The following is a 56383-nucleotide window of genomic DNA, read 5'->3' as shown; positions in this document are numbered from 1 at the left end:
CACTACCGAACTGCCCAGCCTCCACCACTTCGCTCAGCACCTCCAGCGCGACCTCGACGCCGTCACCGCCGGCCTCACCCTCCCCTGGCACTCCGGCGTCGTGGAGGGCCATTTCAACCGGATCAAAATGTTAAAGCGCCAGATGTTCGGCCGCGCGGGATTCGCCTTGCTTCGCAAACGAGTCCTCCTGGCCACGTGAGCGTTTGTCAGTGTCTGCTGGAATGCTGGCTTCGTCCGCGAGAGCGATACCAGGAGCCGTGCATGGGAACGTGGGGAACAGGCCCATTCGACAGCGATCTCGCTGCCGACTTCGTCGATGAACTCTAGGGACTGACCTCTCAGAAGGTCATCGAAGTGCTCGAGCGAGCATTCCAGCGAGTCACGGATTCCGGAGCACGCGTGGATGGCGGCGACGGCACCGAAGCGGTGGCCGCCGCGGCTCTCGTTGCCAGCACAATCCCGGGCAGCCGGATTGTGATCGACCCTCATGACGGACCCAGAGAACCTCTGCCGCAGCTTCCATTGGCTCTCCGCACGTCAGCCGTGCTCGCTCTGCAGCGTGTACTCCAAGACGGATCGGAACTGCTGACCGGCTGGGTGGACAGTGCCGACGCCGCTCAGTGGCGCCACGAAGTCCAACGGATCACGGAGGCCCTGGGACCGATCGGTCAGGAGCAGTAACCGCGCCACAAGAATTGGACCAGAGCCCTGGTTTCGACACCACTTGTCGCTCAGAGCCGAGAACGCCTTGTTTCGGGGGAGGGCGATGTCCGTGAGTTCTGGCAAGGCGTGAGGGCTTGTGGTGGGAGCATTGACGTGCTCTGCGGGATGAGGCTGCGATGGCGCCACCGAAATCCAAGCTCGACTTGTACGCGGCGATCCGCCATGATGCCCGGGCAGGGATGTCGTACCGAGCCTTGATGCGTGAGTACGGAGTCGGATTCCGCACGGTGAAGGCCGCGTTGGAGTCGGTCTGGCCGGAGCCGCGGAAGAAGCCGCGGCCGCGCGGCACCCGTCTGGATACCTACAAGCCGTTGATCGACGAGATGCTCCGGGCGGATCTGGATGCGCCGCGCAAGCAGCGTCACACGGTCAAGCGGATCTTCGACCGTCTCCTGGACGAGCATGGGGCGGAGGCAGTGACCTATCCGATGGTGCGGGCTTATGTCGCCGACCGACGGCCCCGGATCGCTGTTGAGGCCGGCCGCGGGGTGGTGCACGCGTTCATTCCGCAGTCCCACCGGCCGGGGGCCGAAGCGGAGGTGGACTTCAGCGACGTGAAGGTACGCCTGGCTGGTGAGCAGGTCACCTGCTTCGTGTTCGCGATGCGCCTGTCTTATTCGGGCAAGGCCGCGCACCGCGTCTTCGCCTCCTGCGGCCAGGAGGCATTCCTCGAGGGCCATGTCCACGCTCTCAGCGTGCTGGGCGGAGTGCCGACCGGCAAGGTCCGTTACGACAACCTTCGTTCTGCGGTCTCCCGGGTGCTGAGCTCGCGGTCCCGCGTGGAGAACGAGAGGTGGACCGCGTTCCGGTCGCACTTCGGCATCGATGCAGCGTATTGCCTGCCTGGCATCGAGGGCGCCCACGAGAAGGGCGGGGTGGAGGGGCAGATCGGCTGGTTCCGCCGCAATCACATGGTCCCTGTCCCCGAGGTCGCCTCACTCGCCGAGCTCAACGTGATGATCGAGCGGTGGGATGAGGAGGACGAGCGGCGCCGGATCGGCTCCCGGCCACGGCCGATGAGCGAGTACTTCGCCGTCGAACGGCCGCTGCTGCAACGGTTACCGGAGGAACCCTTCGAGACGGGGAGGCTGTTCAGCCTGCGGGGGGACCGCTTCAGTCAGATCAGCGTCCGCACCAACCGCTACTCGGTGCCGGTGCGGCTGATCGGGCGGACGGTTCGGGCCATGCTGCACGCCTCTGAGCTGGTTGTCTACGACGGGCAGATGGAGGTCGCCCGTCACGAACGACTGATCGCCAAGGGGCAGCCCCGGCTGGATCTGGACCACTACCTGGAAGCCCTGGCCCGCAAGCCCGGAGCGTTTCCCGGGGCCACCGCTCTTGAGCAGGCCCGTTCCGCAGGGAAGTTCACGCCCGTTCATGACGCGTGGTGGCAGGCGGCCAAGGCTGCCCACGGCGAACGGGACGGCACCCTGGCCCTGATCGAGGTCCTGCTGATGGGTCGCAACGTTTCCCACGAACACCTGGTCGCCGGGCTTGCCTCCGCGCTCAGGGCCGGCGTCCTGGAGGCACGGAAGGCAGCCGAAGCCGACGAGGTCGCGGATTCTGTCCCGGCCAAGCCGGACCGGACGAACGTGACCTCGCTGACCGAACGGCGGCTGGCCCAGTTGCCGCCCGACACCCGGCCGCCGCCCTCGGTCGCTGGCCTACGACCAGCTGCTGTGAGCACGGCAGCCGGCCGATCGCCCCGCCATCCAGGGAGAGATGCCGTGACCCTCAAACGCCACCGCGGGCTGACCGAACAGGCCGCCGACGCCGCCGTCGACCAGGCATGCCGCATGCTCCGGCTGCCCACCATCCGGGCCCAGTTCCCCGACCTGGCCGAAGCCGCCGCCCGCGACCAGATGTCCTATCGCGGCTTCCTCGCCGAACTGCTGATGGCCGAGTGCGACGACCGGGCCCGGCGACGCTCCGAACGGCGCATCAGGGCGGCACAGTTCCCGCGGGAGAATTCGCTGCGGACCTTTGACTTCGAGGCCAACGGGAACATCGATGCCGCGGTCATCCACACCCTGGCGACCTGCGAATGGGTCAAAAAGGGCCTGCCACTCTGCCTCATCGCCGACTCCGGCACGGGCAAGTCCCACCTGCTGATCGCGCTCGGCACCGAGGCCGCCATGGCCGGCTTCCGGGTCCGCTACACACTCGCCACCAAACTGGTCAACGAGCTGGTCGCAGCCACGGACGAAAAGATCCTCACCAAAACCATCGCCCGCTACGGACGCGTCGATCTCCTCTGCATAGACGAACTCGGCTACATGGAGCTGGACCGCAGGGTCGCTGAGCTGCTGTTCCAGGTACTCACCGAACGCGAGGAGAAGAACAGCGTCGCCATCGCCTCCAACGAATCGTTCGGCGGGTGGACCAGGATGTTCACCGACCCGCGGCTCTGCGCGCCATCGTCGACCGCCTCACCTTCGGCGGGAACATCATCGAGACCGGCACGGAGTCCTACCGGCTCGCCAGCACCAGGGCGGCCCGAGCGCGGACGCCGCAGGCTGACCTCATCATTGTCACGCTGATCCGTGCGCTGCTTAGTACCACGATCGGTTCAGCAGTGCGCGACGACTTCCAAAGTGATCTTGAGGTGCCGGCCCGTCATGCCCTTGGCCTTGGTGATGCCGAAGACGTACCGGTCGATCGTGGTAGTGCCGCTCGCCGTCATCCGCTTGCCCTCGTGGGCAACCGTGCCGAGCGTGACGGCGATCGGCCGAGTCACCCCGCATACCGTCAACTCGCCCTGCAAAGTGGCATCAGCGTCGGATCGTTCCACACGCTGGCTCCGGAAGCCGATCTCGGGATGCCGAGCCACGTCCAAGTAGTCAGAGGGCCTGACGTGGTCGTCACGCTGCTGATTGCCCGACTCGAAGCTTCCTGCCTCTATTACGACGTGCACCAACGACTCGTCTGCCGGGTCCGCCACAGTAATGCGGCCATGGCTGATGGCGAAGGTACCTCGGACTGGAAGCAGCCCGAACATGGCGCGTGTGTGGAAGCGGACTGTTGATGCCGCCTGATCGATCTCGTATGTACCTGCTGCTGGTAAGAGCTGGTTCCCTGATGCTGCCATGAGCTCGTAGCCTCCGTGTGCTGAAGATCAACCCGTGATGGTCAGCCTCTCGCAGCGGCAGCGGGTATGCCAGCCCCCACGTGCCGGCGTGGCTGACAAGGACGTCCTGGCAGGCGGCCAAAGCGTTGTCGGTTCTTGTCAACATTTCTGCGGCGTTGATCGCCAAAGTGCTGTCCGAAACCGTCGACAAACGTTGTCCGCTCTCGCATGCGAAACCAATAGGCCGAACTTGCGCACCTCGGTGTGAGGGAAGACGAACTCGACGTCCTGTCGCCCGAATGCCCACTGTGTGACGCAGTGGTTCCTGCGGAAAGTCGGTGATCGAGCGCATACAGCTCGAGGCCGGGCCGACGAACTCCACGTAGCCCCAGTACGGCAGAAGACGCCGTGCATGCCCTGCTCAGACGTCGAACCAGGAGGAGCTCGGTGCGGGTGAGCGATGTGGCACTATCGGCCGTCGGCGTCGTGGTTGCCCTCGCCGACCAGCTTGGGAGCGCCAGGGCAGGGCGAAGGACCCACGGTGGACGACGCCCGGAGTATCCGCGTGCTCCGCATCCAATCCTCAACTGCCTTCCACCACCCGGCGCCCGGCGCACGCCGTTCGGTTGCGGGGCGATGTGTGGGCGCCCCTCGCAGGCAAGCGTCAACCGCCGATCCCACGGCCCGAATTGCAGGGCCGGAAGGGCACGGCCTGTCCAGTACTCACGTTTCGGGCCGGGCGGCGGAATCCCGCAGCCCGGCCCGCAATGCCGGACGCAGCAGACCGCCGGTACCCGGCGTTGTGCGGGAACTGCAGGCGAGGGCCCGTCCGGCCCCGGCGGAAACCGGGCCGGCCGCCGGTTGTCGCCCGCCCGGTGCTGGAGCGGCTGAGACCCTGGTCCCTTTACTACTTGTGGCCGTTGCCGTGGTCGTTGGGATGCAGCACCACCTTGGTCCAGCCCTCGTCACGGGCGCCGAAGTGCTCGTAGGCGGTGGAGGCCTCGTCCAGGCCGAGCTCGTGGGAGACGATGAAGCTCGGCGCCGCACTGGTCTGGGAGGATGCCGGCAGCCGCCCGTACCGCGCCGGGGAACCGGCTGGCGGCGAGCGCACCGCACACGCCTCGTGTGGTGTTCGTCCTCTCGGGCGGCCAAGGCGACGACGAGGTCCGCTTCGAGGCGGACGCGACGGCCGACCGTCTGCGCGGACGCGGAGTGCCCGGCGACGGATCGTGCGGGAAGACCGAACCGTGAACACCGGGAGAACCTCCGCTTCAGCGCGGCCCTCATGGACGGCTCCCCTCCCGGCCACCGAGCCACAGTGGTCACCAGCGGCTTCCACGTCTACCGCACGACCCTGTATGAGCACGGCTAGAACCCGAACTCGCCGCCGACGTCAGCGAGGCCGGACCCCAGATCGTGCAGCGCGGCCTCTACGGGATGCTCCGCGGCCTGTGGCCGGAGGTGCGCAGCGATCCGCGCGCCGAACGCTTCTGGCTTGAGCGGCCACACGACCACGAGGTCGCCACCGGCCCGGTCGACACGCTCGTACTCGCCCCCAGCGCCTATGTGTGGCCGCACGTACGCGTCAACTGCGACGGTCCGCATCGTCGTACGGTCGGCCGCCCCGGGGGCGGGCACGGGTGTTCTCGTCCTCCGTGCTGCCGTGTCAAGAAGCTATGGTGCGCCCTTGCCGCAGCCTCCGCGGATCAGCCGTACACACGCTCACCAGGTACGCCGGATGCGTAGTGGGCGTAGTTCTTCCAGCAGTGCACGTTCAGGTTGACTGCCGTGCTGTCGACCCGGCACATACGGTTGCCGCGCAGGTCGATGCCCTTCGTGTCGCGTCCCGCGACGACGTTGACGTCGATCCAGACCCGGTCTCCGGGCTTGTACACGACGCCGAGCCGGAAGTCCGTGCCCAGCGGCTTGTTTCCGCTGCACGCGGCACGCTGGTTTCCGCTGGTGGTCGACAGCAGGCAGAAGTCGGCGACGAATAGGGCGCGGTGGGAGATCAGAATGTTGTAACTGCCCTCCGCGGCCTTGTTCCTGCTCTGTGACCGCAGGCCGCCGGCGCCGTCCGCCGTGGCGTAGGCGGGTGTGTACAGGGACGCCAGTAAGGCGACCAGGGCGGCCAGAGGCGCGAGTAGCCGCGCCAGTGTGATGTTGACGATCATGTGGAGTTCCTCCGTACCAGGAAGAGGGAAGGGGAAGGGACAAACGCGGGAGGTCAGCGGGGCTGAGCTACGACGACGCTGACCGTGGAGTGTCGGCGCCGCAGTGCCTTGAGCGGCTGGTAGTCAGGAGCGTCCCAGAAGGTGAGCGCGGCCTCCTTGCTGTCGAACTCATGGATGACCAGGGTGTTCGGTCGCCACTCGCCCTCCAGCACCAGGCACTCGTCGTCCACCACGAGGTTGCGGGCTCCCGCCTTCTCGATCAGAGGGGTCACAGCGTCCACGTACTCCTGGAAGCCGGCCGGGTTCTCGATGTCAAGGTCGATCACCACGTACGCACTCATACACAACTCCTCTGTGTCAGAGCTCGGTTGGTTCGGCGAGAGAACCGTATGAGCCGCCCTGGCAGAGTCTCCATGCGTCGTGCGCCGCAGAACATGCGCGATCGTCCGGACCGCCGGAGGACGGTACGTTTCCCCGCATGGATGTCCTGAGCGATGTCGTGACGACCATGAAGGCCGGACGACCCAAGATCACCCGCTCGCGGCGTACCGGCCGCTGGGGCAGCCGCTACGGGCCGTACCCCGGCGCGGGCTTCCACGTCGTACTCGGCGGCGCCTGCTGGCTTCTGTCACCCGGCGGCACGCCCGTGCGGCTGACCGCCGGCGACGTCGTCCTCCTGCCCCACGGGGTCGTCCACGGGATGAGCGACAGTCCCGATCGGACCGTCGACCAACTGCCACCGGACCTCACGACCACAGGGCCCACGTCCCTGATGACCGAGATCGGCGCCGAACTCGCCCAGGCGGATGACGCCGATGACCACACCCTCCTGCTGTGCGGCGCCTACCGCCTCGACCGCGGTGTAGTGCACCCCTTCCTGCGCAACCTGCCCGAGGTCATCCACCTCCCCGCCCGCCTCGGACGCCACGCCTCGTTACACGCCACCATCGACCTGCTGAGCAGCGACGTCACCGAAGGCCGACCGGGCGCGGACGTGGCCCTCCCGGCACTGCTCGACCTGCTCCTCGTCCACGCCCTGCGCGCCTGGCTGGAGGAGCAGTGCCCCCAGGAGGCCGGCGGTTGGTGCGCGGCTCTGAAGGACCCGGCTGTCGCCGCCGCCCTGGACCGCATCCACCGCGACCCCGCCCACCCCTGGACCGTGCACGAGCTCGCCGCCGCCGTCGGACTGTCCCGGACGACCTTCTCCGCCCGTTTCAGCACCTACGTCGGCCAGTCGCCGATGGCGTACCTCACCTGGTGGCGCCTCAGCAGCGCCGCACGGCTGCTCAGGGAGTCCGCGGCGCCGCTCGCCGGTATCGCCCGACAGGTCGGCTACGGTTCGGAGTTCACCTTCGCCCACGCCTTCAAGCGCCAGTTCGGAACCGCCCCGGGCAGCTTCCGCCGCGGCCACGCAGCCCTGCGCGAACCCCACGGACCCGGAAACGGAGCCGGGTGACCGCCACCGGTGCGGCTGACCCGTCGCCCTCCAATGGTGGAGGAGGCCAGAAGAGGCTCAAGTGCTGGTGCGCCGGCTTGCTGCTGGGCCAACTGCTCGACGGCGCCGGCGTCGTGGGCTCTGAGGGCCTCCAGCAGCTTCGCCGACCCGCCGCACGCCCGGGAGGTGAGCATGTTGTCCGTCGTTTCCCCGGGCCCCAGCAGCACCGGTACCACGAGGCTGGCCATCTTCCCCTCGCCCGGCTGCATCCCCAGCGCCCGACCCGCGGCCTGGGCCAAGTCCGGCATCGAGCCGCACACGTCCGCGAAGTACACGGAGTCGTACTCTCGGGTGTCTACCCCTTTCGCCCAGCACCCTCACCGAGCTCAGACAGCCCTTCTCCACCACGGTGCCGTCCGTGGCGACCCCGTCCGCGAACTCCCCGAGGGCGGAACGGGTGCGCCAGACTGTTGCTCTCACGCCGAAGGCCCGCAGCGCCGCGCCTGGGACTCTCGCGGCTGTTTGCGGGCCTGGGGCGTTTGCCCTTGTTTCGGTGGCATCCGGTGCGCGGCGGGTGTGGAACCGGATGCGGGTCAGGTGGGCTGAGGGCGGCCGAAGAGCAGGTCGTAGCCTGTCGGGAGCTGGAGCAGGATCTGGTCCATGAGGTCGGGGTCGGCGGCGTCGGCGACGGTGCTGAGGACGGCGCTGACGTCCCAGGCTGCGGTCCGCTCGGTGGCTCCCTCGATCCAGGCTGCCGTCGCGCGTACGAATCTCTCCGGCGTCAGCGGCTCGGAGCTCTGCAGGGGGTTGAGCAGGATCAGGGCGAAGTCCTCTGGCAGGCGCGCCGCCAGCTGGGCGCGCACCTCGCCGACCAGGTGTGCACCCAGCAGGGCGAGGACCACGCGCGCCGCCCGCTCGGCTTCGTGTTCCGTTGCGTACTCGCCGCGTTCCTTCACCCGCTCGAGGAAGGCTTCGCGTCGGAGGGGCATGTGGCAACCACCCTTCTTTGGCTCTTTGCTCCGTTGGGGACGAAGGCGGGGGAGGGGGAGATCAAATGCCCGTCCTCCGTCCTTCGGCCGGCCCTGGGCGCGGTCGGCCGGCCGGGGATGTCCTCGCGGGACTCGCTGATGGCGATCTTGCGAGGCTTGGCGCGCTCGGCGATCGGGATCACCGGCGCATCCTGGCCGAGTGGACGGATGCCGATCTGAGCCGGCGGCGTGACCTACTCGGGGTGCCCGGGGTTTCTGGTGTCAGCCGGCCAGATCGGCCTTGCCGAACAGGAGGGCGAAGCCGGAGGGGAGCTGGCTGACGATCTGGTTCAGCTCACCGCCGGAGACGGCGCCGGCCAGGGTGGTCAGGACCGCACTGGCGTCCCACTGTGCGGTGCGCGGTCGTGCGCCGGTGCGCTCGGCGACCCGGCGGTAGAACTCCTCGATCCCGAAGCTCTCGGCTTGGGCCTGCTTGGCCTGAGCCAGTGCCTGACCGAGCGGTGCGGGCAGCTGGGAGGCAAGGTCGTCGACCTCGCCGGGGCTGATGCGCTGGGCGAGCACACTCAGCACCGCGTCGGTGACCTTCGAGGCTTCGTCCTGGCTGGTGTATTCGCCGAGCTCGCGTACGCGTGCGAGAAACTCGTGGTGCTGCACGGTTCGTCACCTCCGCTTGCCAGTGATCTCAGGGGATCGAGGGCGATGCCCACTTCCCCGGTACCCAGGTAGGGGTAAGCCTGTCAGCTCCGCACGACAGGCAACGGCGGCTTGTCCGGGCGGGCGGATGACCGCGGCGCGCGGAGATCTCCTGCGCGGTGTACCGCTTGCCGCCGACGTCCCCGTGCTCGGGAAACCGCCAACCGTGGTCGCCCATGTGCCGCGTGACGGAGCGTGCGGTGCGCTCCACGTTCGTCACGTTCTGCCGCTTGGCCACCTCGCCGACGAGTACCTCGCCGTTCCTGGAGAACGCCACCACCGACGGGGTCGTCCGACCGCCTTCGGTGCTGGTGACGACGGTGGGCTCGCCGCCCTCCAGGACCGAGACCACCGAGTTCGTCGCGCCCAGGTCGATACCAACCGCACGCACCATCTGTAGCTCCCTTCTCGTCCTCACCTCGTTTCTCGTCTCACCGGCCGGGGATCCACCGGACCGGCCCCGCGCACAGCGGCGGCTCGGGACGCACGTCCCCGAGCACCGCGGCGTACCGCCGTGGGGGCCGCACGGGCTCCGTGGGGGCAGCACCTCGATCAGGCACAGGCAGCGTGCGCTCGAGGCGCTGGTCGTAGGCCGCCCGCAGGATGGGATCCTGCAGCGTCTCGTACGCAGCCCGCACCTCACCGAACCGTGCGGCGGTGTCCGCGTCCACGCGGGTGTCGGGGCGCAGTTCCCGCACCCGGGCGCGGTAGGCCGAGGTGATCTTCTCGGCCGTCGCTGAAGGCCGCACTCCCAGCACCGCGTACAGGTCCGATTCTGGCTCCGGCACCTGCACGTTCGGTCACCTCCTCGCCCATGGTGAACTGCCATTTCCTGCTCATTTGCCTGCCTTTCTGAAATAAAACGTGAGTCTTACCTTGTCAAGTCTGGCGACGTATGGGGGTGCCAGCTGTCGTCCTCGGCTGAGGAATGCTGAGCGGTGCAGTGGGCGCAGGGGTGGAGGCAGGGATCCAGGGCAGTCAACCGCGGCGGCTCGCGCAGGCACTGGGAAACGAAGAGCGGGGTGTGGAACGTGACGCTGTTACTCGCGGCGCACTGGCACCCCGACAACACCGCCGTTCCCTCCCCGTACCGCCCCAGCGCGCCCCCATGCGAGTACTGCGGCCGCCGCTGGGTCGGACGCCTGGTGGCGCGCCGGCCCGTGCCGCTGCCCGGTGACGTCGAGGCGCCCCGCAGCTGCGTCCAGGCCCAGGGCGGCCATCGTCCCGAGCGGCACACCGCACCGATGCTGCAGGCCGCCGGCCACCCGCAGCCGCAACCCGGCAGACGAGCAGGGCGGGCGCCCACGAAGCCGTCCGGATGATCCCGACAGTGTGCGCCTGCCCCAGGTTGGCGGGCACCGTTGTGTCCGGGACTCCGCACGCTGATCTCCTGGGCGCTGCGGCGGACCCTGAAAGGCGGCAGCATCGGCACTCACGTGTGAGCTGGGGCATTGCCGGTCCACACGGTCGGCCTCCACGATGACCGGACCAGACGAGGCCAAGGAGGGCATCTCCTCATGGGTCATCATGTGCACGTGCGGCTCAGCCAGGGGCTGAGCGTGTCGGCCGACGGAGAACTGATCGAGCACTCCCGCTGCCGGTGCGGCGCCACCTTCACCAAGGTGTTCGACGCGGACGGCGGGAAGCCGGAGGGCCCTGCCCCGTCCTGATGCGCTCCCGGCGTCGCACACGAGAGGCCGGCAAGGGTTCTCCCGGCCTGACGCTCCGCGGCTGACCGTCGCGCTTGTCGCACGCCGTATACGGGGCACGCGGGTAACCGTGCGGGAGGGCCCTCCCGAGACCAGAGGCCTGCCGGTCGGCCTCGTCAGTGTTGGCACCGGAGCGGCCCGAGGGGGTGTCCGCTGTGGTCTCCCTGGGCGGGAGGCCGGACCTGGCCGGTGATGTCCTGGAGCAGGTCAAGGCTCCCGTCGCTATCTACCTGCGCTCGCTGGGCATGCGCTCGGCCCGCACGGCCGCCTCGCTCCGGGCGGCACTGCCACACAGCGGCGGCCGCTGTTCCACCGCCCACACCCCCAGCACTGATCACCGGGACCGCACTGGGCAGCCACGGACGAGCGGCGAAGCGGCCCTCCGTGCAGCGGGCGGGCACTTCGGTCAGCGCCTGCACCACACGGTACGGGTCCTGGCAGCCCCACGCTTTGATGAAGCGGGATGCCCGGCGGATGATCCGCGAAGGCGGACGGGGCGAGCGGAGCACCGCGCTTGTCCTGTCGCAGTTCGCCGCGCAGATGCCGCAGAAGATCCGGCGGAGCCTGCGCCCGGCGCTTGAGAACGATGATGCCCAGCTGTCCTGTGCTGAGGGAGAAGCGACGCCCCAGCCAGCGCGGTGTGGCCAGGTGGTAGGGGCTATTGGAGATCAGCACCACCTGCGGGAGCTCGACGGTCCCCCAAGGTGTGTCCATACGGGCCTCGACCCACTGCTCGCCCTTGACATAGTCGGGTGCCACTGCGGCGAACGCGCGCGGCTTGTCCTCCCGGTACCCGGGCTCCAGCAGGGCATCGGCGTACACGCCGAAAGAGACGTTGCTGACGAAGACACGCGAGCCGAGCACGCCCAGGTCCACCTGCGCGGGCTCACCGTCGACCAGGGCGTCCAGCGCCCGACCCGGATCGCGCAGATCGAGGCCCAGGTCCCGGGCGAAGTGCCCGCCGGGACCACGATCAGCGACCGGCCCGTGTCGGCGGCCACCGCGGCGACCGCCGACACAGTGCCGTCACCGCCGGCGACCTCCAGCACCTGCGCCCCCTCCACCACGGCGTTCCTCGCGAGCGACGCCGCGTCCTCCTGAATGCTGCATGCTGGTCTTCCAGACCTGGCCTCCCATGCCCTCGGCCCGCTGTTTCAGGTTGTGACGAGCCGCCTTGTCGCCGCCCGAGCGTGGATTCATCACGATCACCACCCGGGCGCGTGTCCAAGCAATGGCCATCACCGCATCCCCTCTCGGTGTTCAGGCGATGACTTCGCATGGCCGGCCCATGTTCGCCAACGTCGCCAGGCTTCCGCCGAGCAAGGGTTCTGAGGTGCTATGTCGTGCGGGCGAATGGTGCCGGTGCCGGCTGGGGCTGCACAGGGGTAGGTCATGCCACCTCACCCTCCCGGTAGAGGGGTGGATCGGTTCCCCTCCATCCTCACTCCGCATCTGGGAGCCGGGCCGGAGGCCGCGGTGCCGGGCGAAGGAACGCGAACGAACGAGCCCTGAGCGCCGGATTGCCCGTAGATTGGAAGTCCAGGCAGTCGCGCTCGCGGCCACGGAGAGCGCGTGATGACAGCGGACATCGACTTCACGGCGTTCTTCGACGCCACCCCAAGCCCGTCCCTGGTGCTGGATGCGGACCTGGTGATCCGCTACGTCAACCCGGCCTGCCTGCGGACCGCAGGCCGGACCGAGGACGAGTTGATCGGGAAGTACTTCTTCGACGCCCTGCCGGAGAATCCCGGCTTCCGCAGTGACGCGGAACGAAACCTGAAAGCCTCCCTGCACCGGCTTCTGAGCACCGGGAGGCCGGAAACCGCGGTGCTCCAGCGGTACGACGTTCCCGCCCCCGATCAGCAGGACGAGTTCGAGGAGCGATGGTGGTCCGTGATCCACACCCCCCTTTACGGACCTGACGGCATGGTGAAGTGGATCATCCAACAGGTTGCGGACGTCACGGCCTTCGTCCACTCACCCCGGGCACCTCAGCTCAGCAAGGAGTCGCCCGAACGAACGGAGGGTATGGCAGCCGACCTGTACGCGCGCGCCCGCGAGCTGCACCGGCTGAACCAGGAACTACGCCAGGCCCACGCCCGCGAACAGCAGGTCGCCATCACCCTGCAAGAAGCCATGCTCTCCGTCCCGGACCTGGACCGGCACACCAACATCGCCGTGCGCTACCTGCCCGCCACCGCGTCACTGAACGTGTGCGGCGACTGGTACGACGTCGTCGACCTGCCACCCGACCGCTACGCCGTGGCGGTCGGAGACGTCGTCGGCCACGGCCTGCACGCCGCGGCCATCATGGGCATGCTCCGCAGCGCCCTGAGCGCCGTCATCCGCGCCATCCCCAGCCCTGCTCAGGCCCTGGAAGTTCTCGGCCTCTATGCCCGCTCCGTGGACGGCGCCATGGCCGCCACCGCGGTCAAGGTGCTCATCGACACCCGCAGCAGACTGATCATCTACAGCAACGCCGGGCACCCACCGCCGATCCTGCTCCACACCGACGGAACCTGCGAACAGCTGGACCAGGCCACCGACCCGCCACTCGGCACACGCGAGCACCACGTCCCCCGCCCCCAGGCCGGCCTCCCTTTCAGGCCGGGAGACACCCTCGTGCTGTACACCGACGGCCTCATCGAGCGCCGCGGTGAGGACATCGACGTCGGCCTGGATCGCCTGACCACTGCCCTGGCCCAGGACCGAACCCTCGCCCCTGACCTGCTGGCCGACGCACTGCTGACCCGGCTCGACGTCGCCGGGGGTGCCTCCGACGACATCGCTCTCGTCATCATCCGCCTATAACCTGCGCCACTTCTTGATAGCGCCCGGAGATACTCCAGCCAGGAACAGGCATTCATCGCGCGGTGGCGAGTTCGGTGTGGATCTGCTCGCGAAATTCCCGGCCTGCTGTGGTTCCGGCGTAGGGCTCGACTTCCCGATACAGTTCGCCGAGCCGGCGCCACCCACCACGCCGTCAAGGCCGCCGCCCGCGCTCTGGGTGCCGACCCCGTCGAGCGGGATGCCGAAGCCCGCGCCGGCACTGCGCTGGCCGCGCTGATCCAGGCGGGCCAGGCCGACGACGACGTCCACCAGGACGTCACCGTCGACGACATCTACCTGCTCTTCAGCACGGCCCCCACCGACCAGCCCCCCACCGCCCGCGCCCGCTGGCTCACCCTGGTCCTCACCGGCCTGACCACACACGAACCGGAGACACCGGGGCTGCCTCATAACCGACTGCCTTCCAGTAGGAGCGGCCAAGTAACGGTGCTGTACGGCCGCACGGACAGCCCGGCGCGGCGATCAGGCCGCACAGCCCTACGTCGGCCCAGGTGCACCAGCCCTCCGGGCCAGGGCGCGGGCGGGGTCGCGGTTCGCTGGTGCACTGTTCCAGCTGGGCGCGGGCATTGGCGTTGGCCAGGTCTGCCTGCCGCGTTGCCCGCACCGACCTCGGCGCCTCCACGCCCCGCACCGGGACGGCCCCCGGCCCTGGCCGCATCACCGACACCACCCCGTCCCGGGACGCCGGGGTGTACTTCAGTCAGACCATGAACAGACCGAGGTCCCGGCCCGCCACCGTCCACTCCCGGCGGGTTGACCGGCGTTACCACAAACAGAGCTCGACACCGCCGGCGTACGCCTTCGTCGTCAGTTGCGCACGGCCCCGACCGAACCGCAGATTCCGAAGCCCATCGATCAGCAACGACGAAGACCTCCAGGCCGTCGTCCAGGACCGTCCAGTACCTCTGCCCGGACGGCATCACCACGGGAAACGCCCCCACGGTCAACTCCTGCCACGAGTCGTGCAGCAACCCGCCGCAGAGCCACACCCCCCGAGAACGAGTCTCAGGGGCTCAACGAACCCCACCTCACCCCACAGTCAGCCCCGCGAGAGTGAGGCGAGCCGCTTCGGCCTACTTATGCATCTTGCACTGGCACCCGGAGCGCGAGCCGACCAGGTCGCCGCAGCAGATCAGGGCGGAGGGGTCAGGTTCTGTCACCGGCGGCGCGGGGAGTCGGCATCGTCGTTTCCTGTTCTGGGCGACCAGCACCGAGCGCCGTGCCCGAGGGATACGACCTGAATGACATTGCAGCCGCGCAGGCAGCACGTTCCCGGCAGCTCTTGCTGATCACCAGTCCGTCGCTTCGGCAGCAGCAATATGGGCGAACTGCGGTCACACCCCATCAGAAGGAGTCGATAAGCAGCAAAGCCTCCGTATGGCATATTCCGTTCCTAGACTCACGCAACACTCCATCGATGGACGCCACTTGGAGGTTCCGTGTGATGCACGCACCCCTCGGCGACGAGCAACAGCTCGTCCTGCCCGTCGGCTTCGACGAGATCGTCCGGGTGATCGACCGGTACGTCGCCGACCGGCGGGCTGGTCTGCCACCCCTGTCACGATCCCGCGGACGCCGACTGCCGGCCCTGCTGCTGGCCCGCGAGCCGGATGGCGACCCGGCCTCAGTCTCTGCGGAGCCGGATCCGGAGCTCACCGCACTCGTGCTGGCGTACGGCCAGCGCCTTGTGTCCCCTGCCGGGAACGTGACGACGCGACATCTGGCCAGCCTCGCGCCGCACGCCGTCATCGACGACGTGCGGCTCATCCGGGGCAGCGCACGGGAGGACGTCGTGGGCGGGCCGCACGTGCTGCTGCTGGAGGATGTCGCACGGCAACTGCGCACCTCCATGCCCGAAGGGGCCGGGGCCCTGCGGCTACCCGAGTTCGACACGTGCCTGGCGGTGCTGCGCGCTGACCTCCCGCCCGGGGACGCGGAGGAGGAGCGGCGAGCCCTGCGGGTCATGCTCTGCGACAGGTACACCCAGCGGTTCCAGCCGGCCGCCGAGACCGCGCAGCTCGGCGAGGCCATGGGCGGAAAGTGGGGCGCGGTCCTGCAACTGCTGACCGTCCTCCCCGGCTGGCTGCGGCGTCGGTGGTACAGCATGCGCCTCGACCGACGCCACCCGTGGGTGGGCCGCATGCTGGGCCAGACCGGCCGGAGCTTCCTCAATGCGGCGGCAGGACTGCGCGCGGCGCACCAGCACACGCTGGCCCAGAACGCGGCGGAGAGCCGGCATCCGGAGGCGGCTTCCCTGGCGGCCCGCGACGAGGCAGTGGTCCGCCAGGTCCTCCTCACCGCGCTGATCCGAGACCTGGCCAGGGCGGCACGGCCACGGCTGTGGAGTCGCCTCCGTCCGCGGCGCAGATGGGCCTTCGTCCTGCTCCTGCCGACCGTGGGCGGCGAGGGATCCGCCTGCCGCAAGTTCCTGGACACATACGCGGCCGTCTCCCGCGACAACGGCTCCAGTCCGCTGCTGGTGCTGGGCGCCGCCACGGACGAACTACCCTCGTACGCCGCTGGTCTGCCGCGCCAGACCGTGCAGGGCGGCGCCGACGCCCACCGAGCCGGCCGGGCGGCGGCCGCACTGTTCTCGGCGGCGGTCGCCGGCCGGGCCGCCGATGCCGCGCACGTGCTGCCCCTGCCACGCACGCCCGACGACGGCACCGCGGCGGAAAGGCTGGCCTCGCACCGCGCCGTCCACTTCCGTCGCCCCCGCCGCCTCGACTGGGCGCGTCCGGTGGCTGCCGCCACCGCTGCGGCGATGCTGTGCGCCGGCGGCGTCGCCTTGTCCAGGGAGCTGGTGGGGCTCTTCTTCGACGAACATCCCACGTCTGTCGGGCACCCCACCTCCTCCTGTCGGCAGGTGCCGACCGGAGAGGTGGTCGGCCTCACTGACGGCATCGACCGCTGCGACCTGGCCCATGGCCTGTACGCGCCGGACCTCAGAAAGCTGGTGCGGACCCTCGGCCGCCAGAACGCTCAGGTGGACACGGACCGGCCCTACCGAACGCTCGTCTTCTTCGCGCCGCTGAGCGTCGGCTCGGAATCAAAGCGCACGGTGCCCACGGGCTTCCAGATGCTGCGCGGCGCGCTGCTCGCCCAGAGGCAGGTCAACGACCGCCACCTGAAGTCCCAGGTGCCCGTGCGGCTGCTCGTCGCCAACGCCGGCGAGTACTTCCGCTACGGCTCACGCGGCGGCCTCAATACCACCAACCGCAGTGACGTGGACGTCACGCAAATGATCATCGACCGGGCGGACAAGGACCACATCGCGGCGGTCATCGGCCTCGCCCAGAGCCGTCCGGAGTCCCAGCAGGCCGCGATCGAACTGGGGACCCGGGGCATCACCGTCCTTGGAACCGGCGTCTCCGGCCAGCGCATGGTCGAGGGCAACTCACCCGTGTCGTACTTCCAGCTCTCACCGCCCAACGCGCGCATCTCCAAGGTCATGGCCGCCTTCGCTCGCCACTCGCCGCGGCTGCGGACCCTGGCGGAGCCGGCCTCCGGCCACTCCGGTCCGGCCGCCGTCGTCGTCTTCGATCCTCGGGACGAGTACTTCAGCGCCGACCTCGCCCACCGTTTCGACGCCGCCTACCGCTCGACCGGCCCCGTGCACCTCGTGCCGTACGGCGAGAAGGAAGACGGGCGCCCGACGAGCGACGTAGCCGAGACTGTCTGCACGTTGGTCCACCGCACCAACGGCTTCGTCCTCTACGCGGGCCGCTCCGGCGTCATGGAAGACCTGTTCCACTCCATGCAGGGCGACCGGGAATGCCGCGCTCGCCAGGGCCGCGTGGCGGTGCTGGCTGAAAGCCCTGCCCCGGGCCTGACCATGCATCCCCGGCTGATGTCGCAGAGGTACGGCGGGATGACCCTCTTCTACAGCCAGTTCAGCCGGCCGGCCCCTGGCGGGCCGTTCGCCAGATCCTTCCGGGAGGCGTTCCACCTGTCCGCGGAGAACGACGCCGCGGTGGGCTACGACGCCGCCAACATCCTCTCCGAGGCCATGAACGCGATCTTCACCACAGACCGCTCCTTCTCGCCCAGTGCGCTCGTCACCTACCTGCAGGATCCCGGCATCCGCGAGTACGTCGGGGAATCCGGGGTCATCACACTGGACAGCGGTCACAACTACCCCCCGAACAAGGAGATCCACATTCGCGAGATAACCCCCGAGGGCAAGCGGGTCACAGACCTCACCTGCGGAGTGCTCGCCGATGGCGCGCGAACCGTCACCACCTGGGGGCCCGGCGGCCGCTTTTCCTGCCCGCTGGACGAAGTCCCCTGAAGATGTCGCCATCCACACCGAACCCAGAGGCCCTCGCCCCGTTCAAGGACCACTCAAGGCGTGTCGCCTGTCGCCAACGTCTCCGAACAGCACACCTAGGCGGTATCGACTACAGGTTCCGAACACAGTATCGGCGCGCAGGGGTGGGACCTCGCATCACCGCTGACACGCGCTCGGGCTACGGGAGCCCGGTATCGGGACGATGCGCTCTCCTGGTGAGCTGCGAGACGGTGGCCCCCTTGCCGGCGGTGAGTTCGGTGAGCCGCTTGACGGCCCTTTCTGCGACGGTGAACGCCCAGGACGCGACTCGGCCGCTCCGAGTGTCGGTGAGACGCTCGGAGCGGGCCGGGGCCGGTCGAGGTGCCGGCGTCAGCAGGGCTGGGGGATGCCGTTGCCGATGTGGGTGGGCACCGGGTCGGTCTCGCTGTAGATGTCGGTGTCCTTCATCCAGCCCCACTTGCCGTTGTCGGCCTGTGTCCAGAGCCACCGGTTCGGGTGCGGGCCGCCGATGTAGGCGCCCGTGTCCCTGCGGCACTCGAACCAGCTCGGGTTCGAGTACATCGTGCCGACCGGACGGCTGGTGTCGGGAGTGGCGTAGACCGTGGCCCCCGAGACGTTGTTGCAGTACATGCGCATGCCGCCATCACCCCACCAGCACGGATTGGCTGCCTCAGCCGTGCCGGAGAAGACGGTCCCCAGAGCGGTGAGTGCCAAGCCGGTGACGACGGCCGAGAGCTTGCGCGCGGAAGTTTTCAAGGTGATCCCCCTGTGGCGGAGTCGGCGGTGCGTGGTCAACAAGGACGCACCGATGTGGTCTCGCTGGTAATCGAGGTGTCCTTCATAGAGCCCCACTCCTCGCCGGTGTCCGCCTTGTTGAACAGCCGGCGGTTCGGTGCGGGCCGCCCACGCAGGGCCCGTCGTGACAACGACAGTGCAACCTGCTGTGAGTGCTGGTGAGCGACGCCGAGCAAGCCGGGTTGCCGATGTCTTTCCCCGGAGGACGCCCCGGCACCGTTGTCCGTGGAGGTGTCGAGGATGCCCAGAATCGGGAACGTTCGAGGCTTCGGCCGCACGAGGTGTGTTTTCCGGCCGACCGCAAGACTCGTGCCAATGACGCCCCGTCTGGAAGCACCCCGATCGCCGGGCAGTTGCTTTCAGTCGGGTGTGCACCGCGGCTGGACCGGACGGCTGTTACCAGATTCCGCTCTGGACGTACGGGTTGACGGCCCGGAGATTGCTGTCGTAGCTGGCCCTGAACACGTAGTTCGGGTCGGACTGGGTGAGCCACCCTGACGTGTGCGCGTAGCCGGTGCCGTCCGACAGATAGGTGCCGTCGGCGAAGGACCAGGTTCTGCCTCCGTCCCTGCTGATGTCCAGCCAGATCCAGCCACGCGGGTCCCAGCCGGAGCCGACCAGCCGCCCCCAGCCGTACTGGTAGCCGTTGTAGTAGCCGGAGCGGAGCTCGATGCCGATCGTTCCGCGCTGGTTGGGGGCGTGGGTCAAGCGATCAGTGGTGGCCATCACCTGGTCGGTGTTGATCGTCGCGGGTGCCGCTTGGGCGGGTGTGGTAAGCGCCGCGACTCCCAGCGCCCCCAGCGATCCCGCCACCGCCGCAGACCCGGCCGACCTCAGCAGCGTCCTGCGATCCATGGAGCGACTCATGCGTTCCCCTCGTCTCGAAAGGTAAGGCGTTGACCTACGGACAGCGCCGTGGACAAACCCTAGCGAGGCAGCGGGTGCTCAACTCCTGACAGATGTCAGGGCAACTCCTGTCCTGGGATCGCCGCGACTCCACTCGGAACGCGAGTCGAGACCTCCCGCCATCACGGTGCTGGAGGCGCTGTCCGTACCCTGGAACGCCCCGGTGGCCTTCCTGGGCGGGCAGACGCCCGGCCGCGTGGGGTCATCAGCGGCATCGCCGTACGCTCATGCGTCAACAGGCCGATGTGGACGGAGAGAGCGCATGGCACCGGGCAGGAACCTCCACGCACTTGCGGCAGGAGCCGGCCGAGTGGCCCAGCCTGGCGAGAACACTTCCCCTCGACGCCGAACGGGCCCGATCCACTGGCTTCTTGTTCTTGGACGCCGACCACCGCTGCTGCGGCGCCTGGCCCGTCTCACCAATGGGGGACTACGGCCTTATGGTGCTGCGGGGTCTGCGCCGTCGTTGACCTTCTTCACGATGTCCTGGTGAAAGCCGCGCACATGTGCCTCCACCAGATCGCCGGCCGCCTCCGTGTCTCCGGCCGCGATCGCTTCGTAGATCGCGTGGTGTTCCGCCCGCAGCCGGGAGGCGACCTGCTCCCAGTCGTCGAGCTTGTTGAACACAGTGAGCAGGGTGTGCCGCACCGCATTGCGGACTGCGATGGTCATGTCAGCCATCAGCCTGTTGCCCCCGGCCTCGGCGATGGCAACGTGGAAGTCGGTGTCGCAGTCGTTGAACTGCTCTCGGGGCAGGCTTGCGTCGTCCATCCGGAGCAGGGGATCGCGGATGCGCTCGAGACCGTCCTTGGTGACGAGTTCCGCGGCCAGGCGAGCGCTGGCCCGCTCCAGCGTGGCGCGGGCCTCGACGACGTCACCCATCGGAAAGTTCGCCAGCGCGATATGCAGCCGCAGCAACTGGGTGAGGCCGGCGTCCGGCATGGCCGCGATCACGGTGCCGGAGGACGGCCCGGTTCCCACGCGTGAGCGCAGCACCCCCTGGGCCTCCAGGACACGCAGCGCCTCCCGCACCGCGGCCCTGCTGACGCCGAGCATGTCGACGAGCTCCCGCTCGGGCGGCAACCGGTCACCGACCCGCAGTCGGCCCGCGAGGATCTGCTCTTCGATCCGGGCCAGCACGAGTTCGAAGGTGCGCGAGCGGGGCACTGGCTCCCAGGCAGCAGCCATGTCAGCCATAGAAAGCCCTTTCCCGCGCGGCTCATCACTCCCTGAGTGTTGATCATAGCTTGAGTGCCCCGCCCTTTGGTCCGACCAAGCCGTAATTCGGTCGTTCGAAGCTCTGGACAAGCCTGTGTCCGCTGCCTAGCGTGAGAAACCAAGTAATGGTCTGACCAAGCCCCCAATGTGAGGGTTCATGTACCAGCCAGATCTCTCTCCCGTGGCCGACAGCCCCGCGCTCTCGTCCCTCGTTGCCGTCCTGCCGCTGCTCACGCTCTTCGTCCTGCTCGGCGGACTGAGGATGAAGGCTCACTGGGCCGGACTCGCCTCACTGGCCGTCGCGGTGGCGGTGGCCGTGACCGCTTACGGCATGCCTGCCGACCTCGCCTTGCTCTCGGCGAGCGAAGGAGCGGCCTTCGGGCTGTTCCCGATCATGTGGATCGTCATCACTGCCATCTGGGTCTACCAGCTCACCGTCGTCAGTGGCCGCTTCGCGGACCTGCGCCGGGCCTTCGGCCTGATCAGCGCCGATCCGCGCGTCCAGGCCATCATCATCGCCTTCTGCTTCGGGGGACTGCTTGAGGCTCTGGCCGGGTTCGGCGCGCCGGTGGCAATCACCGGGGTGATGCTGATGGGACTCGGCTTCGCCCCGGTCAGAGCCGCCGTCATCGTGCTGGTCGCCAACACCGCTCCCGTCGCGTTCGGCGCCATCGCCACGCCCATCATCACGGCCGGCAACCTGACGAAGATCCCGTACACGGAGATCGGCGCATACGTCGGCCACCAGACACCGCTGGTCGCCTTCTTCGTGCCGCTCCTTCTTGTCGCCCTGGTCGACGGCCGCCGCGGAGTGCGCCAGACCTGGCCGGTCGCGCTGGTGTGCGGTGCGGTGTTCGGACTGGCTCAGTTCGTCAGCGCCACCTACCTCTCGGTGGAGCTGACCGACATCATCGCCTCGCTGGTCGCCCTGGCCGCTATCGTCCTCTTCCTCCGTGTCTGGCGGCCGCAGGGCGGTGAGGAGGCCAGGACCGACCTCCGCAAGGCGGCGGAGAAGGAGCAAGAGGACGGTTCGGCAGGACAGCCGCCGAAGCCCGGACACGGCGACGGGCCCGTGGCGCCGTCCGGAACGCCTACCGGGCCGGACAGCAGTGCCGTGACCGGAACACTCCCGATGGCCGGCACGGCTCAGCGGATCGGGGGCCCCAGGATCCTGATGGCCTTCCTGCCCTACCTGATCATCATCGGGGTCTTCTCGCTCGCCAAGCTGTGGACTCCCCTCAAGGAGTTCCTGGCCGCCTCCGACGCGAAGTTCGGCTGGCCCGGACTGGACGGCGAGGTCCTCACCGCCGCCGGCCAGGCGTCGGCCACCACGATCTACACCTTCCCCTGGCTGTCCTCGCCCGGGACCCTGCTGTTGCTGTCGGGCGTCGTGATCGCCGCCGTCTACCGGGTGACCACGGCGGCCGCCGCCCGGGAATTCACCGCCACGCTGCACAAGCTGCGCTGGGCGCTGCTGACCGTCGCCGCTGTCCTCGCACTCGCCTATGTGATGAACCTGTCCGGACAGACCATCACCATCGGCACCTGGATCGCCGGAGCCGGTACGGCGTTCGCGTTCCTCTCGCCCGTCCTCGGCTGGCTGGGCACCGCGGTCACCGGATCGGACACGTCCGCCAACGCCCTGTTCGCCACGCTCCAGCAGACTGCCGCGAACAAGGCAGGACTCGATCCGACGCTGCTGGTGGCGGCCAACACCTCTGGCGGTGTCGTCGGCAAGATGATCAGCCCGCAGAACCTGACCATCGCCGCCACCGCGGTGGGCCTCATCGGCCGCGAGTCCCAGCTCTTCCGGGCGGCGATCAAGTGGAGCCTGATGCTCTTGCTGGCCCTGTGCGTGCTGGTGTACCTCCAGTCCAACGTCCTGGCCTGGATGCTGCCATGAGCCTCAAACCCGTACAGCAGCCGTCGCCCGCCTTGCCCTCCACTCACGGAACCATGCGGATCGCATTGTTCATCACCTGCCTCAACGACACGCTCTTCCCAGCCACCGGCCGGGCGGTGGTGACGCTGCTGGAGCGGCTGGGCCACCGTGTGGACTTCCCGCCGGAGCAGACCTGCTGCGGCCAGATGCACTTCAACACCGGTTACCAGCGCGACTGTGTGCCGCTCGTCCGGCGCTTCGCCGAGGCCTTCGCCGGTTACGACGCCGTGGTCACGCCGTCCGGCTCGTGCGCCGCAATGGTGCGCGAGCACCACGGGCGGATCGCTGAGGTGTCCGGCGACCACCGGCTGTCCGCCGCGGTCCATGACGCACCGCGTGTGTACGAACTCTCCGAATTCCTCGTCGACGTACTTGGTGTCACCGATGTCGGGGCGTACTTCCCGCACAGGGTCACCTACCACCCCACGTGCCACTCCCTGCGCATGCTCGGCGTCGACGACCGGCCCCTCACCCTGCTGCGGGCCGTCCGCGGCATCGACCTGGTGGAACTCGGTGCGGCCGACCAGTGCTGCGGGTTCGGCGGCACCTTCGCCCTGAAGAACGCCGACACGTCGGTGGCCATGTGCACGGACAAAGTACGGCACGTCCTGGCCACCGGAGCCGACGTGCTGTGCGCCGGTGACAACTCCTGCCTCATGCACATCGGCGGTGCGCTGTCCCGCCTGCGCACCGGAGTGAACGTCATGCACCTCGCCGAGATCCTCGCGTCCACGGAGAAGGCACCGGTACACGGCGCGGCGGAACCCTCACCCGCCTCGTGGCGCGGCACCGAAAGGACGAAGACCTCATGAACGACGCGACGTTCCTGGGCATGCCGGCCTTCCCGACGGCGGCGGCGAGCGCCCTGCGCGATTCCCAGCTGCGCGGCAATCTGGCCCGTGCCACCGGGACCATCCGCTCCCGGCGTGCGGCGGCCGTCGCAGAGCAGGACGACTGGGAGCAGCTGCGGGAGGCCGGGCGTGCGGTCAAGGAACGCACCCTGCGCCATCTGGACCGGTACCTGCTGCAGGTGGAGGAGAAGGTGACCGCGGCGGGCGGCAAGGTGCACTGGGCGCGCGACGCCGAGGAGGCACGCCGCATCGTCGTCGGCCTGGTGCAGGACACCGGTGAACGGGAGGTCGTGAAGGTCAAGTCGATGGTCACGCAGGAGATCGGGCTCAACGAGGCGCTGGCCGGCGCCGGCATCGACGCGTACGAGACCGATCTGGCCGAGTTGATCGTGCAACTCGGCCAGGACCAGCCCTCCCACATCCTGGTCCCCGCCATCCACCGCAACCGCGCGGAGATCCGGGAGATCTTCCTGCGGTCGATGGGCGCGTACGGCACCGCGGCACCGGCCGACCTGGATGACGACCCGCGGCGGCTGGCCGACGCCGCGAGGCGTCATCTGCGGGAGAAGTTCCTGAGGGCCAAGGTTGCCGTCTCTGGTGTCAACTTCCTGGTTGCCGAGACCGGGACGGCGGTCGTGGTGGAGTCCGAGGGCAACGGGCGGATGTGCCTGACGCTGCCCGAGACGCTCATCTCGGTGGCGGGGATCGAGAAGGTCGTACCCACCTGGCAGGACCTCGAGGTCTTCCTGCAGCTGCTGCCGCGCTCCTCCACGGGGGAGCGGATGAACCCCTACACCTCGACCTGGACCGGCACGACCGCCGACGACGGGCCTCGCGCCTTCCATCTGGTCCTGGTCGACGGAGGCCGCACCGATGCGCTCGCCGACCCGGTCGGCCGGCAGGTACTCAACTGCATCCGTTGCTCCGCCTGCCTCAATGTGTGCCCCGTGTACGAGAGGGTGGGCGGACACGCCTACGGATCGGTGTATCCGGGCCCGATCGGCGCCGTCCTCAGTCCCCAGCTGCGGGGCACCACCTCGGAAGTGGACCGTGCCCTGCCGTACGCGTCGTCGCTGTGCGGGGCGTGCTACGAGGTCTGCCCAGTCAAGATCAACATTCCCGAGGTGCTGGTGCATCTACGGGCCCGGATCGTCGAGGAGGGGCGCGGGCGGCTCGTGCCGAAACCGGAGCGTCTGGCGATGGCCGCCGCACGCTGGGTGCTCTCCCGTCCCTCGCGTCTGACGGCCGCGCAGCGAGCAGGAGCCCTGGCCGCACGGTTCGTGGCCCGGCGCGGGCGAGTGGGCCGGCTGCCCGGCCCGCTGTCCCGCTGGACCGACACCCGCGACGTCCCCGTCCCGCCCGCGGAGACCTTCAGCGCCTGGTGGAAAGGGACGCATCGATGACCGTACGCCGGAAGGAGGCAGAGATGAACGCGCGAACCGAAGTGCTGGACCGGATCAGGCGCGCCCTGGACGACGTGCCCGCGAGCGAGCGTCCACAGGACGTCCCGGTGCCTCGCCAGTACTCCCGCGGCGGCCAACAGCCGGCCGGGTCGGCGGCGGCCGTGGAACTGCTCGCCGAACGACTCGCCGAGTACGGGGCGTCGGTGCACCTCGTATCCACGCAGGACGTCGCCTCCCGCGTGGCGCAGTTGGTGGCCGGCCTTGGCACCGGTTCCGTCGTGGTACCCCGTGGCTTCCCGCCCGAGTGGCGGTCCGCGCTGGACCCCGATCGGGTGCTGACCGACGAGCCCCGACTTCCGGTCGCCGAACTGGACCGGGCCCGAGCGGTGGTGACGACCGTGGCCGCCGCCATCGCCACGACCGGAACCCTTGTCCTGGACGGCGGCCCCGGCCAGGGCCGGCGCGCCCTGACGCTGGTGCCTGACGTCCATGTGTGCGTCGTACGCGCCGGACAGGTCGTGGCGTCCGTGCCGGAGGTGTTCACCGCCCTGGATCCGGTGCGTCCACTGACCTTCGTCTCCGGGCCGTCGGCCACCAGTGACATCGAACTCGACCGGGTGGAGGGCGTGCACGGCCCGCGCACGCTGGAAGCCCTGATCGTCGTCTGAGTCCGAGCATCTCGTCCTCACAGGAAGAGAGTTGAGCAGTGAAGCCCGCCCTTCACCCCATACCGCACCGGCACGCAGCAGCACCGACGGCGCCTCACTCGGGCCCCCTGCCCGACAACCCCTCGGCGTCGGCGAGCTGCACGCTCCCCGCCGAGAAACGCGCGGTAGCGACAGCCAGGGCGTTCGCCCGGGACCGGCTGACGGCATGGCGCCTCGGGGACGAAACGGCCGAGACGGCGAGCGTCGTGGTGTCGGAGTACGTCACCAACAGCGTTCAGCACAGCGGCGCCCACCACGTCACCCTGCGGCTCGCATGCTGCGAGTCACACCTGTGGATCGAGGTCGTCGACGCCGGCGTGTGGCAGAACCGTACGGGGCCCGAAGAGAACGGCCTGGCCGAGTGCGGCCGGGGCTTCTGGCTGGTCGAGGCACTGTCCCAGCGGTCCGGAGTGCACCACACCCAGCACGGCACCACCGCCTGGGCGCTGCTGCCCCACGCCCCCGCCACGTGCGAGCGCCCCGACCGCTCGTTAGCCGGGCGCACCGGTACAGGGACTGGCTCGCGCCGCTCACCCGCACGCCGCTCGGTCCTTCGCCTCCCCGGTTGAGCCGCACACGGCAGGGGCGAGCAGGGCGCTTTCGAACGGCCACAGCCGGTGCGGGCCCTGGCGTACGGGCAAGGGAATCGTGGGCCCCCAGGCCCGACCGTTGACAACGCCCAACGGCGCTTCGAAACCGGCGAGTCCAGGGGGGCAACAGGCGCGCGCGGGTTGTGCGTCAAAGGTGCAAGCCTGCGGAGAGGAGCGGCGGCCACCCTCGGCTTCCCCGCAGCGCCCTGACACACGACGCCGGCGCGTGCGACCACGCTCGGGGGACACCTCCGGCGCGGCTTCCACCAGCGCACGCCGGATCGACCGGTACGGCCTGTGCTTCCTGCGCTTCCTACGGCATCACGCCCCGCGTCGACCTTCCGGTGGGGGAGAACCTGCAGGACCATCCGCATGTCGGTCTGTGCTATCTCACCGAGACGGAGTCGTTGTTCACCGCCGAGACACCGGGTAACGTCCGCCTGCTGGAGACCGAGGGGCGCGGTCCCCTCACCTCCAACGTCGGCGAGGCCGGTGGATTTCACCGCACCCGTGAGGGACTGGACGCTCCCGGCATTCAGGTGGACGCCAACCCCGGTGATGTTCCACGAGGAGGGCATCAGCCCCGTGACCGACCACGCTTTCATGTCCGGCGCGGTCCTGCTCGCCCCCACGAGCCGGGGCAAGGTCTCCCTGAGGTCGGCCCCGCCCAGCGCCAAACCGCGCGTTCTGCACAACTACCTGGCCACCGAGGAGGATCGCGACACGATGATCCGGGCACTGCGGATGTTGCTCGACATCGCCGCTCAGCCCAGCCTGGCCAGGCACCGGCGTGCCGACTTCCGCGTGCCGCGCTCCACGGACGACGCCGGCCTGCTCGACTTCGCCCGGCGCGAGTTGCAGACTCTTTACCACCCGGCGAGCAGTTGCTCCATCGGCCCCGTCGTGGACTCCCGGCTCAGGGTGCACGGCGTGAGCGGCCTGCGAGTGGTGGACGCCTCGGTGATGCCCACCGTGGTGCGGGGCAACACCAACGCCCCGACGATCATGATCGCGGAGAAGGGCGCGGACATGATCCGCGGTCTTTGATCTCCAAACAGGGCAGGAGCAGGACTCCGTTGGGCCCGCCCGACCACCCGGACAAGGCGGGTTAAGCGGTCGGTGTGGCAGGGGATTGAGACAACGCCACGCCGAGTGCGTATCGCTTGACAAGGAGACCGTAGGCACACGTCTGCGGTCCGGCTCACCAACAGACGATATCGACCCGATCTCCCGCGCTGACCGGCCAGTTCAGCAGATCACTGGAGTGGCCGGCACGCATTCCACGGAACGCTACGCGGGCCGTGGTGGCGCCCCACCCCGGACCTGATTGGTCGAGGAGGACTACCGATGGGATTCGACGAGGCCGAACCGCCACGGGCCCTCAACTGGGGGCGCGAGCCCGCGCAAGAGATCCAAGATTCGTTTCAGGCGGTTCTGAACGCCCTGGATGCCGCTCGCGCCGATCTCTACGCGATGGAGGAGCACCAGGGGTTCGGAAGCCCGTTACCGTCCTTGGACCGCCCCAGCGCAACAGCCGGATACGGCAGCCCCACCCATCCCGCCCCGTCCCTGCCGCCACCGCAGCCGGGTACGCAGGGCCTGGGACCCCGGCCTGAGCTGGTTCCGGTCCGTCCGGAAGGCCTCCCACCGTCTGCCGACCCGCCCCAACCCGCTCGGTACCGGCCGGCCGCCGGGAACACCGCGGTCGAGCCGCTGTGGTCACGCGGTGTGCGGCGGGGGACCGACGCGCCACGGAAGGCGGGACAGCCACCCACTGCGCCCGGCGGAGGCCCGGCGCAGGTCGAACCGCCGGCAGCTGTCCCGCCGCCCCCAGTCGCTCTGCAGGATCGTGCGCGCCGATGGACCGACTCAACTGAGGACTCCCCCTACCCATCGCAGGCCGCGCAGCCGAACCGCTTCGTCGCCCCGCCCTCCCAGACGCCGCTGCGCCCAGAACCGGCCCGCCCCCCTGAGCCCAGGGGAAGCCAACGACATCGCCGCTTCACCGACCGGCGACACAGCCGGCTCGCCGGAGTATTCGGCCTGGGCGCCGTGAGCGGATTGGTCCTTGCCTCTTCACTGCTCAGCAACGGCGACTCCGCACCGGCTACGCCGCCTGCATCCTTGGAGCAGCCGGACCGGCCGTTGCCTGAGAATCCGGCACCTGCAGCCCCGTCCCCGCCGACCGGGCAACCGAACCGGCCGGCTCCCGGCAGCGCCTCGCTTCCCGAGATCCCGGGCACCGGGCTGCTGCGGCCAGGCGACACTGGCCACGGTGTTTACGAGTTGCAGGTACGTCTGCTCCAGATCCCTCACATCTATGACGGCGGTGCCATCAACGGCCGTTACGACACGGAGGTCCGTCAGGCAGTGGCCCGATTCCAGCATGCATACGGCATCCATGGAGACGAGACCGGCGTCTACGGGGACAACACCCGACACGCCCTCATGCTGCGGACGAAATAGTCGCCCCAGCCACATGCCAGATGCTGCGACGACTGCACGGGCTGCTGGAAGTCACCTCGTGGAGCAGTTCCGCGTCGGCGGAAACCACGGCCTGTGCGGCACGGCGACCCATCCGACGGAACACCCCCGCGTCGGTGGGGAGGACACGAGGTAGTTGGTCCCCGGCCCGGTGCGGAACGGAAAAAGTCACACACGACGTTCGGAATGAGAACGACCTCTGAGGCTCCCGTCCCCGTCAAGGTGCGCTCCCGGGTATCTGGCTGGACCACCCGCACGCCGGCCGCCAAGTCGGTCAAGAAGGCGCCGCCCGCGGCACGTCTCGCCGCCCTGTTCCTGGCCTCCCACGCCTCCTCCAAGCTCCACGGCACACTGCCCGACACGACCAGCGGATTCCCGACCCTGCGTACGCCCTCCCACAGCGGCGTAAACCGTGCGGCCCCCGCTCGATGCGCGGTGGCAGCCGTCGACGCCGCGTGACGGCGGCGGGCCAGCGCAGGAGTACTTCGCGCAGCACCCGGCGGGCGCCGGGCTCACCGGTGACGGCCGAGGTCGCGAGACGCGCGCTGGCTCTCATGGCCACCGGGAGCGGCCGGCGCAGCCACAGGGTCAGCACTTCGTTGCGGCGCACCAGATGGCTGCGGCCGTCGCGGCCGCCCGGCTCCGGGAAGCGCTGCGGTGACGGCCTCGTCGGTGCTGATCCGCAGCAGCAGCGGGTCGGGGACGTCGCCGTGCGGATCGTCCGGCGGGCCGGGCTTGTGCAGAGCAATGTGGCGCTCTGCGCGCGGCGGACCCCACTGCCGGGGTGAGACCGGTCCGAAGAGCGTCACGGACGGGGTGCCGTGGGCCACCGCGAGATGCGCCAGGCCGGTGTCGCCGCAGACCACGAGCGCGGCGTGGGCGACGAGCGCCGACAGCTCGCCGAAGGGCAGCCCGCCGCGCAGCAGATCCCGAGCGGGCAGGTCGGCGCGTGCGGCGATGTCCAGGACCAGCGCGTCCTCGGTGGGGCCGCCGTTGACGATGACCCGCCCGCCGAGGGCGCGCAGCCGCCGTACGACGACGGTGTACCGTTCGGCCGGCCAGCGCCGGGAGGCGGACTCGGCGCCTGGGTGGACGACGACGGCGCCGGACGCCGGGGACGGCGTGGCGGGCGGTGGCAGCCGTACATCGTCGGGGGCCGCGGTGATGGCGTTCGCCCCGAGGAAGCGGCACCATCGCTCACGCTCGTGCTCGTCAGGCCGCCACTCGGGAGGGTGGACGGGGTGCTCCCCGGGTTCGGCTCCCTTGCGCAAGCACCCGCGCCATCCATGGCGCCCGCGCCGCGTCGGTGTTCACCGGCCTCGACAAGCCGGAAGTCCCGGCGAAAAAGGCCTCCACCTTCGTTTCCTCGTAGGTGAACTGCACTGTGAGGTACCGCGCTGACAGTTGACATCCTCCCCCTGAAGGGGGGTGAGGATGTCAGGAAGTGTTCTCGGTGCTCTTGTTCTCCCCGGCACCTTCCGTGGTCAGTTCCTGTCGGTTCGGTGTCCCGGTGAGCTGTTGGTCCAGGCGGAGTTGGCGTAGGCGTGTCAGGAGGTCCCTGGACCGCGGGCAGCGGGAGGGTGGAGAGGTAGTCCGAGATGTCACCCCCGCCGCCGATGAACTTGTGGGACGCCGAAGCCGGCGAACTCCCGCACGATGCGGATCATCGCCACGTTGTCGCGGCCGAGGGCCTCGACTTCGGCCTTGATCTCCATGCCGACACGGCGGCTCTCCGCACGGGCGGGATATTTTGCCCACATCCGCAGCCGGTTGTAGACGCCCCGCCAGTTGGCGTACTTCTCCAGCAGGTGGACCCACTGGGTTCCGGTCTGGAACTTGAAGGCGATCGCGTCGATCACCTCACGATGATCCCGTCAGCGACCACCCCGCTTCGGAGTACGGTCCGGGAGCAACGGCTCGATCCGCGCCCACTGCGCATCTGTCAACGGCACCCGGACCAACGACCGACTGATCCAAACGAAACTGCACAGCAGTCGTTCATCACCGGCTGTCATCCTGCCGCCGGACAGCCGCTACGGCTGTCCGGCGACGTCTCCACCCGATTGAGCAGCGCAGTACTGAGGAACGAGTGTTTGATCAGGGGCAGTTGACGGCCGTGTCGCCGGTGTCGCGGTTGCAGGTGTCGAAACCGAGGCCGCCGTCGAGGCCGTCGTTGGCGATCACGTTGTCCACGGCGTTGAGGGTGTCGCTGCCCTCGCCGCCGTTGTGCGTGTCGTTGCCGCGGCCTCCGTTGAGGGTGTCGTTGCCCTGGGCACCCTCGAGTGTGTCGTTGCCGTCGTCGCCGTTGAGGGTGTCGTTGCCGGCATTGCCGTAGATGGTGTCGTTGCCGGCCAGCCCGGAGATCGTGTCATTGCCGGGGCCGCCGTTGATGGTGTCGTTGCCCGGCGTCGCCCGCAGGCCACTGGCATCTGGGTCGTCGCCGACGAGCCGGTCCGCCCGGGGGCCGCCGTTGAGGCGGTCGTCACCCGCACCGCCGATCACCGTTCCGGCGGCTTCCAGGTTCGGGGAGATGCTGACGCTGTCATCGGAGTCGTTGGCGTTGACCCGTATCGACGTGACGGGCAGCGGACACTCCGCCGTGTGCCTCCCCGTCGACTGACACGGGGCAACGGCGGACACGGTGCCCCCCGCGTCCGTCACCACGACAACGTTGCCCTGACGCCGGATGGTGATGTCATTCGCCACACCCTGGGCGGCCGTGACGCTAAGGGTGTCGCCCACCTCCTGCACGACTGTGGTGTCCGCCAGGCCTCCGCGGGGGGCCGCACCGGGCGCGGCGGAAGCGGCGGTCAGCGGAGCGCAGGTGAGTGCGCCAAGGGCCACCACCGTGGTGCAGATACCTCGTGTTCTCATCGGTGCCCGCCTTTCGTGTTGTCTCGCCGTGTACGGGTACTGGCGTGCTGCTCACTCACGCTGGTCAGGGGCATCCGCTGACGTTGTCGCCCAAGTCGGCGCGGCAGTCGTCCACGTCAGCGCCGCCTTCGATGTAGTCGTTGCCGCTGACGTTGTCCACGGTGTCGATGGTGTCCCGGCCGTTGCCGCCCTCGGCGTAGTCGTTGCCGGCGCCGGCGACGATGCGCTCGTTGCCGCTGCCGCCGTAGATCACGTCGTTGTCGGCACCGCCGTCCACGATGTCCGAGCCGCCGCGTCCCTCGATGGAGTCGTTGCCGGAGCCGCCGAAGATCCTGTCCGCCTCGGCTCCACCGGTCAGGGTGTCGTTTCCTGCGCCGCCGGAAAGGAAGTCGGACCCCTCGTCGCCTTCGAGGGTGTCGTTGGCGGATCCGCCGTAGAGGTTGTCGTTGCCGGCTCCGCCGATGAGGGTGACGCCGAGGGCCGCCAGCGAGGAGGTGACGGTGTCGTCCTGGTCGCCGGCGTTGACCACCAGTTCGGTCGTGTCGGCGGCCCTGCAGGCGACTTCGGTCGTGCTGATGGCGGTGCAGTCGCCGGACGGTGCGACCGTGTCTCCGGTGTCTCTGATTCTGATGTTGCTGCCCGACTGCCAGACGCTGATCGTGTTGCCCCGGCCGACTCCGGCGGTGACCGTGATCGTAGTGCCGGTCTTGTTCACCAGCGTCGTGGCGAAAAGATGCGGCGTCGGTGCGTCGGCCGCGTGGGCCACGCCAGGGAGGCACAGAGTGAAACCGCACACCGTGGCCAGAAGTGCCCCGGTGCGATGGTGCGTTCTCTTCATGACCTGCTCCTGAAATAGGGCGTTGAATGTCGATCTCGCAACTGTGCGCAGTGCTTTCCGGCCGAAAGTGCCGTGTTCACGCGAAGGAGCGCTACCTTTTGGCGGTCTGCCGACCGCGGCCGGGACCCGATAGCCGGCTCCGGCGGAGTACCGGGGGAAAGGGTGTGGCCGCAAGCGCCGAACGTGCGGTGCGGCCCACCCCGGCGCGACACCCGAATGTCCCTGCTGCATTCCATAGCCTGAGTCCGCGCAGACTCCTCCCATACCGCCATGGCAGACGCCTGCTCGACCGGTCATCGGCGCTGGCGCTTGGGCACCCAGAGCATGTCGGGATGTGAAGCCGTGCTGAAGCCGAATTTGCGCCATTGCCGAACACAATGGTCTCCGCGCGTGGATCGTCGCCCTGGCCGGGAATGGGATCACCTGGGGCATGCCCACCGTTTGACTTGCATCTGCCCCGGAGGTGTCAATTAAAGATTCATTCATACTGCATTCAATTGATCGCGGTACGGGTGATCCGCGAAGCCCGCGAGCTGGACCTGCCGATTGTGGCGCTGCGCTCGCGCGACGAGGGGGACGCGCTGCACGTCCGCATGGCCGACGAGGTCGTGGTGCTCGACGGCGAGGGGTCGGGGGCCTTCCTGGACGCGGCAGCCATGGTCGAAACGGTGGTGCGTGCTGGCTGCGCCGCTGTCCACCCCGGCCACGGGCTGCTGGCCGAGAACGCCGACTTCGCGCAGCGCTGCACCGGCGCCGGACTCACCGGGGTCGGGCCTCGCCCCAAGATGCTGCGGACGCTCGGCGACACGACCGCGCCCGTGAACTCGCGTCGCGCCTCGGCGTGCCGGTGCCGTACGGCGACACCGGCAGCAAGGAGGCGCGCGCGTTCTGGCCGGCCTCGGCGAGGGTGCCGCGTTCATGGTCAAGGCGGTCGCCGGCGGCGGCGGGCGCGGCAGCGGGCGGTGTACGAGGCCGGTGCCGTTGCAGGTTGCAGTCACGGTTGCCGTGGCCGATGACGGCGTCCATGTCGTCGCTCTGGCAGAACCCGGGCACCTGGCGTCCCCAGGTCGTCGTGGTCAACCTCGGCACCAACGACTTCTCGACCGCCACGGCTACGTCTTCTTGGGACCGCGACTGCCACAGCCCTCGCCATCCGGCTCCGTTCGTGAGGGTCAGAATCAGTCCTCATCCTCAGGCAGGTGGAAGTAGACGGCCCCTGACCGCCCGGGGCCGTGCTCGGTCATCTCCGACGCGATGACCACGTCCTGGATCTCGGCGGGGCCCAACGCCTCGATGGAATCCGCCAGCCGCCGCACGAGCGCCGGAACACTGTCGCAGCCGGAGCCAGCAGGGTTGGCCTGCGAGAAGTGGCGCACGGTCCAACGCGTCGGCTTATCCATCACGGACGGATCGCAAGACCTGCCATCGGTCGGTCGTCAAGCGAGGGGAGGGCGAGGCGACTCATCCGGAACAGACGGCACGGTGTTCGACCAGACAAGTCCTAGAAGGCGGAGTTGGTGAACCAGTGTGTCAGGAGGTCCTTGTCTCCGTCGTGTGTGAAGGCCGTCGCGTCGTGGTGCAGGCGGCCGTAGAGGAGCAGCAGCAGGTCCGCTGCGGTTCCCTGGACGGCCGCGTCGGCGGTGTCGGTCGAAGCGGGGCTCGCCTCGAGTCCGAAGCCGTCGGGCCTGAGGCGGACGGACCAGTCGCCGTCACCGTCGGTCGCCTGGAAGCGGATGGCCTTGTCGGGAGCGCGGAGGTTGGCGACGTCGGGTGCGAAGAAGGTGGCGAAGGGGAGGTTGACGAGGAACTCGTCGATACCGTCGATCGCCAGCGGGCGGTCGATCGTGGGCCGGCGACCGAGTGCCAGGTCGGCGTCGACCCGGTGCAACAGGGTTTCGAAGAGCATCCGGCGCACCCAGAAACGGGCGTGCTGGTCGACGCCCCATGCCCACATGGGGAGGTCCGGGTCGGTGGCGGCGAAGGCCTGGGCGGCCACGGTCGCGCTGTCGGCCAGCCATTCGGCGTACTCCTCCTGCCGGTCCGGGAGCCGCAGGTCCACCTCCCGCTTGCGCGGGGGTTCCTGAACGCGTGCGTGCAGGAGGCTCGAGAACCAGCGCTGGACGCTGCCGGTGTGCTTGACCAGGTCGGCCAGTGTCCAGTCGGGGCAGCTCGGAACCGGGGTCGTCAGGTCGGCGTCCTCGAGCGCCACGACGAATCGGGTGGTCTCCACCGCGATCGCGGCGCGGTGGTCGACCGTTGTGGCTCCGTGTGCCGGGCGGTTCAGGGGGTTCATCGTGGGTGCCTTTCCAGGGATGAGGGGTGGAGGTGACGGCGGGTCGGACCGCCGTCATGCGGGGGGACTTGCGTTGTGCCGGCGCTGCGGGGGGGGGGGGGGGGTGCTGGTCTTCTCCGGGCCTCGTAGCCCGTCCTGCGGGCGACGGGTTCGGACCGCCTCGTAGCCCGTCCGGAGGGAGAGGGGTTCGGATCCGGCACGTATCGACCACCTCGCCCGGTCAAGGTTCGAGCAGCCTGCCGTTCACGCTGACCTGGCCCCGGACTCGGCCCCCGCGAGCTCCGCCGTCTCGGATGTGGCGAGCTTGCGCATCACGGGAGTGCGAGGCGTGGACGCCGTCCTGAGCCCGATGAGGGCGACAGCGGTGACCAGGATGAACGCGGCTCCGGCGAGGGCGAAGCTCAGCGTGAACTGGCTTTCCTGGGGAAGGGCGGGCATGCCGGCCGGCAGCGGGACGGACTTCGACGCCAGGAGCGATGTGATCACCGCGCTCGCGACAGCGCTGCCGACGGAGCGGGAGATCGAGTTGATGCCGTTGGCGATGCCGGTCTGGTGAGTTGGGACGCCGGCGACGATGAGCGCGGGCATGGAGGCGTAGCCGAAGCTGATCGCCAGACCGATGAGCATGCCCGCGCCGATGACCGAGGCAGTGGTGTCGTGTGCGGTGGTCAGCCAGGTGAAGCCGAGCACTCCGAAGCAGGCCCCGGCTGCCAGCGTGAAGCGTGCGCCGAGCCTGCCCACCAGCACGCCGCCGAACTGGGCGCCGATGAGGGAAACGAGCGTGGTCGGCAGCAGGTAGACGACGGAGGCGGCGAGGACGGACGCGCCGAAGCCGTAGCCGACGAGGTCTTCGGGCATCTGAACGAGGTACGAGACGCCGATGAAGTGCGTGAACATCGCGAAGCCCAGCAGCAGGCCCGCCAGGTTGGTGAACAGAACGGGCCGGTGGACGAACATCTTCATGTCCACCATCGGGTCTTTGACCCGGCTTTCGGTGAGGACCCACACACCCGTCATCACGACCGCACCGGCGAAGGCGCCTAGTGTACGGCCGGACGTCCAGCCCCACTCGTGCCCCTGCGAGATCGGCAGCAGCAGAAGCACCAGCAGCATCCCCAGGGTCAGCGCGCCCAGCCAGTCCGTGCGTCCGCCGGCTTTCGTCCGGGAAGCGGGCACCGTGATCAGCACGCCTGCCAGGGCCACCACGGCGAGTACGGCGGCCAGCCAGAAGACCCGGTGGTAGTCGGGGTCGGAGCCGCGGGTGAAGAGGCCCGCACCGACCAGGGCGAGTCCACTGCCGAACGCGAGGGTGCCGCTGACCAGCGCCATCGCTCCGTGCAGCTTCTCCGGCCTGATCTCCTCACGCAGCACGGAGAGGGCGAGCGGGAAGATCGCGGTCGCCGCCCCCTGCATCACCCGCCCGACGATCAGCCACGTCAGCGAGGTCGTGGTGGCGGCGAGTACTGACCCGGCGATCATCACGATCAGCACGCCGACGAGCGTGGGCTTCTTGCCGTGCTGGTCGCCGAAGCGGCCGAGCAGCGGGGTGAACACGGCGGCCGACAGCAGGGTGGCCGTGGTCACCCAGCTCACGTTCGCCGTGGTGGCCTTCAGGTCGCTCTGGATGATGCCCAGGATCGGGACCACCAGGGTCTGCATCATCGAGACGACCATCGCGGCGAGCCCGAGGACTACGACGATCCCGGTGTGCCCGGAGGGTCTCGTCGACGCTGCGTGCGTTGCGTGGGACACGGAAGCTCTGACCTAACTGTTTGAGAACCTCGATGCTTGATAACTTCAAGCAATGGCCCAGACCGTATCCGGCGATATTTGAGATGGTCAAGCTTCCTGGCTTAGGGTGACTCACATGACAGGAACCCGCGGTGTCGACACGGCGCAGCTCATGGAGCTGCTCTCGGTGTCGCTCGGTGCCTACTACGGCGACTTCACGGTGGCCGCGGCGAGCGAGAACCTCACGGCCAGCCAGGGCAAGACGCTCAACGTCCTGCGCCGCGGCCCCGCCGCGATGCGCGTCCTGGCTTCCATCCTGAGCTGCGACGCGTCCAACATGACCGGGATCGTCGACCGGCTGGAGAAGCGCGGGCTGGTGCGCCGTGAGCCCAGCCTCACCGACCGTCGCGTCAAGAACGTCGTCCTGACCGACGAGGGTGAACGCGTCATCGACGTGATCCGCGGCAAGATGCACACCACGCGCGCCGGCCTGGACAACCTCAGCGCCGAGGAGCGGGACACCCTCTACGCCCTTCTGGAGCGCGCTTTCACCTCGCGGCCCACCCGCGTCTGACCGCCTGCCACGGGTCCCGGCTGCGGTGAGCCGGGCAGGCCCGTCAGCGCTGCGCATGGTTGACGTGAGCGGCCGTACGGCGTCCGCGACGAACATGCTTGTTCACTCGCCCCACGACAGGAGCCACGTCCGCCCCGGCATCAGGTCCGCAAAGGACCGCTTTCCGGCCGGATCAGGCACTCGCCGCTGCCCGACGAGTCGACCGGGGCAACGGCATCCCGCGCCCAGCCCGCCTCGTCCCATACGGCCACGTCCGCCACCAGCAGGCATCCTGCGGTGGCCGAGCAGGCGACGAGGCCGGGTGCGGTGACCTCACTGTGCGGGTCATGGCATCACTCAAGGCTCAGGCTCACCCTCCTGCCCTTACGGCACCGCGTGCACCGAGGACGAACTGGAGGCGGCCGCCAAAGCAGGCGGTGTGTCTGCGAAGGTCGTCGTGGTCAACGGCATCGCCACCACCATCACCGACGACCACTGACCCGGATTCCCGCCCCGGAGGACGCCGCGCTGCCCTCACGCTCCCTTGCGCAAGCACCTGCGCCATCCATGCGCCCGAACCGGTCCGCGGTCCGGTCGCGGTTGCCAGGATGGGCTGGGTGACCACCAGCACCGCAGATCTCTGGCACCACTACGGCCGCGCCCGCGCCACCAGTGACCGCACGGTCCCCGACACCTTCTACTGGAGTTGGGGCCAGAACGCCGGGCCCGGCCCGGAGGTCCTGGGTGACCTGACCGGCCGCTGTGTGGGCGACCTCGGCGCCGGCACAGCCCGGCACGCAGCACACCTGGCGGTTCACCATCAGCCGGCCCAGGTCGTCGCCGTCGATGCCTCGCCCGCCCAGCACGCCATGGCAACCGACCTCTACGCACACCTCGCCCCGCGCCTGCACATCGTGCAGTCCGGCGCGATGCCCCACCTGCAGGCGATGACCGGCACGTACGACGTGCTGTACAGCGTTTTCGGCGCCGTGGACTTCACCGACCCACGCGAGGTGCTGCCCGCGGCGGCCGCCGCTCTCAAGCCGGGCGGGCGCCTGATGTTCGCGACCCTCGCCCACTACCTGAACGGGGCACCCGCCCAGCCCGATGCCGTGGCTGCCGACATCCCGGCAAAGACACCAGACGGCGAAGCCACCACGATGCGCCGCTGGGTCCTCCAGGAACACGTGTGGACCAAGCTGCTCGACGAGGCCGGATTTACCGACACCACCGTTGACGTGCTGCCCGCCACCGGCGGGCCTCGCACCGCCGACACCCTGCTGGTGAGCGCGTACCACCCGTCCTAGAACAGGGCCCAGCTCCGCCAGCGACCTGCGGAAGCCGCGCGCGGCGCGGCGAGGGGTTCACGTCCACGAGGCGCTGAACAGGGCGTATTCGAGCAGGTCGGGCGCAGCGTCGGGCGGCCAGGTACCCGTTGCCGCTGCTTGGCCGGAAGCCGCCTGCATGTAGGAGAGGTGTTGCGGGTGCGTAGAAGAGTATGGGAGTCCGGGCTCGACGGGTGACTGCGGTGACCCTCACCACCGACTCCTCTGGCCACCTGTCGATGGCCGAGCAATCGCACCAAACGGACGGCGCGCGGGCATACTTCTGCCAGCACACGGAGCGACAGGGGGGCTTGATGTCGGTGGAACATGTGCCGCTCGGCGGTCAGCGCCTGGACGAGCTGGTGACCAGGTGGGCGAACACCACGCCGGCGGCTGAGGCGATCGTGTGCGGTGTCGAACGGATTACCTATGGGGAACTGGGCCGTCTCGTGGATACCGAGGCCGACCGCCTGCAATCCGTGGGCCTGAGGGACGGCGGACTGGCCGCTGTCGTGCTGGACAACCCCGTCGCCGCCCTGGCCGCCATGCTGGGCGTCCTCAGGGCCGGAGGCGCCTACCTGCCGCTCGACCCGGCCCTGCCCAGGGAGGAACTGCACCGCGTCCTGGCGGACGTCGATCCCTACGTCGTGCTCACCCGCGAGCTGTACCGGGTGGCGGTCGGCGACCCGCCGCACCGGCGGGTGGTGTGCGTCGACGCCGAAGCGGGGCCGACGGACGAGGGCGGGACACAGCCGCACGCGCACGACGCACAGGACGCGCCATCCGTCCGTCGCGCCACCGCATGTGTGCTGCTCACGGCCGGGACGACGGGGTCGCCCAAACTCGTCCCGGTCAGCCACCACGACCTCGCCATGGCTCGAAGCGCCTGGCAGCAGGTCTTCGGCTTCGACGACCGCGACCGTCACATGCACACGGCCCCGCCCGAGTCAGCGGAGTTCACGGCGAACTGGATCCGTGCCCTCGGCTCCGGAGGCACCCTGATCCTCCCCGACGGCGACGAACCCCATGACCCCGGCGCCCGGGGAGCGGCTCTGCGGCGGCTCATAGCCGACGAGGAGGCCACCGTGCTGGCCTGCGGTGTGCCGACTGCGCGGCTGCTGACAGTCCAGGGGCCGCCCCAAAGGACGCGGCTGCGCCTGGTGACGGTCACGGGCGACGTCTGGTACCTCGACGAACAGCGTGCCCTGAAGAAGGCGCTCGGCGACGACGTGCGTGTGGTCAACACCTACACCGTTACCGAGGCGTTCGGCGCCGGCACCTACTTCGAGCTGCCGGAGCGACATCCGCCGTCGGAGCACGGGAGCGAACCGGTCTCGCTGATCGGCGTGCCGCTGCCCGACACCTACCTCACCGTCCGCGGGCCCGTTCCCGGCGCGCGGGGCCCCATCGTCCTGAACGGCGTCCACACCGGCGACGACGGACGTGTCCGGGAGGACGGCCTGCTGGAGTTCCTGGGCCGACAAGGCACGTACGCCTCCGCCGAGCGCGCGCTGCACGGCCACCCGGACGTACGCGCGGGCCTGGTGGCCGAGGTCGAGACCAAGGACCCCCGAGACATCAAGGTCGTGGCCTACGCGGTCTCCGTCGAGGGCCGCGCAGTGGACCCGGTGGACGTCCACCGACACGTGTGCCGCGCCCTGCCCGGTGACGCGCAGCCGCACGCGGTGGTGCCTGTCCCGTCGCTGCCCCGCACCCGGGCCGACAAGGTGGACCGCAAGAACCTGCCCCTGCCGGTCGACCCAGGCACGGCCCTCAGCAGCAAGGGAGGAATCATGCGCGGCCCTGCGTCGCCGGAGCGGGCGACAGGGTGCATGTCCGTCGGCGTCCTGGTCCTCGCCGCGTTCTTCGCGCTGCTGGCATGGTTGTTCACCGATCTCCTGTGGCCGTACTCGACGGACGTCTCAGCGGTGCCCAGTCCCCACGCGGAGTACTTCCGGGTCCTTTACTTCTGCGAGAACGTCTCTTTCGGCGCGGGCATGGCCTTCCTGCTGGTGGGGCGGCCGGGCATGGCACGGGCCGGGCACACGGGCTGGTTCACCACGGTGGCGCACCTGTCCGCGGTCTGGCTCTTGGTGGCGTGGTGGCCGCAGGACAACTTCTACCGGCTCACCGCCAAGACGAACTGGCCGGCACAGGCCGCCCTCGTCTACACGTTCAACGTGTCGCTCATGATCGCCGCAATCGTGGTCGCCGCGTTCGCTGCCGTGACGCCCAAGTGGCGGCGGCGGCTGGGCCGGTGAACGAGCCGCTCAGCGCGCCGTTACCGAACCGGACCAGCGCCTCGGCCTCGTCGAGCGCCTGGCGCGAACGTGCGGCGAGGGCGACCCCCACGTACGGCACGGGTTCCAGGCTCGCCGTGGGGATGGTGGTGAGCAGGACGGCGCCCAGGGCTCTGCACCGGCGGGCCAGGCCGTCGCAGTGCTCGAGCAGGGCGGGAGCGGGCAGCCGCGCGCCCAGGGGCAGGCAGTCCAGGGTGCGCACCAGGTGACGGCCTCCCCGCACGCTGTCCAGTCGGGTCTGGAGGACGAAGGCGACGGCGGGGCCGGTGAGCCGCAGATTGATCTCGGTGGGCGCCGCCCGTCCGGCCGTGTCGGTGACGAAGTCCACGTCGTACCAGCCCTGGTAGCCCTCCGCCGACAGCGCCTCCCCCACGGCCGTACCGAACGCGGTCGCGGTCGCGGTCAGTTCCGCGGGCAGGACCCCCGGGCCGACGGTGACCCCCCGGTAGGCCGTTCCGGTGACCTCCATCAGGCCCGTGCCGACGACGTGGACGGTCCCGTCCTCGGCTATCACCCCGTCGAACGTCGGGTTCCGGTACAGGTCGGCGCCGGGCACGAACTCCTCCACCAGCAGCCCCTCGCCGAAGAGCCGCCGCGTGACAGCCCGCGTGCCGCCACCCGACCGCACGTCCTCCGGCGTGAGGACGAAGGTGGCCGAACCACCAACGCCGTACGCGCCCTTGACCACGCTCGTCAGCCCGGCCGACGCCCGGGCCGCCAGCGCCCGCGCCAGCTCGCGCCGTGAGCGGACGGGCTCCTGGGAGGGAACACGGATGCCGGGGTGAGCGGCGGCGAGCGTGCAAAAGAGCCGGTGGGAGGCGGCCTTCGACTCGTGGCCGAGCCGGAGAGGCGGCCCCGAGGTGAGCCGTTCGGACGCCTCGGTGCGTCCCCAGGGCAGCACCGGAAAACCGGAGTTCCTGATCCGCCGCGTCAGCGCCGCCTGGCCCAGAAGGGCCTGAGTCAGGGCGCCGCCAGGGGCGTCGACGCAGTGCACCTCCACCTCGTCCCACTCCAGCAGCCGGGCCAGGCCGCGCATCCAGGCCGCTTCGACAGGCAGCGGGAGGACCACCAGGGCGGGATGCGGGCCTGCGAAGGCCGAGAGGCAGGCGTAGTGCGGGACGCCCTCCGTGGGTGCGACGCCGGGGAACTGGGCGTTAAATTCCGCGACGTTGCCGAGGTGGACGGACCGCCGACCACCTGTCCACGCTCGCACCCATGAGGGATCCGCCCCGGACGTCCACGCCTCCATCCTGACCAACTGTCCGGAGGACGGCGAGGCGTCGGCGCGCCGCGCGCCCATCGCGATGTAGAAGGGCACGGCGTGCGAGTCGGCGGTGATGGTCACCCGGTCGCAGCCGAGCCGACCGGCCTCCGTGAGCACGTGCCGGTAGAGCAGCCGGCCCACTCCCCGGCCGATCGACATCGGCTCGACGAAGAGCATGCCGAGCTCCGCGCGGGGCGGCTCCCCGTCCAACGTGGCCACCCCCAGGATCCGGCCGCCCGCCTCGGCCACCCTCACCCTGCGGCCGGCCATATCTCCCGGCGCCAGCCGGAGATCGTCCGCACAGTCCGCCAGATACGCGTCGTCGTACCCCCAGTGAGCCTTGGAGCGCAACGCGAGCGCGCTCAGCGCAGCGGCCTCCTGTGGCAGTCCCGCCCGGATACGAACCCCGTTGGTGGTCATGAAGGGATTGTTCCAGCGTGACGACTACCTCCAGCGTGCCGCGTGACATGACGCTTTCTGTCCTGCGCGTCAGGCGTGCTCACCCCGGCCCGAACGGGCGGCACCAGCTCGCCTACGGTCCGGCGCTCGAGGGCCTACGGCCAGTCGGGAGCGACCGATGCCCAGCCCTCAGCGCCGCGCGCCATGAGCTCCTCGGCGCAGGGAAGCTGGTGCAGCACGCGCCCGTCCCCGCGCGCGAGCACCAAGTTCAGGCACGCCGGGCCAGGACGGGCAACTGGTGGGCGGTGGCAACATCGTGGGGTTTCCGAGCGAGGGCGACGTCGTCTGCGCGGGCAGCGCGGCGATGTTCGCGAGTTCCGCGGTTCCGGTGAACGCATCCTGGCCGACCGTGTGCGGGCGTATCCAGATCACCCCGACCAGCTCGCCTAGCCAACGGCGTGATGGCCGGGCGGGGCACGGTCCACTACCCCAAGCCTGCGGTGTACGCCTCCTTCATCATGCTGACCAGTGCGTCCTACGTCTGCGAGTCCACGGAGCCCCTCAACTCGGCTGTTCGTGATCACAGCCAACCCTGCTACGTCGAGTGCGGTGTCAGGACGATGATTAGCCAGCCCCTTCGAGCGAGTGGGGGAGCGGCACCCTAGCGAAATCGCGGCCATCATCTACCTCCCGGTCCGCGATTGCGCCTGGTGGGCTCTGCCGCCCTGTCCCGACATGTCGGAGCCGGACGGCTCATCGTCGGTTCCTGACATGTCGCTGACTGGCAATGCTCAGCTTCGCAGGGGCCCTTCGCACCGGTAGTTCGAGGTGCCTGCCTTCCGGTCGGGCCAGATCTCCACCTCGCCGAACGAGCAGTTCATGTCAGCGAGGTTGGTCGAGGCCGTGGAGGTGCGGTCGAGCAGGAAGTGATCGACCGTCTCAGACATGTCCCGGAAGACCCTGTCCGGGCTGTCGGCGTCTTGAAGGCGGGCGGTGACCCGGCCGGTGCAGACGAATCGCCGTATGCCCGGGTCTCCGTTGTCGGTGCAGAGCGGCGTCAACCCGGTCGCCGCAGCGAAGGAGGAGCCTACCGCGGCGGCGGTGGCGTCCCGCAGCCGGTCGTTGGGCTGGTACCGGGTGTTCGGCACGAACAGGTCGTCGACCTCGGCGATGCGGGCGTCCAGGAAGCCGTCGTAGCCCCGCTGGACCGCGGTGTCCCGGCCCAGCTTGTCGCGCCAGGCGTCGAAGGCGGCCGGGTCGTCGGCCCTCAAGTGTTGATACATCTCCCGCAGCCTGGCAGGGCGTTCGCTCCACAAGTAGGTGAAGAACGTGCCCGCGTAAGCGTAGAAGCGGAAGCCGTCGCTCTCGTAGGCGGCGTGCAGCAGCCGGTCGACATTCATCCGCGGGCGGCCGTTCGCGGTGTCGGCGATGATGCTCCTGACCAGTGACCTGCGTGCGGCGACACCGTCGTCGCGAGTGGCCCCGCCGAAGAACTCAGCCGTCCCCTCGTCCATGGCGGTGGTTCGGTCCCGCTCGTACCAGGGGCCCTCGCCGAAGTAACCGGGCACGGCAAATCGGCCGTTGAGATAGTGCACGTACTCGTGCCGGAACAGTTCCTCCAGGGTGAGCGAGGAGTCCTGCGGGACGCGGCGCTGGTACGTGTAGAAGGTGGCGTTGCGCTCGATGTAGATGCCGCCGTTGTCGGTGTCCATGCCGGTCAGCAGCGGATGGTAGTTCTCGTAGTCCGCGCGGGAGGCATACAGGATGATGACGAGGCTGGTGTTGGTGTCGCCGACGAGCGGCTCCTCGGTGCCCAGCACCCGGTGGAACTGCGCCTTGACCTGCTTGCTCGCATAGTAGAGCTGGTCGACGGCGGCGCGATCGAGGCCGGTGCGCACCTTGATGGCCTCGTTGTCGTAGCGGTATGTCTGGGGGAAGATCTCCCGTTCGATGTCGTCCTTGCAGACGGCGTAGGGCCTGCAGGCTCCGTAGAAGTCGAGCCAGGACGCGAGCCGCGCCCAGGGCGCGCTGCCGCGACCGAAGTTACGGACGACCGGGGTGAGGAGCGCACCGAGGTCCGGCACGATCGCGGGTGTCAGGGGTGCGATCTGCCCGAAGCGGCCGTACTCGGCGAGGGCGTCGCGCGCGACCCACTCGTTGGGCGTTCCCTTGAGGTGGGTGTAGGTGGAGAACGCGCGGAAGGCATCGCGGTAGGGGGCGTTGCGGGCGACGAGCGTGTGGAAGGCGGTGTCGTTGTTGCCCGGGTAGACGCCGAGGTAGTTCACGGAGAGCGCGGCGAGGGCCGCTCCTCCCCAGGAAGGGTCCTTGTAGGTGATGGTGTGGTACTGGTTCATGGTGGCCAGCACCTTGCGTATCAGGTCGAGTTGTGAATGGCGCAGTCCGGTGGCGCTGCCCGCGTAGAGCGTCTCGCGCAGCGACTCGGCGTTGGTGCGCGTCGCGTCGAAGGACCGGCGGGCGGTGCCGAAGGCGTGGATGGCGCGGCGCATCGCCTCGGTGGTGGGCGGGTCGGTGACGTCGATTTCACTGCGGGAGAAGTCGTGGTAGGCCACGGCGTGCAGGTAGGTGAGCATCTCCAGCAGGTGGCTGCCGTTCCTGCCGTCGTGGGCGGCGGCCAGGGCCGAGATGCGGCGGGACACGGCTTGGACGTGCACATCGGACATGACCGGCGTCAGACGCGCGTCCCAGGTCCAGAGGAGGTCGCGCAGACAGCCGTCGGAGGTGACGGCCGGGTCGGCGAGGAAGTCGGCGAACTGCTCCGGTCCTAGGCGGTTGACGTCGTCGAGGGTGCACGCGAGGGCCGTGGAGGGCGTAGCCCTCGCGTCTTCGGCCGTCTTGGGGGTGGTCGGCGTCTGCGGGCCGGGAACGCGGATGCCGGCATTCGTGCCGGGTGCGGGTGCGGGCCGCCGCATGGGCCGTGGTGCGGAGGCGAGACGCTCAACCTCGTCGTGTGGGTGGTCGGCAGGGACAGCCGGGTCGGTGAAGTTGCGGGACGGGGGCGGTACGTGCGCCTCAGCGGTGGACACGTTGCAGAGGACGGCCCCGAGCAGCGTCACCGTGGCGAGTGCGGCGAGGAGGGCTCTGCGGAGAAAATGACGGCTGCCGTTAGATCGCTGGGACACCTGCGGCTCCTGTGTCGGAGGTGGGGGATGGGTCCTTGCAGCGGTGCGTACGGCGCGGCAGACACTGACGGGTGCATGCCACTACTGTGTGACGTGCAACATAGTAATGTGACATTGCACTGACAATCCCTCAGTCGGCACGGGATCCGGAGGGCTACATTCCCGGGGGTACCGGAGGACGCCGACCGGCCGCTGTCGGCCTCGCCGTCCGGGTAACAGGAGGGTCACCCCGTTACCGTGCCGCCGGTGGCTGGTAGCGCCCCCGCCACGCCGGCAGCGTTCCGCCCGCCGCACCGCGGCCCGCCTCGCTCTTGTCGGTTGCGCGGCTGTCGCCGCTGAAGCACAAGAACCTCAACCTGCCGGGCCGCTACAGCTTCACCGCCTCCGTCCCCGCGGCCGGGAGTCTGCGCCCGCTGCGCGACCCGGACGCTCCCGGACTCGACGACGACGAGGGCGGAGACGGACTGGCCGGGCTGCTGAACGACGCCGAGCACCACCTGCTGGGCACGCCGGACCAGTGCCTGGCTTACCTGGGGCGGTGGGCGAAGCTGCTGCACCGGCTCGTGGGACACCGGTGATGAGTCCTCCCGCTACCTCGTGCAGGACGCCTGAGGCCCGCTCCCCGCGATCGTGACATGGCCAGGACCGTGCTGCGGCGGCGCGGGCCGGAGCTGAGGCTCTGGCCGCCGAGTGCGGCGACCCGCGCCCGGCCGGAGGTCCGTCACATCCCTCCGTCAGGGCGCCTGGGGACTTCCGGTCCCGTGGCGGCTTGTCAGGGCCTGGGCAGCGGCAAGGCCGGTCACGTGTGGATGCCGCAGTGCTGCCTGCCGTCGTAGACGTGCAGGGTGAACGTCTCCTGCCTCGGCTGGCCCGCCTCGTCGTACGCGGACAGCACAGTCTTGATCCGCTCCCGGAGTCGCACGGGGCCGCCCTCGCGGACCTCCCACCGGCCCTCGCGCGGGGTGAGGGTGGCGGCCGAGCCGGTGACGACGTCGACCAGGTGCACGACATCGCCGACGGTCGTCATCTGCGCGTCCGACGCGGCGCACTGGGCGAGGAGACCGAAGGTGGAACGCCTCCTCGGTGGCGGCCGTGGTCCGCTCCGGGGAGTCCCGGGCCGCCCGGCCGATGGCGGGTAGGCCCGCGGCCCGTGGGCGGGGTGGCCGAACGCCGGCGCCGCGTGGGGGCGGGCGGACATGAAAGAGACGGTGCCGCCCAGCAGGTGGCCCTCGGCGGTGCCGTCGCGGTTCACGGTGAGCAGGACGCGGGCGTATCCGTAGAGTCAGCCCGAGAGGGTGAACAGGATCTTCCCGCCCGGCCGGGCCTGGGCGAGGAGGGCGGGCGGCACCGGAGACGAGCCTCCGCACCGCCGACGAGCTGGTGGCCGACGGCCTGGGCGACGACGTCCCCGAGCAGATCCCGGAGCCGGTCGTGTCCAGCCCGTGGCGGACCGGGGGACGGGCCCCGGCCACGGGTGACGACCTGGCCGTACAGGAAGGGACCAGCCCTGGCCGTGTGGTCACACGGGGCTGCGAGGGTGGTAGGCCGTTCTCCTGCCCGATTCGCCTCGCTTCTGAAATCGCGGGCCGCAGCGATGGCTTCGATCAATGTGTCCTTGCGGGCGGGACGTGGGGGCACAGTTGCGCGGCCCGGCCACGATTTTCCGGAAACGACGTCGTCATGTCCGTGCTCCGCCTGGAGCGCAGCCGGCCGCCCGGCGGATCCGTACGGGGCTCAGGACATGCTGCCCCGGCACACCGTCCCCGGGGCCGGGGTGCGGCCCGTGCGGAGGTATTGATCGACCGCCCCCTTGACGCAGCGGTTCTGCGGGTATGTGCCGTGGCCCTCCTCCTCGGCCTTCAGGAGCACGCCGACACCGTCGCCCAGGGCGTGGGCCATGTGGCGGGCGCCGGGGTATGGGGTAGTCGGATCGCCGGTGCCGCCGACCACCAGGATGGGGGCCGCGCCGTCGGCGTTCACCTGGCGTGTGGCGCGCTCGCCGTCGAACGGCCAGTCGTAACAGAGGTAGACGCCGGTGGACCAGGCCGCGCCGAAGACGGGGGAGGCGGCTTTGATGCGGGCCTCGTCCCTGTCGAGACGTTCGCAGCCGGGGCGCAGGCTGGAGTCCGCGCAGGTGATCGCGGTCTGGGCGACGCGGCTGCTGTCGGGCGGGGGCGCCGCGTCGTCGGCGGAACCCATGTCTGCCGCGCCGTTGCTCAGCGGAAGGCCGTCGTTGTGGTCGATCAGCGCGGTGAGGGCCTTGGCGAGCGGGGACGCCGTCGTCTGGTCGGCCGGCGGGCGCACGATGCGCTGCCATCCGCGGCTCCGGGAGTTCCTGTTGGAGCAGTTCGAGCACCGAGACGACCATAGCTGCGCCGGATCCGCCGGGCCCTCGGCCAGCTCCTGGCCGGCGAGGGCCACGGCGAGGAGGCCATCGAGGTATTGAGCAGGCCGGGTGGCCTGGTAGGCGACCCGCCATCAGGGTCGACGCCTGTTCCTGGAGTGAAGCGCTTGCTGCTGGGGCTGATCTGCCACCACAGACGCCGGCCGCTGTGCGAAGCCATCTCTTCGAGCCTTTGGTGCTCTCATCTATAGCACCATGTTGCTAAGGCTGAACACTGCGAACAATCGCCCCCTGCATGAGCAGGTGGCCGGTGCCATCCGACGTGCCATTGCTGAGGGGGAGTGTGAGCCGGGTGACCGGCTTCCCCCAGCACGGGACCTCTCCCATGCGCTGGGAATCAACGTGAATACGGTTCTGCGTGGTCTTCGAGCGCTGCGTGACGAGGGAGTGTTGGAGTTCCGGCGCGGCAGAGGCGTGACGGTGACCCATGGGGCGGCTGAACGCTCGGTGTTGCTGGATCACGTCCGTGATGTCGTGGCCGACGTGGCGCGCCTCGGATACAGCAAGAAGGATCTCATCGACATGATCAGGGGGATTTCGTGATCGACCGTGCGGGACGCAGGAGCGCTGCGGCGTGGGGTGTCACCGGCTGGGTGTTAGGGATCCTGGCGCTGCTGGTGGCGTTGCCGCTCGTCGCCGGCCACCGGCTTCCGGACCGGCTGGCGACGCACTGGGACGCCGGCTCGGGCAGGCCCGACAGTTCCATGCCTTTGTGGGCGGCGTCGCTCTTCCCGGCGCTGATCTGGGGGGTGGCAGCGGCGCTTGTGGCGCTGGTGTGGTGGCGGGCCCGTGTCACTTCGAGCGGCGGAGTAGGGGGGTGGGCCGGCGCGACGCTCGGATTTGGGGGTGTGATGCTCCTGGGCGGCCAGGCCTCTGTGGTGCGGGCGAATCTGGACCGCGCGGACTGGCGCGAGGCGGACTCGGTGACGTTCTCTGTCGTCGTGACGCTCATAGCGGCTGTTGGTGTGGGCGCGGCCGCCTTACTGGCCAGTCGCCGCACTCCGGCCGTGGTGCCGACAGGAGGCGGACCGACCATGGAGATTCCCGCAGGAGAGCGCTTCGTGTGGCTCTCCCGCACGTCCAACCCCTGGCTCCATGTGACAGCCGCCGTGACAGGTGTCGTAGCAGTGGCCGCCGTCGTGGCGGGACTCGGGGGTTTGATGGGGGCTGAGGCTGCCCTGCTGGCCGGGCCGTTTGCTCTTGCCTCTGTCCTGGTGCTCGGCTTCGCCTCGGTGCAGGCACGGGTCAGTGAGCGAGGCCTTGAGGTGGCCTTCGGGCCGCTGCGCTGGCCGGCGCGACGCTGGGCGGCCGATGGCATTGCCTCTGCCCGCGTCGAGACGCGTACGCCTTCCCAGGTCGGTGGCTGGGGATACCGGCTGGGCGGGCTGGGCACAACTGTGATGCTGCGCAGCGGTGAGTGTCTGGTAATCCGCACCCACAATGGCAAGGACTTTGCGGTCAGTGTCGACGATGCCGAGCGTGGAGCTGCCCTCATAAACTCCATGAACGCTCGACGTTCAAGTTGATAGCCGGTCCTGGTCAGGTGATCCCCGCACCTGACCAGGACCCCTTCTGAGCGAATCGCCCATACCCCGCTCTTTGGTGACGGGTGAAGTGAAATTTTTGAGTCCGCGATCGTTGTTCGGCCACTGACACGGTGCGCCCTGGGGGGCGGTGTTCAATCAATCTGTTACTGGTGGCTGTCATTCCTTGTGCGGTACTGATCAAATATGAGTGCGCGCTCGGTGACTCCCGCAGAAGTGGAGGGGGTTCCGTATCCCTCGGTGAAATGGAATGGGTTACGCGCCAGCCCTCTTCCGCCCTCTGTGCGATTATCCGGGCGCACACCGTCCAGACGCCAGCGCACTCGGCACTGAGGCAAGTCCCGCAGCGTCTGCTCAGCCGCCTGTCGCGTAACACGGGTCGAGGTCCCGGTGATCTGCAGCTGGAGATCACCATGGGACCGCGCGGGATCCAATAGGTCGCCGGTGAACGACGGCATTTGCTTGAGCTGGCGTGGCCTGTCTGCCTCCAGGGCCAGCGCGCTCTCACCCAACGCCAGCCAGGCGGTGATCTCTCCGCCGTCAATCGCAGCGACAGCGTGGTGGGCAGCGCGCAGGGCGCCGAGGCGGCCTTGGCCGTCTACTAAGTGCAATGAGATGACGTGCGCATGAGGGAGTGGTGCCGTACCACGCAGCGGGGCGGCAATATGGTCTTGCCGGATGGGCGGGCCCTCCCAGGCTGTGAGGCGTGAAGCGATCAGCCCGCCGGTTCCTGGGACGGCGACGGCCACCGTGCCGCCGATGACGGCCCGCCTGCTCACCTGCCTCACTTGTCGCCTCTTTCCTTGGCTCCGGCGGACTGCTGAGCTTGATCCGCGAGGAATTGCAGTAGCTCGGCGGCGGCGCGGGCGACATCAGGGTCTACCGATGCTGTCAGGCTCTCGAAGACGTGCCGTCCTGCCAGGACGGCCTCCTGAGTCGCTTTTTCCCACGCGACCTGCTGGGCCAGGTGGGTGTCGTGCCGGGAGGAGAAGGCCTGTGATGCAGCACTCCACTGCCGTCCGGTAAATACCTTCCGAAGGAGTTCAAGTACCTCTGTCTTGCAGCTGACGTGGGGCGCACCGGCCAGTTCAATGAGGAAGGGCACGGTGGGGGCCGTCGCCTCTTGCACGACGAAGCCCCTTTCGCAGACAAGGTCACCCAGTTCGTCCACGGCCCGCCGTGCCGTGTCCCGGTCGGACCATGCTGCTTTGGACAAGAGAGCCGGCACCGTACGTGCTGTTGACTCTCCGGCTGCCTGGAGGCGTGTCCACTGCACGCGTTGCAGATCACTAAGGATGGTACCCATGTCGTTTCCCGTTTCAGGAGGCGCCGGTGATGCTCAGCCGCCTCATGAGACGCTGGCATGCGGGATATAGGGGACTCCAAGACCGGGCGAAGCCCCGTCGGCCGGGGCAGGACGGGCAGCGAACACCACCTGATCACCGACGCCACCGGTATCCCACTCGCCGTCACCCTGACCGGCTGCAACCGCAATGACGTCACTCAGCTCATTCCGCTTGTGCAAGCTGCGCCGCTGGTGCGAGGCAAGCGCGGCCGGCCCCGACGCCGCCCGGACGTGTTACTGGCCGACCGCGGCTACGACCACGACATACCGCCGTCTCGTCTGGGGATCTCGGCGTGAAACCGATGATCGCCCGCCGCGGCACCGAGCAAGCTTCCGGCCTGGGCACCCAACGCTGGCTCGTGGCGCGCGCGTTCGCCCACCTGCACTGGTTCCGCCGCCTGCGGATCGGCTGGGAGATCCGCAGGCGGCATCCACGAAGCCCTCCTCACTCCGGGGTGCAGCATCATCTGCTGGCGTCGGCTCAAGAACCACCATGCCTGAGGCCAAACGACGGCGGCTGTCTACAGCGAGACCTTCCGCTCGTCGGCCTTGAGGCCGCGGAGTGTCCAAAGTCCGTACAGAGCCAACAACGGGTTTGACGAACATCCACTCGCCAGGGCGGTAGTCATCCGCGCGCGCCAGCCTGTCCGCAAGATCGGGGCGCTGCCGCCGCAAGTACGCACGGGCCTTGAGCGCATGAGCTGGCTGGGAGGCGATCTTGATGCGATCCACGTCTTCAAGCAGTGGGATCACGTTCACGATGTTCTCCCAGGTCGTCGCGCTTTGATCTTCGAGGAGCACCGTGCCGTCGAACTCAAGCACTGACTTCGCGTAGTCAGCCATCAGATGGGCCTCCGTGGCGCCGCTGCTGGTCGCACCGCCGCTGAAGATCACGCAGGTCCCATGCGCCCCGTCAGCGCCGATAAAGCGGATTCCAGCACGGACTCGCCATCGGTTGATCAAATTCGCCGTCGCTTGTGGATTCCGGTACCCCAACACCACTACGGCCGCGGAAGCGCCCCCGCTACTCCCCACGACCGCCCGAGACCAGCGCCAGTTCAACCACTCGCCCCAGACCAGGGCCGCAACCCCGGCTGTCGCCAGTCCTGTCCTTCGCCGCATGCGGCGACTCCAGGACACCTCGGTATCGGGCCGCGGAGGAACCAGCCACGCTAGAGACGACGCATTCTGTTAGGAGTTGTACGTGGTGGGCGAGCACCCCACGGTTCGGCCGTCCGGCCCCGGCCAGCAAGATCACGTTCTCCAGCTCGAGTACTAGCCGTGGAAGTTGATGTAGCCGTTGCCGTCGGGGTCGTCGCTGCGCTGGTGTTCTTGTGGACGTTGGCGCGGCTGCCTGAGGGCTTGTACAGGTAGATGGTGTCCTTGTCGTTGTTGCACAGGAAGTTGCAGTTGGCGCGGTAGTCGACGTTGTGGGTGTCGGCGTCCGGGTCGTGGCCGCCGCGCAGCTTCACGTGATCGCCGGGCTGCAGGTAGTGGTTGGCGGTGAAGGTGAAGCGATTGCCGGTGGCGTCTTTGACGACGTAGCCCTTGAGGTTGTGCGTCGAGCGGGAGGAGTAGTTCTTCACCGTCAGGTACTCCTCGTCGGTGTTGCCCGAGGAACAGCTGTTGGAGTCCCGGGCGCGTCGTACTGCACTCGGCGGATCTTCAGCGCCGAGCTGTACTCGGCGGATCTTCAGCGCCGAGCTGTACTCGGCGGCGTGTGCGGGCACGAAGGGCAACGAGGTCTGTGCGCCGCCGCAACAGGGGCAGCCGAGGCGAGGGTCGTGCGCAAGAGCGGGCTGCCCATGGTTGAGCGGGTGGTGTCGCCTGTGCAGGAAACGGCCCTGGGGCCCGCGGTTGCGCGGAGACGATGACCTTCACTCGTTCGAAGGATGCAGGGTACGTCCGCCTGAGGCGGGGGAGGCCCGGCCACCGGCGCCACCTGCCTCCAGTTGATGCTTCTGGGCCGTGGCGTGTGGTGAGAGGCGAGGTTCCGGCGTTGGGTGAGGCCGGAACGACCCTGCCGATACGGGCTCTTCATCCGCAACACGCGGGCGGCCGCGTCGTTATTCCGTGTAACACGTTGAGGGACCGAGTGCGCTCTCGGCGAGAACTCCTGGGGAGATGGATCAATGATCGAGGTTCTGCGGTGCTGGCTGCGCCGGGTCGTGGTGTTCGCGGCGTCGGTCGCGGTCTGCCTCTCACCGGCCCACGCCGGTGCGGTCGGCAGCGGGCCGGTCCTTGACATGAATTTTCCCGATCCGGACGTGGTCAGGGCGCAAGGTGTGTTCCACGCCTATGCCACGAGCGGAAACGGCAGGAACGTGCAGCGGGCCACATCACGTGATCTGGTGCGCTGGTCGGCCGCCGCGCGTGACGCGCTGCCCGTGCTGGGTGCGTGGGTGGATCCGCATGAGCCGCGGGTGTGGGCGCCTGAGGTGTTCGACAACGGCCGTGGTTTGACCCTGTACTACACCGCGCACCACCGGGTCAGCGGACGGCAGTGCATCGGCGTCGCCCTGTCCGCCGGGCCGCAGAGGCCCTTCCGCCCAGTGGGCGAGGAGCCACTGATTTGTCCCGTGGAGCAGGGAGGCGCCATCGACGCGGCCCACTACAGCGAGGACGGGCAGCGGTATGTGGTGTGGAAGAACGACGGGAACTGTTGCGGCATGCGGACCTCGCTGCACCTTCAACCCGTTTCCGGGGACGGCACCCGACTGCAGGCCGAACCGGTCACGCTGCTGACGCAGGATCGGGAGTGGGAAGGCGACGTCGTGGAGGCACCCACGCTGATCAAGCGGGGCCAGCAGTACGTGCTGCTGTATTCGGGCGGGCCGTACCGCACGGACGACTACGGCATCGGGTACGCGGTGGCCGACCGTCTCACCGGCCCCTATGTCAAGGCGGACGCGCCGCTGATGACGACGGGCACTCTCGCGGGCAGGGTACGGGGCCCGGGTGGTCAGGATGTGGTGGAGGGTACGGACGGCCGGGACCGGATCGTCTTCCATGGTTGGAACGCTGACCGATCGCAGCGCATGATGTATGCGGCGGGTCTGTCTTTCAGTAACGGTCGGTTGACCGTGGATACTGGTCCGGTATCGCCGTGATCGGCATAGCCACATGATTGGTCGTGTGGCCCGCCGGCGGTCCGTACCCCTGAAGGGGACCGGGCGACGCGCTGGGCGCTGTCCAGTCTGCCCGGCTTCGGGGCGCGTGCCTACCCCGCTTAAAGCTGCCGAGCCCCGGAAGGTCCCGGGGCTCGGCGGGTTGTTCAACGGCCGGTTCTCTCACGCCGTACAGACCTCGCCGGGCCTCACCGCAAGACGGTGTGGTTTTGACGGCTCGGGCCCGTCCGGTCGGTCAGCACCTTGCGCTGATCCAGGCATCTTCGACGGTGTGCAGATCACCGAGCCGCTTGGCCATGCCGGCTTCGACACATGCCCAGCTGACGTGACCGTCGACCCACTTGATGGTGATGCGTGCCGGGGCCCAGGTGCAGTTGTAGTACCAGTCCCCGTACTGCGGGACGCCCTTGTGGTGCGAGAAGCCGCACGGCCAGGACGCCTTGGCGGTCGGGACCGCGGCGGGCCCGGCCGGCGAGGCAGAGGCGGCCTGCCCCGGCGCCGCGAAGGCGCCGAAGGCCAGCACGGCAGTTACGCCGAGCAGAGCGAGTCGGTTGCGCACGAGTTGCTCCTTTGGGACGTGTGTCGGTCGGCGGGTCAGGGGCCGGGGCACTCGTACGCGTAGTTCGCCTCGATGTTCTCCTGGAGTGTCGAGATCCAGTGGTACCGGGCGGACTGACCGGGCGCGAGGGCCTGGCATGCGGGGTCGACGTGGTAGTCGAGCTGGACGGTGACCCGGTCGATGTGGCGCCCGCAGTCGTTGCGGACGTCCGCCCACCGGTTGAAGATCGTCGGGTGGCCGCCTCCCTGGGCGGTGATCACCAGGCAGGCGGCGCGCGGGCTGGCTTCCACGGGTGCGGCCTCCGCCGCGACCGGGACAGGTGCGGCGGCAGCGGGTGCCCCCGCGCCGAGCCCCCATCCAGTGACAGCGAGCGCGGCAAGGGCAGGCAACAGCGTGTGTACACGCATGTCGGCGTTTCCTTTCACTAAGAGGTGAGACGGCCTCAACCGGCGCACGCCGGCACGGCCAGGGACGACCGGTGCGCTCACCCCTGGAGGTGATCTCCGCAGCCGGTACGCCGAGTTTGCAGCCATTGGTGACTTATGGCCATGCGGTCCCGCTTGCTTCAGCTATTTCGGGATCCATACATTTCTGACCTGCTGGGACGTCTGTGTCCCGGGACTTGAAGCAGTCGGCAGAACACCCATTTGCGCGCCTTCGGAGACCACCGTGACGACCGGCCGGCCACCCGCATCTCCCTCCCCCGCACGTCAGCTGGGGCAGGCACTTCGTGAACTACAGCAACGCTCAGGGCGCACTCTGCGCACCCTCGAACAGCAGGTCGCCATCAGCGACTCATCGCTCTCCCGCTACTTCCGGGGCGACACCGTCCCACCGTGGACAGTCGTCCGCGACCTGTGCCAGGCGCTGGGCGCCGACCCGGCCCAGTACCGGATCCTGTGGGAAGCCGCCGACCGGACCCGCCCGAACGATGCCCCGAGCACGGCCGCCCCCGGCCCTGCCCCGGCAGCCACACCGCAACCCGCACCCAGCACACAGCGGCGCCCAATGCGTGCGCTTCTCACCGGCCGGTGGACCTTCGCAGCCGCCGGAGCCACAGTAGGCATGCTCGCTGCCCTGCTCGTCGTGGACAGTTCCCCCACTGCACCTGCAGCACACGGCTCGGTCACCGAACAGCAGGGCGAAGGCGGCGCCCCATCCAACCCCCGTAAGCCCCCGCCCACAACCCAGATCTTCATCAACAGAAGCACTGGGAGCTGCCTCGACGACAGCCTCGACTACGGGCTGCGCTCCTACAAGTGCAATCACCTGCCCTACCAGTGGTGGACCCTCCGCACGCTCTCCGACGGCACCCGCCAGATCCGCAACCAGGCCACCGCGAGGTGCATCGCCGACACCCGCACCGGCCTGCGCATCCAGGACTGCACCGTCTCCTCCGCCCAGCACTGGACCATCGACGCGGGTGGCGACGACGCCATCACACTCAAGAACGCCGTGACCGGACACTGCCTGGACGACAGCACCGCGGGACTGCGCACTCTGCCGTGTGCCGACACACACCACCAGAAGTGGGCCTGACCTGCAGAACCCAGCCGTCCGCTCCTCAGTGCCACGACATGTGCGGCAGGATGCCACGGCCGAAGATGCCTCAGCACTATCCGCAACCGATCCATGTCGATTCGGCCGTGGTCCAGACCGACGTACATCGCTCCGTGCCCACGAAGATGCCCGGCAGCAGCGTCGATCCCCCGGCAACCTCACCGCCACGTCCGCACACTCCAGATCACCGAACGACTCCCCGCCCCTAGGCCGTTTCTGATGGCTCTTGGACGGTGTCTCGGAGCCAGATGACGATCGCGGTGACGGTCAGGGTGCCGTTGAAGATGTAGTCGCGTTTG

51 protein-coding genes and 11 pseudogenes (1 of these 62 cut by a window edge) are annotated in these 56383 nt (G+C 69.1%); 31 read left to right on the top strand and 31 right to left on the bottom strand.

The genetic code is table 11. The features are described from left to right. The 4 genes and pseudogenes from AB0937_RS35500 to istB form a co-directional block, all read left to right on the top strand. On the top strand, positions 1–199 hold the 3' portion of the coding sequence (locus tag AB0937_RS35500; RefSeq protein WP_366717864.1) for a transposase. The gene continues 17 nt to the left of window position 1, outside the view; only the last 199 of its 216 coding nucleotides appear in the window; the start codon falls outside the window, past its left edge; it ends in the stop codon at positions 197–199. Positions 200–354: 155 nt separating this feature from the next. Then, entirely contained in the window at positions 355–681 is a 327-nt protein-coding gene (locus tag AB0937_RS35495; RefSeq protein WP_366717838.1) for a DUF4259 domain-containing protein, read from the top strand. A 158-nt stretch (positions 682–839) separates the two neighbouring features. Next, a pseudogene (istA, locus tag AB0937_RS35490) lies at positions 840–2406 on the top strand (IS21 family transposase). Positions 2407–2450: 44 nt separating this feature from the next. Then, positions 2451–3226, top strand: a pseudogene (istB, locus tag AB0937_RS35485) (IS21-like element helper ATPase IstB); the annotation flags it as partial. 66 nt (positions 3227–3292) lie between these two features. On the opposite strand, the gene AB0937_RS35480 reads toward istB, so the two are convergent. Both AB0937_RS35480 and AB0937_RS35475 read right to left on the bottom strand, forming a co-directional pair. Continuing rightward, on the bottom strand, positions 3293–3811 hold the full coding sequence (locus AB0937_RS35480; RefSeq protein ID WP_366717862.1) for a YceI family protein: 519 nt from the start codon (positions 3809–3811) through the stop codon (positions 3293–3295). Positions 3812–4697: 886 nt separating this feature from the next. Then, positions 4698–4835: pseudogene (locus tag AB0937_RS35475) on the bottom strand (aldehyde dehydrogenase); the annotation flags it as partial. Positions 4836–4915: 80 nt separating this feature from the next. Here AB0937_RS35475 and AB0937_RS35470 point away from each other — a divergent pair. Beyond that, the gene (locus AB0937_RS35470; RefSeq protein ID WP_366717836.1) at positions 4916–5041 is read left to right on the top strand and encodes a hypothetical protein; all 126 of its coding nucleotides are present in this window, start codon (positions 4916–4918) and stop codon (positions 5039–5041) included. A 111-nt stretch (positions 5042–5152) separates the two neighbouring features. Further along, positions 5153–5392, top strand: a pseudogene (locus AB0937_RS35465) (ArsR family transcriptional regulator); the annotation flags it as partial. Positions 5393–5496: 104 nt separating this feature from the next. Here AB0937_RS35465 and AB0937_RS35460 read toward each other — a convergent pair. Together AB0937_RS35460 and AB0937_RS35455 are read right to left on the bottom strand one after the other, a co-directional pair. Further along, positions 5497–5964 carry a hypothetical protein gene (locus AB0937_RS35460; protein WP_366717834.1) on the bottom strand — a complete coding sequence of 156 codons (468 nt, stop codon included), beginning with the start codon at positions 5962–5964 and terminating at the stop codon, positions 5497–5499. Between the two features lie 53 nt (positions 5965–6017). Continuing rightward, the gene (locus AB0937_RS35455) at positions 6018–6305 is read right to left on the bottom strand and encodes a DUF1330 domain-containing protein (protein WP_366717832.1); all 288 of its coding nucleotides are present in this window, start codon (positions 6303–6305) and stop codon (positions 6018–6020) included. A gap of 137 nt (positions 6306–6442) precedes the next feature. Between AB0937_RS35455 and AB0937_RS35450 the strand changes: the two genes are divergently transcribed. Continuing rightward, positions 6443–7420, top strand: coding sequence for an AraC family transcriptional regulator (locus tag AB0937_RS35450; protein WP_366717830.1), 978 nt, complete (start codon positions 6443–6445; stop codon positions 7418–7420). Positions 7421–7494: 74 nt separating this feature from the next. Here AB0937_RS35450 and AB0937_RS35445 read toward each other — a convergent pair. From AB0937_RS35445 to AB0937_RS35425, 5 genes and pseudogenes are all read right to left on the bottom strand, one after another. Next, a pseudogene (locus AB0937_RS35445) lies at positions 7495–7846 on the bottom strand (helicase); the annotation flags it as partial. Positions 7847–7992: 146 nt separating this feature from the next. Next, on the bottom strand, positions 7993–8388 hold the full coding sequence (locus AB0937_RS35440) for a DUF2267 domain-containing protein (protein ID WP_366717828.1): 396 nt from the start codon (positions 8386–8388) through the stop codon (positions 7993–7995). Between the two features lie 261 nt (positions 8389–8649). Beyond that, positions 8650–9042: a DUF2267 domain-containing protein gene (locus AB0937_RS35435; RefSeq protein WP_366717827.1), complete on the bottom strand. Its 393-nt coding sequence runs from the start codon at positions 9040–9042 to the stop codon at positions 8650–8652. Positions 9043–9178: 136 nt separating this feature from the next. Further along, positions 9179–9475 (bottom strand): annotated as a pseudogene (locus AB0937_RS35430) (Hsp70 family protein); the annotation flags it as partial. 37 nt (positions 9476–9512) lie between these two features. Then, positions 9513–9875: a J domain-containing protein gene (locus tag AB0937_RS35425; RefSeq protein WP_366717825.1), complete on the bottom strand. Its 363-nt coding sequence runs from the start codon at positions 9873–9875 to the stop codon at positions 9513–9515. A 237-nt stretch (positions 9876–10112) separates the two neighbouring features. Here AB0937_RS35425 and AB0937_RS35420 point away from each other — a divergent pair, with 237 nt between their 5' ends. Continuing rightward, positions 10113–10403 carry a hypothetical protein gene (locus AB0937_RS35420; protein ID WP_366717823.1) on the top strand — a complete coding sequence of 97 codons (291 nt, stop codon included), beginning with the start codon at positions 10113–10115 and terminating at the stop codon, positions 10401–10403. A 195-nt stretch (positions 10404–10598) separates the two neighbouring features. Then, complete coding sequence (locus tag AB0937_RS35415) at positions 10599–10751, top strand: hypothetical protein (protein ID WP_366717821.1); 153 nt, start codon at positions 10599–10601, stop codon at positions 10749–10751. 707 nt (positions 10752–11458) lie between these two features. On the opposite strand, the gene AB0937_RS35410 is transcribed toward AB0937_RS35415, so the two are convergent. Then, a complete protein-coding gene (locus tag AB0937_RS35410) occupies positions 11459–11839 on the bottom strand; it encodes a hypothetical protein (RefSeq protein WP_366717819.1) in 381 nt (126 codons plus the stop codon). 526 nt (positions 11840–12365) lie between these two features. Between AB0937_RS35410 and AB0937_RS35405 the strand changes: the two genes are divergently transcribed. Further along, positions 12366–13601: a SpoIIE family protein phosphatase gene (locus AB0937_RS35405; protein ID WP_366717816.1), complete on the top strand. Its 1236-nt coding sequence runs from the start codon at positions 12366–12368 to the stop codon at positions 13599–13601. Here the strand turns inward: AB0937_RS35405 and AB0937_RS35400 are convergent. Further along, positions 13596–13889, bottom strand: a complete 294-nt coding sequence (locus AB0937_RS35400) for a hypothetical protein (protein ID WP_366717814.1) — start codon at positions 13887–13889, stop codon at positions 13596–13598. The genes AB0937_RS35405 and AB0937_RS35400 overlap by 6 nt on opposite strands. Here AB0937_RS35400 and AB0937_RS35395 point away from each other — a divergent pair. Together AB0937_RS35395 and AB0937_RS35390 are read left to right on the top strand one after the other, a co-directional pair. Beyond that, the gene (locus AB0937_RS35395) at positions 13794–14351 is read left to right on the top strand and encodes a hypothetical protein (protein WP_366717860.1); all 558 of its coding nucleotides are present in this window, start codon (positions 13794–13796) and stop codon (positions 14349–14351) included. The two genes, AB0937_RS35400 and AB0937_RS35395, sit on opposite strands and share 96 nt — an antisense overlap. 733 nt (positions 14352–15084) lie before the next feature. Further along, positions 15085–17931: a hypothetical protein gene (locus tag AB0937_RS35390; protein WP_366717812.1), complete on the top strand. Its 2847-nt coding sequence runs from the start codon at positions 15085–15087 to the stop codon at positions 17929–17931. Between the two features lie 369 nt (positions 17932–18300). Here AB0937_RS35390 and AB0937_RS35385 read toward each other — a convergent pair whose 3' ends face one another. The 3 genes from AB0937_RS35385 to AB0937_RS35375 form a co-directional block, all read right to left on the bottom strand. Continuing rightward, positions 18301–18687, bottom strand: coding sequence for a hypothetical protein (locus AB0937_RS35385; protein WP_234847187.1), 387 nt, complete (start codon positions 18685–18687; stop codon positions 18301–18303). Between the two features lie 435 nt (positions 18688–19122). Continuing rightward, the gene (locus tag AB0937_RS35380) at positions 19123–19581 is read right to left on the bottom strand and encodes a hypothetical protein (protein ID WP_366717811.1); all 459 of its coding nucleotides are present in this window, start codon (positions 19579–19581) and stop codon (positions 19123–19125) included. A gap of 489 nt (positions 19582–20070) precedes the next feature. Beyond that, positions 20071–20820: a FadR/GntR family transcriptional regulator gene (locus tag AB0937_RS35375; RefSeq protein ID WP_366717809.1), complete on the bottom strand. Its 750-nt coding sequence runs from the start codon at positions 20818–20820 to the stop codon at positions 20071–20073. Between the two features lie 187 nt (positions 20821–21007). On the opposite strand from AB0937_RS35375, the gene AB0937_RS35370 reads away from it, so the two are divergent. The 8 genes from AB0937_RS35370 (at position 21008) to AB0937_RS35335 (ending at position 29286) form a co-directional block, all read left to right on the top strand. Beyond that, a complete protein-coding gene (locus tag AB0937_RS35370; protein WP_366717807.1) occupies positions 21008–22753 on the top strand; it encodes an L-lactate permease in 1746 nt (581 codons plus the stop codon). A gap of 53 nt (positions 22754–22806) precedes the next feature. Next, positions 22807–23604, top strand: a complete 798-nt coding sequence (locus tag AB0937_RS35365; RefSeq protein WP_366717805.1) for a (Fe-S)-binding protein — start codon at positions 22807–22809, stop codon at positions 23602–23604. Next, the gene (locus AB0937_RS35360; RefSeq protein WP_366717803.1) at positions 23601–25046 is read left to right on the top strand and encodes a LutB/LldF family L-lactate oxidation iron-sulfur protein; all 1446 of its coding nucleotides are present in this window, start codon (positions 23601–23603) and stop codon (positions 25044–25046) included. The genes AB0937_RS35365 and AB0937_RS35360 overlap by 4 nt, the downstream gene beginning before the upstream one ends. Positions 25047–25069: 23 nt before the next feature. Then, positions 25070–25714, top strand: coding sequence for an LUD domain-containing protein (locus AB0937_RS35355; RefSeq protein ID WP_366717801.1), 645 nt, complete (start codon positions 25070–25072; stop codon positions 25712–25714). Positions 25715–25752: 38 nt separating this feature from the next. Then, the gene (locus AB0937_RS35350; protein ID WP_366717799.1) at positions 25753–26322 is read left to right on the top strand and encodes an ATP-binding protein; all 570 of its coding nucleotides are present in this window, start codon (positions 25753–25755) and stop codon (positions 26320–26322) included. Between the two features lie 606 nt (positions 26323–26928). Next, on the top strand, positions 26929–27390 hold the full coding sequence (locus tag AB0937_RS35345; RefSeq protein WP_366717797.1) for a GMC oxidoreductase: 462 nt from the start codon (positions 26929–26931) through the stop codon (positions 27388–27390). A 300-nt stretch (positions 27391–27690) separates the two neighbouring features. Then, positions 27691–28809 (top strand): peptidoglycan-binding protein, encoded by a 1119-nt coding sequence (locus tag AB0937_RS35340; protein WP_366717795.1) that lies wholly within the window; start codon positions 27691–27693, stop codon positions 28807–28809. Positions 28810–29013: 204 nt separating this feature from the next. Beyond that, positions 29014–29286, top strand: coding sequence for a hypothetical protein (locus AB0937_RS35335; protein WP_366717793.1), 273 nt, complete (start codon positions 29014–29016; stop codon positions 29284–29286). A 53-nt stretch (positions 29287–29339) separates the two neighbouring features. Here AB0937_RS35335 and AB0937_RS35330 read toward each other — a convergent pair. The 4 genes and pseudogenes from AB0937_RS35330 to AB0937_RS35315 all read right to left on the bottom strand — a co-directional run. After that, positions 29340–30059 (bottom strand): annotated as a pseudogene (locus AB0937_RS35330) (glycosyltransferase family 9 protein); the annotation flags it as partial. Between the two features lie 369 nt (positions 30060–30428). Continuing rightward, positions 30429–30686 carry a hypothetical protein gene (locus AB0937_RS35325; protein WP_366717791.1) on the bottom strand — a complete coding sequence of 86 codons (258 nt, stop codon included), beginning with the start codon at positions 30684–30686 and terminating at the stop codon, positions 30429–30431. 238 nt (positions 30687–30924) lie between these two features. After that, positions 30925–31701 (bottom strand): calcium-binding protein, encoded by a 777-nt coding sequence (locus AB0937_RS35320; protein WP_366717789.1) that lies wholly within the window; start codon positions 31699–31701, stop codon positions 30925–30927. A 64-nt stretch (positions 31702–31765) separates the two neighbouring features. After that, positions 31766–32539 (bottom strand): calcium-binding protein, encoded by a 774-nt coding sequence (locus AB0937_RS35315; RefSeq protein WP_366717787.1) that lies wholly within the window; start codon positions 32537–32539, stop codon positions 31766–31768. Between the two features lie 497 nt (positions 32540–33036). Between AB0937_RS35315 and AB0937_RS35310 the strand changes: the two genes are divergently transcribed. Further along, positions 33037–33555 carry a biotin carboxylase N-terminal domain-containing protein gene (locus AB0937_RS35310; protein WP_366717785.1) on the top strand — a complete coding sequence of 173 codons (519 nt, stop codon included), beginning with the start codon at positions 33037–33039 and terminating at the stop codon, positions 33553–33555. A gap of 162 nt (positions 33556–33717) precedes the next feature. On the opposite strand, the gene AB0937_RS35305 is transcribed toward AB0937_RS35310, so the two are convergent. From AB0937_RS35305 to AB0937_RS35295, 3 genes are all read right to left on the bottom strand, one after another. Beyond that, the gene (locus AB0937_RS35305; protein WP_366717783.1) at positions 33718–33939 is read right to left on the bottom strand and encodes a hypothetical protein; all 222 of its coding nucleotides are present in this window, start codon (positions 33937–33939) and stop codon (positions 33718–33720) included. A 101-nt stretch (positions 33940–34040) separates the two neighbouring features. After that, entirely contained in the window at positions 34041–34832 is a 792-nt protein-coding gene (locus tag AB0937_RS35300) for a maleylpyruvate isomerase family mycothiol-dependent enzyme (RefSeq protein ID WP_366717781.1), read from the bottom strand. Positions 34833–35075: 243 nt separating this feature from the next. Next, a complete protein-coding gene (locus tag AB0937_RS35295; RefSeq protein ID WP_366717779.1) occupies positions 35076–36584 on the bottom strand; it encodes an MFS transporter in 1509 nt (502 codons plus the stop codon). A gap of 115 nt (positions 36585–36699) precedes the next feature. Here AB0937_RS35295 and AB0937_RS35290 point away from each other — a divergent pair, with 115 nt between their 5' ends. From AB0937_RS35290 to AB0937_RS35280, 3 genes are all read left to right on the top strand, one after another. After that, entirely contained in the window at positions 36700–37137 is a 438-nt protein-coding gene (locus tag AB0937_RS35290; RefSeq protein ID WP_366717777.1) for a MarR family transcriptional regulator, read from the top strand. 587 nt (positions 37138–37724) lie between these two features. Next, a complete protein-coding gene (locus AB0937_RS35285) occupies positions 37725–38423 on the top strand; it encodes a class I SAM-dependent methyltransferase (protein ID WP_366717775.1) in 699 nt (232 codons plus the stop codon). A 332-nt stretch (positions 38424–38755) separates the two neighbouring features. Further along, positions 38756–40702 (top strand): AMP-binding protein, encoded by a 1947-nt coding sequence (locus AB0937_RS35280; RefSeq protein WP_366717773.1) that lies wholly within the window; start codon positions 38756–38758, stop codon positions 40700–40702. Here AB0937_RS35280 and AB0937_RS35275 read toward each other — a convergent pair. After that, positions 40629–42425: a GNAT family N-acetyltransferase gene (locus AB0937_RS35275; RefSeq protein WP_366717771.1), complete on the bottom strand. Its 1797-nt coding sequence runs from the start codon at positions 42423–42425 to the stop codon at positions 40629–40631. The two genes, AB0937_RS35280 and AB0937_RS35275, sit on opposite strands and share 74 nt — an antisense overlap. A gap of 770 nt (positions 42426–43195) precedes the next feature. Next, positions 43196–45544, bottom strand: a complete 2349-nt coding sequence (locus tag AB0937_RS35270) for a collagenase (RefSeq protein WP_366717769.1) — start codon at positions 45542–45544, stop codon at positions 43196–43198. A gap of 311 nt (positions 45545–45855) precedes the next feature. Here AB0937_RS35270 and AB0937_RS35265 point away from each other — a divergent pair, with 311 nt between their 5' ends. Further along, positions 45856–46122 carry a hypothetical protein gene (locus tag AB0937_RS35265; protein WP_366717767.1) on the top strand — a complete coding sequence of 89 codons (267 nt, stop codon included), beginning with the start codon at positions 45856–45858 and terminating at the stop codon, positions 46120–46122. A 221-nt stretch (positions 46123–46343) separates the two neighbouring features. Here the strand turns inward: AB0937_RS35265 and AB0937_RS35260 are convergent, their stop codons facing one another. Both AB0937_RS35260 and AB0937_RS35255 read right to left on the bottom strand, forming a co-directional pair. After that, on the bottom strand, positions 46344–46796 hold the full coding sequence (locus AB0937_RS35260; protein WP_366717765.1) for a hypothetical protein: 453 nt from the start codon (positions 46794–46796) through the stop codon (positions 46344–46346). Positions 46797–47278: 482 nt separating this feature from the next. Then, on the bottom strand, positions 47279–47848 hold the full coding sequence (locus AB0937_RS35255) for an alpha/beta hydrolase (protein ID WP_366717763.1): 570 nt from the start codon (positions 47846–47848) through the stop codon (positions 47279–47281). Positions 47849–48143: 295 nt separating this feature from the next. Between AB0937_RS35255 and AB0937_RS35250 the strand changes: the two genes are divergently transcribed. Together AB0937_RS35250 and AB0937_RS35245 are read left to right on the top strand one after the other, a co-directional pair. Further along, positions 48144–48491: a GntR family transcriptional regulator gene (locus AB0937_RS35250; protein WP_366717761.1), complete on the top strand. Its 348-nt coding sequence runs from the start codon at positions 48144–48146 to the stop codon at positions 48489–48491. Beyond that, positions 48491–49474 carry a DUF1648 domain-containing protein gene (locus AB0937_RS35245; protein WP_366717859.1) on the top strand — a complete coding sequence of 328 codons (984 nt, stop codon included), beginning with the start codon at positions 48491–48493 and terminating at the stop codon, positions 49472–49474. Before AB0937_RS35250 ends, AB0937_RS35245 begins: the two co-directional genes overlap by 1 nt. 164 nt (positions 49475–49638) lie before the next feature. On the opposite strand, the gene AB0937_RS35240 is transcribed toward AB0937_RS35245, so the two are convergent. Together AB0937_RS35240 and AB0937_RS35235 are read right to left on the bottom strand one after the other, a co-directional pair. Next, positions 49639–50241, bottom strand: coding sequence for a Dyp-type peroxidase domain-containing protein (locus tag AB0937_RS35240; protein ID WP_366717857.1), 603 nt, complete (start codon positions 50239–50241; stop codon positions 49639–49641). A gap of 35 nt (positions 50242–50276) precedes the next feature. Beyond that, positions 50277–50798, bottom strand: coding sequence for a hypothetical protein (locus AB0937_RS35235; protein ID WP_366717759.1), 522 nt, complete (start codon positions 50796–50798; stop codon positions 50277–50279). Between the two features lie 69 nt (positions 50799–50867). Between AB0937_RS35235 and AB0937_RS35230 the strand changes: the two are divergent. Beyond that, positions 50868–51338: pseudogene (locus AB0937_RS35230) on the top strand (transposase); the annotation flags it as partial. Positions 51339–51358: 20 nt separating this feature from the next. On the opposite strand, the pseudogene AB0937_RS35225 reads toward AB0937_RS35230, so the two are convergent. Together AB0937_RS35225 and AB0937_RS35220 are read right to left on the bottom strand one after the other, a co-directional pair. Then, positions 51359–51959 (bottom strand): annotated as a pseudogene (locus tag AB0937_RS35225) (YdcF family protein). Between the two features lie 153 nt (positions 51960–52112). Then, a pseudogene (locus AB0937_RS35220) lies at positions 52113–52644 on the bottom strand (lamin tail domain-containing protein). 325 nt (positions 52645–52969) lie between these two features. On the opposite strand from AB0937_RS35220, the gene AB0937_RS35215 reads away from it, so the two are divergent. After that, complete coding sequence (locus tag AB0937_RS35215) at positions 52970–53947, top strand: glycoside hydrolase family 43 protein (protein WP_366717757.1); 978 nt, start codon at positions 52970–52972, stop codon at positions 53945–53947. A gap of 253 nt (positions 53948–54200) precedes the next feature. Here AB0937_RS35215 and AB0937_RS35210 read toward each other — a convergent pair whose 3' ends face one another. Both AB0937_RS35210 and AB0937_RS35205 read right to left on the bottom strand, forming a co-directional pair. Next, complete coding sequence (locus AB0937_RS35210; RefSeq protein WP_366717755.1) at positions 54201–54524, bottom strand: hypothetical protein; 324 nt, start codon at positions 54522–54524, stop codon at positions 54201–54203. 35 nt (positions 54525–54559) lie between these two features. Beyond that, positions 54560–54931, bottom strand: a complete 372-nt coding sequence (locus AB0937_RS35205; RefSeq protein ID WP_366717753.1) for a hypothetical protein — start codon at positions 54929–54931, stop codon at positions 54560–54562. A gap of 262 nt (positions 54932–55193) precedes the next feature. Between AB0937_RS35205 and AB0937_RS35200 the strand changes: the two are divergent. Together AB0937_RS35200 and AB0937_RS35195 are read left to right on the top strand one after the other, a co-directional pair. Continuing rightward, a pseudogene (locus AB0937_RS35200) lies at positions 55194–55400 on the top strand (helix-turn-helix transcriptional regulator); the annotation flags it as partial. A 189-nt stretch (positions 55401–55589) separates the two neighbouring features. Beyond that, positions 55590–56063 (top strand): RICIN domain-containing protein, encoded by a 474-nt coding sequence (locus tag AB0937_RS35195; protein ID WP_366717855.1) that lies wholly within the window; start codon positions 55590–55592, stop codon positions 56061–56063. Positions 56064–56383: the final 320 nt, after the last annotated feature.

This window comes from Streptomyces sp. NPDC047880, from assembly GCF_040706515.1.
Lineage (GTDB): Bacteria > Actinomycetota > Actinomycetes > Streptomycetales > Streptomycetaceae > Streptomyces.
The sequence above is the reverse complement of the archived record's forward strand: the minus strand, read 5'-3'. Positions and strand labels throughout refer to the sequence as shown.

Excerpts from the sequence above, each read along its gene's own strand:
- AB0937_RS35235 (WP_366717759.1), bottom strand. The coding sequence starts at position 50,798 with ATGGGTACCATCCTTAGTGATCTGCAACGCGTGCAGTGGACACGCCTC.
- AB0937_RS35340 (WP_366717795.1), top strand. The coding sequence starts at position 27,691 with ATGGGATTCGACGAGGCCGAACCGCCACGGGCCCTCAACTGGGGGCGC.
- AB0937_RS35405 (WP_366717816.1), top strand. The coding sequence starts at position 12,366 with ATGACAGCGGACATCGACTTCACGGCGTTCTTCGACGCCACCCCAAGC.
- AB0937_RS35460 (WP_366717834.1), bottom strand. The coding sequence starts at position 5,964 with ATGATCGTCAACATCACACTGGCGCGGCTACTCGCGCCTCTGGCCGCC.
- AB0937_RS35480 (WP_366717862.1), bottom strand. The coding sequence starts at position 3,811 with ATGGCAGCATCAGGGAACCAGCTCTTACCAGCAGCAGGTACATACGAG.
- AB0937_RS35195 (WP_366717855.1), top strand. The coding sequence starts at position 55,590 with ATGCTCGCTGCCCTGCTCGTCGTGGACAGTTCCCCCACTGCACCTGCA.
- AB0937_RS35215 (WP_366717757.1), top strand. The coding sequence starts at position 52,970 with ATGATCGAGGTTCTGCGGTGCTGGCTGCGCCGGGTCGTGGTGTTCGCG.
- AB0937_RS35290 (WP_366717777.1), top strand. The coding sequence starts at position 36,700 with ATGACAGGAACCCGCGGTGTCGACACGGCGCAGCTCATGGAGCTGCTC.
- AB0937_RS35440 (WP_366717828.1), bottom strand. The coding sequence starts at position 8,388 with ATGCCCCTCCGACGCGAAGCCTTCCTCGAGCGGGTGAAGGAACGCGGC.
- AB0937_RS35375 (WP_366717809.1), bottom strand. The coding sequence starts at position 20,820 with ATGGCTGCTGCCTGGGAGCCAGTGCCCCGCTCGCGCACCTTCGAACTC.
- AB0937_RS35205 (WP_366717753.1), bottom strand. The coding sequence starts at position 54,931 with ATGCGTGTACACACGCTGTTGCCTGCCCTTGCCGCGCTCGCTGTCACT.
- AB0937_RS35305 (WP_366717783.1), bottom strand. The coding sequence starts at position 33,939 with ATGGATAAGCCGACGCGTTGGACCGTGCGCCACTTCTCGCAGGCCAAC.
- AB0937_RS35250 (WP_366717761.1), top strand. The coding sequence starts at position 48,144 with ATGTTGCTAAGGCTGAACACTGCGAACAATCGCCCCCTGCATGAGCAG.
- AB0937_RS35360 (WP_366717803.1), top strand. The coding sequence starts at position 23,601 with ATGAACGACGCGACGTTCCTGGGCATGCCGGCCTTCCCGACGGCGGCG.
- AB0937_RS35280 (WP_366717773.1), top strand. The coding sequence starts at position 38,756 with ATGTCGGTGGAACATGTGCCGCTCGGCGGTCAGCGCCTGGACGAGCTG.
- AB0937_RS35300 (WP_366717781.1), bottom strand. The coding sequence starts at position 34,832 with ATGAACCCCCTGAACCGCCCGGCACACGGAGCCACAACGGTCGACCAC.
- AB0937_RS35275 (WP_366717771.1), bottom strand. The coding sequence starts at position 42,425 with ATGACCACCAACGGGGTTCGTATCCGGGCGGGACTGCCACAGGAGGCC.
- AB0937_RS35355 (WP_366717801.1), top strand. The coding sequence starts at position 25,070 with ATGAACGCGCGAACCGAAGTGCTGGACCGGATCAGGCGCGCCCTGGAC.
- AB0937_RS35390 (WP_366717812.1), top strand. The coding sequence starts at position 15,085 with ATGCACGCACCCCTCGGCGACGAGCAACAGCTCGTCCTGCCCGTCGGC.
- AB0937_RS35320 (WP_366717789.1), bottom strand. The coding sequence starts at position 31,701 with ATGAGAACACGAGGTATCTGCACCACGGTGGTGGCCCTTGGCGCACTC.
- AB0937_RS35365 (WP_366717805.1), top strand. The coding sequence starts at position 22,807 with ATGCGGATCGCATTGTTCATCACCTGCCTCAACGACACGCTCTTCCCA.
- AB0937_RS35315 (WP_366717787.1), bottom strand. The coding sequence starts at position 32,539 with ATGAAGAGAACGCACCATCGCACCGGGGCACTTCTGGCCACGGTGTGC.
- AB0937_RS35380 (WP_366717811.1), bottom strand. The coding sequence starts at position 19,581 with ATGGATCGCAGGACGCTGCTGAGGTCGGCCGGGTCTGCGGCGGTGGCG.
- AB0937_RS35415 (WP_366717821.1), top strand. The coding sequence starts at position 10,599 with ATGGGTCATCATGTGCACGTGCGGCTCAGCCAGGGGCTGAGCGTGTCG.
- AB0937_RS35455 (WP_366717832.1), bottom strand. The coding sequence starts at position 6,305 with ATGAGTGCGTACGTGGTGATCGACCTTGACATCGAGAACCCGGCCGGC.
- AB0937_RS35370 (WP_366717807.1), top strand. The coding sequence starts at position 21,008 with ATGTACCAGCCAGATCTCTCTCCCGTGGCCGACAGCCCCGCGCTCTCG.
- AB0937_RS35285 (WP_366717775.1), top strand. The coding sequence starts at position 37,725 with ATGGGCTGGGTGACCACCAGCACCGCAGATCTCTGGCACCACTACGGC.
- AB0937_RS35335 (WP_366717793.1), top strand. The coding sequence starts at position 29,014 with ATGAGAACGACCTCTGAGGCTCCCGTCCCCGTCAAGGTGCGCTCCCGG.
- AB0937_RS35450 (WP_366717830.1), top strand. The coding sequence starts at position 6,443 with ATGGATGTCCTGAGCGATGTCGTGACGACCATGAAGGCCGGACGACCC.